This window comes from Streptomyces sp. NPDC107538, from assembly GCF_055657445.1.
Window position 1 is genome coordinate 57,672 of the sequence record NZ_JBVKAY010000014.1, and the last position, 54,788, is coordinate 112,459.

Genomic DNA, 54,788 nt, shown 5'->3' on the forward strand with positions numbered 1-54,788 from the left:
GCCGACCTTCTGCAGCCGGCGCTTCAGCCAGATCGGGGACCGCGCCTCGGGGTCGAGCCCGGTGACGGTGCGGGCGGTGAAGCGGTCGCAGCCGAGCGGGTCGGAGACCTGGACGGGGTGCCCGAACGCGTTGGGGCCAGGCACGTCGAGGAGGGCGGGGTCGCGCAGCGGCAGGCCGTAGGCGATGGCGGTCTCGCGGGCGACGCCGCGGATCGACAGGCAGTCGCCGCGGTTGGCGGTGACGGCGATGTCGAGGACCTCGTCGACCAGTTCCAGCAGCTCGATGGCGTCCTTGCCGACCTCGGTCTCGGGCGGCAGCACGATGATGCCCTTGGTGCCGTCGTCGCCCATGCCCAGCTCGTCGCTGGAGCAGATCATGCCGTGCGAGGTGCGGCCGTAGGTCTTGCGGGCGGAGATGGCGAAGCCGCCGGGCAGTTCGGCGCCGGGGAGGACGACCACGACCTTGTCGCCGACGGCGAAGTTACGGGCGCCGCAGACGATCTCCTGCGGCTCGCCCGTGCCGTTGGCGGTGCCGACGTCGACGGTGCAGAAGCGGATGGGCTTCTTGAACTCCGTCAGCTCCTCGATGGTCAGCACCTGACCGACGACGAGGGGGCCCTTGAGGCCGTCGCCGAGCTGCTCGACCGTCTCGACCTCCAGGCCGGCGGAGATCAGCTTGGCCTGGACGTCACGGCCGGTCCGGGTGGCAGGCAGGTCGACGTACTCCCGCAGCCAGGAAAGCGGGACGCGCATCAGATCTCCATCCCGAACGGCCGGGTGAACCGGACGTCACCCTCGACCATGTCTCGCATGTCTTCGACGTTGTGGCGGAACATCAGCATCCGTTCGATGCCGAACCCGAAGGCGAATCCGCTGTACTTCTCGGGGTCGACACCGCAGGCGGTGAGGACCTTGGGGTTGACCATGCCGCAGCCGCCCAGCTCGATCCAGCCCTCGCTGGAGCAGGTGCGGCAGGGGCGGTCGGGGTTGCCGACGGACTCGCCGCGGCAGACGTAGCAGACCATGTCCATCTCGGCGGACGGCTCGGTGAACGGGAAGAAGTTCGGCCGCAGCCGGGTCTTCATGCCCTCGCCGAACAGGGCCTGGACCATGTGATCCATGGTGCCCTTGAGGTCGGCCATGGTGAGGCCCTCGTCGACGGCCAGCAGCTCGACCTGGCGGAAGACCGGGGTGTGCGTGGCGTCCAGCTCGTCGGTGCGGTAGACGACGCCGGGACAGATCACGTACACCGGCAGCTCGCGGCTCAGCAGGGAGCGGATCTGCACGGGCGAGGTGTGGGTGCGCAGCACGACGCCGGACTCGGTGCCGCCCTCAGGGCCCTGCACGAAGAAGGTGTCGGCCTCGCCGCGGGCCGGGTGGTCCGGGCCGATGTTGAGGGCGTCGAAGTTGAACCACTCGGCCTCGACCTGGGGGCCCTCGGCGACCTCGTAGCCCATGGCCACGAAGACGTCCTCGATGCGCTCCGACAGGGTGGTGAGCGGGTGCCGGGCGCCGGCCGGGACGCGGTCGTACGGCAGGGTGACGTCCACCGCCTCCTCGACCAGCACCCGGGCGTCACGCTCGGCCTCCAGCTCGCTCTGACGGGCGGCGAGGCCCTTGTTCACCGCGCCCCGGGCCTGGCCGACGAGCTTGCCGGCGGCGGCCTTGGCCTGCGGCGGCAGGGCGCCGATCTCGCGGTTGGCGAGCGCCAGCGGGGAGGTGCCGCCGGTGTGGGCGACCTTGGCCTCCTGGAGCGCGTCGAGGGAGTCCGCGGCGGCGAAGGCGGCGAGCGCCTCGTCCCGCATGCGCTCGATCTCTTCCGGTTTCAGGGCCTCGACCTCTACAGGGTCGTACGACTTGTTCGGTGCCGACATCTCTTCCCGTGCTTCCGATTGGCTGGCTGAAGGTCCCCGTGACCGGCGCTCAGAGCCGTGTGTCAGCGCCGTATGCAGGACACAAAGGTGCCAAAGGCCGAGTCTAACGGGGTGGAGGTGTTGCGAACGCGCCCGTGGTGCTCAGGCCAGGTAGGCCGGGGCCGCCACGGGCAACGTAAATCGGAACTCGGCGCCGCCGACGGGGGCGCGTCCGACCGTGATGGTGCCGCCGTGGGCCTCGACGATGCCCTTGACGATGTAGAGCCCGAGGCCGGTGCCGCCGCGCTTGCTGCCCCGCCAGAAGCGGGTGAAGACGCGGTTCATGGACTCCTCCGGGATGCCGGCGCCCTCGTCGCTCACCGTGACCGACGTACCGGCGTCCTCGCCCTCCCGGGGGGACGCCGTGGGCGTGACGTCAATCGTGACGGTTCCCTCGCCGTGCCGCACCGCATTTTCGAGGAGGTTGCTCAGCACCTGGTCGATCTTGTCCGGGTCGGCCCACAGGGCGGGCAGCGGCTGTTCGACCCGCAGCAGGAACCGGTCGGCGGGCTGCCCGGCGGCGACGTACGCCTGGATGTGCCGGCCGACGGCCGCGCCGATGTCGACGGGCTGCCTGCGCACTTCGAGGCGCCCGGAGTCGATCCGTGAGATGTCGAGCAGCTCGGCGATGAGCCGGGTGACGCGGTTGGCGTCGGCGTCCACGGTCTCCAGCATCAGCTTCTTCTGGTCGTCCGTGAACCGCTCCCACTTGGCGAGCAGGGTGGCGGTGAACCCCTTGACCGAGGTCAGCGGCGACCGCAGCTCATGAGCGACGGTGGCGATCAGCTCGGCGTGACTGCGCTCGGTGCGCCGCCGGGCCTCGGTGTCCCGCAGGGAGACGACGACCCGGCGGACGGGCCCCTGCGGCGCCGTCCGGATGTACCGGGCGGATACGAGGATCTCGCGCGCCCCGGGCAGCAGCAGGTTCCGCTCGGGCTGCCCGACCCGGATGGCGAGCCCCCCGTACGGGTCCGTCAGCTGCCACCAGCGGCGGCCTTCGAGGTCTTCTAACGGCAGGGCCCATTCGAGGGGGCGGCCGAGGGCGTCGGCGGCGGGGGTGGCGGTGATCCGGGAGGCGGCGGCGTTGAAGCAGATCACCCGGCCGTTCTCGTCGGCCACGACCAGTCCGTCGGGGAGGTCGTCGGGGTCGATGCCCAGCTCGGCGAGATCGTCGTGCCGGGCCGCGGACGGGGCGAGCACGTCCCGTGCCCCCAGTGTGCTGCTCCTGCCGACCCTCATCCCCGTACCCCACCTCTCGCGTTGTGCAGTGGGCCCCCGAGCCCGTCACCCTACTAGCTGGGCGTGACGGTGCGGCACCCTCCGAAGGCGCGCTGTGCACGGGCGGACGCATAGAGACATACGGCGGCGGCGGTCGCCAGGTTCAGGCTCTCCGCCTTTCCGTGGATCGGGACCCGGACGACGGCGTCGGCCAGTGCCCTCGTCTCCTCGGGCAGCCCCCATGCCTCGTTCCCGAACACCCAGGCCGTGGGCCCGCCCATGGTCCCCTTGTCCAGCTCGTCGTCGAGGTCGTCCCGCCCCGCCCCGTCGGCGGCGAGCACGCGTACGCCGGTGGCCCTGAGCCCCGCGACGGCGTCCTCGACGGGTACGCCGACGGCCACGGGCAGATGGAACAGCGAGCCGACGGAGGCGCGCACGGCCTTGGGGTTGTAGAGGTCCACGGAGGCGTCGGTGAGTACGACCGCCTCGGCGCCGGCGGCGTCCGCGCAGCGCAGTACGGTGCCGGCGTTGCCGGGGTCACGGACGTGGGCGAGGACGGCGACGAGCTTCGGGCGCGCGGCGAGGATCTCGTCGAACGGGGTGTCGAGGAACCGGCAGATCCCGACGAGGCCCTGCGGGGTGACGGTGGTGGAGATGTCTTCGATGACCGCCTCGTCGGCGAGGTGGACGCGGGCGCCGGCGGTGTGGGCCGCGTCGACGATGTCCGCGTAGCGCTCCGCGGCGTCGACCGTGGTGAACAGCTCGACCAAGGTGTCCGCGCGCCCGGTGGCCTCCCGGACGGCCTGCGGGCCCTCCGCGAGGAACAGCCGGTCCTTCCCCCTGAAGTTCCGCTTCGCCAGCCGGCGGGCCGCGGCGACGCGGGCGGACCGGGGGGAGATCAACTCGGGGGTGGGCATGGGTCACCTTTTTGATCTTGGGTCGGAGAGCTCGGGGGGTTCGGTGCGTGGGCGACCGCGGGCCGGTGGGGCTTCTCGCGCAGTTCCCCGCGCCCCTGAAAAGCAGGGGCTGCGCCCCGTGCTTTTCAGGCCCGCAGGGGCCTGTGGCTTTTCAGGCCCTCAGGGGCCTGTGTCTTTTAGGGGCGCGGGGAACTGCGCGAGAAGCCCCACGCACCCGCACTCGACAACGCACCCAAAAAAACCCGGGCCCACAGGCGGCTTGCACCTGCGGGCCCGGGTCATACGCGGCTCAGGCCAGCGCCAGCGTCACGCCGCCTTGGGCGCGTTGACGTCCGCCGGCAGCGCCTTCTGCGCGACCTCGACGAGCGCGGCGAACGCCGTCGCGTCGTTGACGGCCAGCTCCGCGAGGATCTTGCGGTCGACCTCGATGTTCGCGGCCTTCAGACCCTGGATGAGGCGGTTGTACGTCATGCCGTTCTGGCGGGCAGCGGCGTTGATGCGCTGGATCCACAGCTGACGGAAGTCGCCCTTGCGCTTCTTGCGGTCGTTGTAGTTGTAGACCAGCGAGTGGGTGACCTGCTCCTTGGCCTTGCGGTACAGGCGCGAACGCTGACCGCGGTAGCCGGAGGCCGCCTCGAGGATCGCCCGGCGCTTCTTGTGGGCGTTGACTGCCCGCTTGACGCGTGCCACTTTTTAACTCCTTGTAGCGGGGCCGTGGTTGTCGTCACACGACCCGATGTCGATGGGGTCCCGGTCCTGACGTACGGCGCGCACCGATCGGTTGATCAGGCGCCGAGACGTCACTTGCCGAGAAGCTTCTTGATCTTCGCGGCGTCGCCCGGGGCCATCTCGGCGTTGCCGGTGAGGCGACGCGTCACGCGGGACGACTTGTGCTCGAGCAGGTGGCGCTTGCCGGCGCGCTCACGGAGCACCTTGCCGGAGCCGGTGATCTTGAAGCGCTTGCTGGCACCGCTGTGCGACTTGTTCTTCGGCATAGCGCCGTTCTCTCCTCGTCAGTGGCGCTCCGGTGCCCGGTCGTGAAACCGGGCACGACGGAACGTCATTTCTATCGGTTGACACCCTGGACTCACGTCCAGGACTTCCCCCGGACTCGCGTCCCGGGGACTTACGCCTCGGCAGGCTCCTCGGCCGGCGCCTCGGCTTCGACGTGCTCCACGTCGTCGTGCTCGGCGTCGGCGGCGTTCTGCGACTTGCCGGGGTTGGCCTTCGCTTCCGCCTTCCGGGCTTCCTGCGCCTGACGGGCCTCGGCCATCGCCTCGGTCTTCTTCTTGTGCGGACCGAGAACCATGATCATGTTTCGGCCGTCCTGCTTCGGGTTCGACTCGACGAACCCGAGGTCCTCGACGTCCGAGGCGAGACGCTGCAGCAGTCGGTAGCCCAGCTCGGGCCGGGACTGCTCGCGACCACGGAACATGATCGTGATCTTGACCTTGTCGCCCTGCTTGAGGAACCGGACGACGTGACCCTTTTTGGTGTCATAGTCGTGCGGGTCGATCTTCGGCCGGAGCTTCATCTCCTTGATGACCGTGTGCGCCTGGTTCTTGCGCGCCTCACGGGCCTTCATGGCCGACTCGTACTTGAACTTCCCGTAGTCCATGAGCTTGCAGACCGGCGGACGTGCGTTCGCGGCCACCTCGACCAGGTCGAGGTCGTACTCCTGCGCAAGCTCCAGGGCCTTGGCAAGCGGAACAATCCCGACCTGCTCGCCGCTGGGACCGACAAGTCGCACCTCGGGAACGCGAATCCGGTCGTTGATGCGGGGCTCGGCGCTGATGGATCCTCCTCGGTAGCACCAACACGACGGTCTGGCGGACCGCCGCGTCATGTCTGGTTGACATCAGGACCAACCATCGCGGCGCATGAAAAATGCCCCGGACGGGACACAGGCGGGGCTCCATATGCTGCCGGAGCACCGCCGCGGGTGTGCCGCGGGGCGCAGTATCGGACGACTCCACCGTCCGTACGGAACGGTGGGGGCCGCCTGACCGGTGACCTGCCATCCCGGGGGACGATCAGGTGGGAGTGCGGAGCCTCCACTTGCGGGCCGGGCACACAGGTGTCCAGCCGGTCGTGGAAACAACCATACCGGGTTCAAACCTGACGTGCCAATCGGGCTGCCGCGGCCTCCCGCAGGCCGGGGCGTACGCGCCGGGGCCTATCGTGTGGGGCATGAGTGACACCCCTCCTGAGAGCCCCGACTTCGACTCGATGACCCGCGACATCGCCGAGGTCCCCGCGGTCGAGGTGATCGTGACGGTCGCCGTCAATCTGATGAGCGCCGCCGCGGTGAAGCTCGGTCTGACCGAGGAGGGCGACAAGTACAAGGACCTGGACGAGGCCCGCAAGCTGGTCACCGCCCTCGCCGGTCTGCTGGACGCGTCCGCGACCGAGATCAGCTCCTTCCACGCGGCCCCGCTGCGCGACGGTCTGAAGTCGCTGCAGCTGGCGTTCCGCGAGGCGTCGGTCGTCCCGGACGAGCCGGGCCAGGGCCCGGGCGAGAAGTACACGGGCCCGATCTACGGCTAGGCCGTAGATCCTTCTTCCACTGGTTCCACTGGTTGCACTGGTTGCACTGGATTCACTGGCGTACGTACAAGGGCTCGCCCAGTGGCGTCGTCCCGGCCGGCAGCAGTGCCAGGTCGAGGCCGCGCACCAGGCGGGCCCGCAGTGTCTCGTCGGCGGCGAGGCGGCCGGCGACGGACCGCGCGGCCTCGGCCGGGGTCGCGGCCGGGTCCAGGACCAGGGCGAGGGTGCCGTCGGCCTGTCCGGGGCCGAGATGGGCGCGGAGCACGGTCGGCTCGGCGGCGACGGCGGCGCGTACGGCGTCGAGGACGGCCGGGTCGGCGAGCGGGTCGGTGGTGGTGCGTCCCTCGGCGACCGCGAGCAGGGCGCGGCCGGTCAGCTCGTAGGGGACGGGGCCGGCGAGGTCGAGGACGATCGTGTCCGCCTTCTCGTGCGCGGCGGCCTGGAGTGCCTGGTGCAGGGGTACGGCGACGGGGCGGGCCGCCGGGTCCCAGAGCGCCAGCGAGTCGGTGGAGGTGAAGGCGGGCAGGGCGGTGCGTCCGCCAGCTTTCAGGGTGGGGACGGCCATGTCGCTGGTCTTCTCGCGGCGCAGTCCGTTCTCGTCCACCTCGACCTCGCCGAGCACGGCCACGACGGGCACGAGCAGCCGGGCGCCCTTGAGGGCTTCGAGGACGGGGCCCACGGCGGTCCGGTCGGCGGCCCAGGCGGTGAGCGCGGCGCTCAGCCGGGGGTCGGCGGAGCCGTCGTCGTCGGAGAAGCCGGGGTCGGGGATGTTCTTGTTCGCCACGGTCGTCGACCCTATCGGGGGAAGTGTTCCGGGGGTTCGGCAGGCCGGAAACGTGGCGGTCACATCACTCACGGTTTTCTCAGCTTTCCCTGACAAGCATCTAACACTCGCCTAACCACACGCACAGCGCGGCGCAGAACCATCGCCGTATGCCCTCCCCCAGAGCCCGCAGAGCCCGTCGCCGCGCCCGTACGCCGGGGCGCCGTCCGCTCGTCCGCCTCGCGCTAGCCGCCGTCGTCCTGGTGGGCGGCACGGCCGCCGGGACGGTGTTCATGCGGGCCCAGGCGCAGGACGGCGGGGGTTCCGCCGTATCGTCGTCGGCGTCATCGGCGCCCTCGTCGGTGGTCACGGAGGAGGCTTCGGTGGAACCTGTGGCGGTGCCCGAGGTGGACCACGACGAGTTGCTGGCGGAGGCACTGGCGGAGGTGACGGTCGAGGACGGGGCGGCGGTGTCCGTGGCCGTGCTCGACTTGGCGTCCGGGGGCTCGGCGGTGTCCGGGGACGCCCGCTTCGACACCGCGAGCATCGTGAAGACGGACATCCTGGCGACGCTGCTGCTCCAGGCCCAGGACGCGGACCGGCGGCTCACCGCGCAGGAGAGGACGTACGCCTCCGCGATGATCCGGGACAGCGACAACGTCTCCGCGACGGCCCTGTGGAAGGCCATCGGGCAGGCGGACGGTCTCGACGCGGCGAACGAGCGGTTCGGGCTGACGGACACCGAGGGCGGCGACGGGCTCTACTGGGGGCTCACCCAGACCACGGCCGCCGATCAACTCGCCCTGCTCCAGCAGGTGTTCGGGGACGACGACACCTCCGAGCTGAGCGCGGCCTCACGGGCGTACGTGCAGGAGCTGATGGGGTCGATCGCGGAGGGGCAGGACTGGGGTGTCTCGGCGGCGGCGACGGGTGGGGCCGCGGGGTCCGGGTTCGCGCTGAAGAACGGGTGGCTGCCGCGTACCGCGACCGGGCTGTGGGACATCAACAGCGTCGGCCGGGTCACGGTGGACGGGCGGGAGTTCCTGGTCGCGGTGGTGTCCGACGGCAACACGACGAAGGCGAAGGGGATCACGCTGGTCGAGGCGGCGGCGAGGGCGGCGGTCTCGGTGTTCACGGACACGGCGGGCGGCACCGCGGATACGGCGGGCGGCACCGCGGGTACGGCGGGCACGGGGGATGTGACGGCGGCCGCCGGCGCCGCCGCGAAGTCCTAGCCGAGGTCCTAGCCGAGGTCCTGGACGAAGTCCGAACCGAGGTCCTGGACGAAGTCCGGGACGAGGTCCGGGACGAGGTCCGGGACGCGTCAGATGACGTACTCGTCGGGGCGGCCGCGGCTCCGGCCGCGCCAGATGGCCACGGCGGTGACCAGGAGGAGCACGCCGAGGCCGCCCGCGGCGGGGGCGGCCCAGCCGGCGGTGGGGTCCTCCTCCTCGACCGGGTCCGGGCCGGAGCCGAAGTACTTGCCGCCGTACGAGGCCGTCTTGAGGTCGTCGGACGTGAGCCTGCCGCCCTCCTCGATCGCGGCGGCCGGGTCGACGAAGCCGAAACCGCGGGAGTCGTCGCGACCGCCGGCCGGGGCCTCGCGGGCGGTCTCCTCCAGGAGGCGTTTGACCTGGGCGGGGGTGAGGCCCGGGTGGGCCGCCTTGATGAGGGCGGCGGCGCCGGACACGAAGGCCGCGGCGGCGCTGGTGCCCCAGCCCTCGTAGTACTTGCGGTCCGGGTCGGCGATGACGACGTCCATGCCGGGGGCACTGACGGTGGCGTACCAGCGGCGGGTGGAGAAGACGGCGCGGTCGCCGTCCTCGTCGACGGCGGTCACCGCGATGACGCCCGGGTAGGCCGCCGGGTACGAGATGTGGTCGCCCTTCTCGCCGCCGTTGCCGGCCGAGGCGACGACGATCGAGCCCTTCGCCAGGGCGTACTGGACGGCGGCGTCCTCGGAGGGTTCCGGGTGGGCGGACTCGGAGTCGTCGCCGAGGGAGAGGTTGATGACGTCGACGTCCTGGTCGGCGGCCCAGCGGATGCCCTCGGCGAGGGCGTTGCCCCGGGTGTCGCGGGCCTTGGAGCGGGACGGGTCGCCGTCTTCGAGGATGACGCGGACGGGGAGGATCTTCGCCTCGGGGGCGATGCCGAGGACGCCTTCGGAGTCGTTCACGCCGTGTCCGTGGCCGGCGATGATCCCGGCCATGGCGGTGCCGTGCCGGGCCCAGGCGCGGTCGCCGCGCGAGGCGCCGAAGCCGACCATGTCCTTCGTCGGCAGGATGTTCCCGGCCAGGTCCGGGTGCTCGTCGTCGACGCCCGTGTCCAGTACGGCGACGGTGATCCCGGCGCCCTTCGTCGTACGCCACGCCTCCTGCGTGCGCATCGCGTCCAGCGCCCACTGCTGGTCCCGGATGCTGTCGGCGTGCGCGGCGGTGGACGGCAGGAGGGCGAGGGAGGCGGCGAGGGGGACGCTGAGGAGGGCGCGGCCCAAGGGGCGGCGGCAGCGCGGGGCGCGACGTTCGGCGGTCCCGGCCCGGTCGGGTTTGTCGGCTTTCATGACGGCTGCTCCGTGGCGGACGCGGCGGTTTTGCGCAGGCCGCGTTCGATGCGGTCGGCGAGGCCCTTCGCCTCGTGGCCGAGGCCGGACTGGGCGGGGGCGGTGGTGGCGCCGGCCTTCATCGCCTCCTCGGCGGGCTGCGGTTCGGTGACGGTACGGCCGTCGGCGAAGCCGGAGACGGCGTAGACGACGACGGGGACATCGGTGAGGACGGAGATCGTCCAGGAGGCCCGCTGGTCGTCGCCGAAGCCGGCGGCGACGGTGTCCTCGGCGGCGTACGGGCGGGGCATCAGGTCGGTACGGCGGTCGAGGCCGTCCTTGGCGAAGCGGTTCCTGAGCGCGGTCATGGCGGCGGCGTCGGTCTTGGTGAACATGAGGCCGACGGTGGTGACGTTGCTCTGGGTGGCGTCGGTGTAGGTGGCGCGCAGCAGCCGCAGGCAGCCGACGGGGGCGAGGGCCTTGCGCAGCAGCGGGTCGAAGGCGTCGGCGCAGCCGCTGTCGGGCGCGACGGCGATCCGGGTCCAGGTGCGGTCGGTGCCGCCGGGGCCGGCGCCCTCGCCGCGGACGGTGGGCGGGAACAGGTCGTCGACGGGGACGCCGTGCCACAGCTGGCCGGCCGCCGCGAAGGTGTCGCGGGAGGTGTCCGCGCCGGAGTCGCCGGTGAGCCAACTCCCGGCCGCGGCACCGCCGATGAGGCCGACACCGAGCACCACGCACGCGGCGACGGCCGCCGCGCGCGCCTTGGTGGGCCGCGGCCTGCGTCGACCGGCGTACGGCTCGGGCGGTGTCCAGGGCGAGGTGTCCGGCTGCGCGAATGTCACGAAGGGGCGGCCGGGCGAGGCCCCGAGCACACCGTCGAGCGCCTCGGCGGACCGCCGCGACGCCCATGTCGGCGGCTGCCAGCCGCCGGGCCGCTCCGGCGTGAGGGGCCGCGGCCGAGGCGTCCCTTCGGGGCCGGTCTCCTCGGACAGGGGTCGACGAGCAGGCGCGGCCGGGGGCGGGGCGCTGTCACGGAGCGGCGCGGCCGGGCGGGGCGAGTGGCCGTCGGCGGACGTGCCGGAGGGACGGGCCCGACGGTCGTCGGCGGCAGGCTCCGAGGGCCGTACGGCTCCCCCGCCGGCGGACGGTCCGGCGGACCGCTCACCGAGAGACGGGCCCGACTCGGCGGACCGGCCCCCCGAGGACGGCACACGCCGCCCGGCATCCCGCACCGAGGGCGGGGCATCGGGAAAGCGTGCCGAGGCCGGGGGTGGTGGTACGTCGCCCGAGCGACGAACGGCCGACGAGCCATCCGAGAAACGGGACGACGCCGCAGGCGCAGCGCCAGCGCCATCCGGGCGACGAACGCTCGGCGGGGCATCCGGAAAACGAGACGTTCCCGCAGGCGGAGTGTCATCCGAGCGGCGAGCGGCCCACGAGCCATCCGGGAAGCGGGACGGCGCCGCAGGCGCAGCGCCAGCGCCATCCGGGCGGCGAGCGCTCGGCGGGGCGTCCGGGAAGCGGGACGGCGGCGCAGGCTCGGTGTCAGCCGGGCGGCGGGCGGTTGGTGGGGTGTCCGGGGAGCGGGGTGGGGCGTCGGGGGGCGGCGGCGGGGAGGTGTCGTGGGGGCGGCGAGAGGGCGGGCGGCTGTCCGGGAAGCGGGTGGGGGCTGTCGGCGGGGTTTTCAGCAGGCGGGTCCAGGTCGCCGGCGGGGTGTCCGGGAAGCGGGCCGACGCGGGCGGAGGCGGCGGAGTGGCCGCGGGGCCGCCGCTCGGGCTCGCGGTGCGCCGGAAGTCGGAGAAGCGCGGGTGTTCGGCGCGGCGCGGGGCGGTGCCGCCGTCCGCGCCGGAAGCGCGCTCGGGGCCGCCGCTGCCCGAACTCCGGCTGCTCTCGGGGGTGTTCGGCAGGTCCGCCGTACCCGGGTGCCGTGCGTCCTGGGGCGTACCCGGCGCCGAGGACGGGCGGGGCGGGGTGCTGGGCCGCGCCGGCACTCCCGCCGTCGGGGGCCGCTGCGGACGGCGCGGCGCGGTCGGCCCCTTCCCTGCCCGGGGCGGCAGAGCCGTGGACTCCTCGGCCGCCCCGGAGCCGAACGGAGAAGGAGAGCGAGGAGGTGTGCCGGGCGTCGACGGGCCGGACGGGACGGGTGTCACGGTGCCCGACCCCGACCCCGACGCCGTGCGGTCCGAGGGGGTGTCTGCCGTGGTGCCGTCGTGGGTCGGCGGTATGGACGGGCGGGGCGGGACCGGTGGGCGTGGAGGGATGGAGGCGCGGCGCGCTTCCGTGCTCATGCACCCCCCGTTTCCTCGTCCCGTGCCGACCCGGAGGTCGTCCGGGCGTCCGACCGCCCGTGGGGAGCGATCGTCACGCAAACCGGGAGTCACCCCACCGACGATCCGCCGACACCACGGGCAAGCCATACCCCTGGCAGCGGATCGGCATCCCCGTCGAGGTCGTCCCTGCGTCCGCGTCACTCTACGGGTTGGCCCCGGTCGAACGGGAACCAGTCGGCGGGACCGTGGCTTTAGCCCGGAACGTCCCCCTACCCTGCGGTAATCATGTCTGGCAGGCTTCGAGCATGACTGCGCGCGCCGCCGACCGGGCCCGGTACGACCGGGCCACAGCTCACCTCGACGCTCCCCTCGCGATCGTCGACCTCGACGCCTTCGACGCGAACGCCGACGACCTCCGGCGCAGGGCCGGCGGCAAGCCGATCCGCGTCGCGAGCAAGTCCGTTCGCTGCCGGGCGCTGCTGGAGCGGGTCCTGGCCCGGGACGGCTTCCAGGGCATCATGTCGTTCACCCTCGACGAGTCCCTGTGGCTGGCCCGTTCCGGGTTCGACGACATCCTGCTCGCCTACCCGTCGGCCGACCACGCGGCGTTCGCCGAGCTGGCGGGCGACCCCAAGCTCGCCGCCGCGGTGACCGTGATGGTCGACGACCCCGCCCAGCTCCAGCTGATCGACAACTCCCGGCGGGGCGGCACCGAAGTCGTCCGGGTCTGCCTGGAGTTGGACACCTCGCTGAAGCTGCTCGGCGGACGGGTGCGCGTCGGCGCGCGGCGCTCCCCGCTGCACTCCCCCGCGCAGGTCGCCGACATGGCCCGCGCGGTCGCCGAGCGCCCCGGGTTCAAGCTGGTCGGGATCATGGCGTACGAGGGTCATATCGCCGGTGTCGGCGACTCGGTGGCGGGGCGGCCGGTCCGTTCGCGGGCGATCCGGATGATGCAGGCCACCGCGAAGAAGGAGCTGGCGGCGCGGCGGGCCGAGGTCGTGCGTGCCGTACGGCGGGTGGCGCCGGACCTGGAGTTCGTCAACGGCGGCGGTACGGGCAGTGTGCAGCACACGGCGGCGGAGGACGCGGTCACCGAGATCGGCGCCGGATCGGGCCTGTACGTGCCGAGGCTCTTCGACAACTACACCTCGTTCAGCGGGCGTCCGGCCGCGCTGTTCGCGATGCCCGTCGTACGGCGCCCCGGTGTCGGGGTCGTCACCGTGCTCGGCGGCGGTTACCCGGCCTCCGGCGCGCCGGGCCCGGACCGGCTGCCGGTGCCGTATCTGCCGGAGGGGCTGAAGTACGACCCGCAGGAGGGTCCGGGCGAGGTGCAGACCCCGCTGCTGGGCGCGCCCGCGGACGATCTGCTGCTCGGCGACAAGGTGTGGTTCCGGCACGCCAAGGCGGGCGAGCTGTGCGAGCGGTTCGACGTGCTGCACCTGGTCGAGGGCGACGAGGTGACGTCGACCGTGCCGACGTATCGCGGCGAGGGCCACACGTTCCTGTAGCCCGGAGCGGGCTCACGGGCTTACTGGGGGCCGAGGCTGCTGCCCACGCCGCCCGTGCTGCCCTCCGTGCTCCCGCCCTTGTCGCCGCCCGTGTCCGCGTTCGCGTCGCCCGCCGGGCGGATGCCCTCGACGATCTCGTCGATGTCGTCGAGCGGCGGGCCCTCGTCGCCCGCGTCGAGGGCGAAGCGGACCAGGACGGGGGCCTCGGAGCCGCTGGTGGAGGGGAAGACGAGGGACTGGACCCAGCCGCCGGATCCGGCGCCGGTGGTGACGCGCCAGCGCACGTAGTAGCCGGCGCGGCCCGCGACGGCGACCGAGCCGGAGCCGGCGACCTCGTGGCCGGTGATGCCGTCGTACGGCTGCCGGTCCAGGACGTTCTTGTCGAAGGCGTCGTTCGCGGCGTCCTCGATGTCGTTCTCGGCGAGGGTCTTCGGCGAGGTCTCGTCGCTGCCGGTGACGGTCCGGGAGACCACGACGCCGCCCCGGCAGACCGCGCCTTCGCCGGGGCAGTCGAAGGTGCCGTCGGTGACGAGCACGGCGTCCTCCTCGCCGGAGCCGTCGCCGCTCTCCCAGCCGTCGGGGACCGGGAACGTGATGCCGTTGAGGTCGTCCGTGACGCGGGTCGGGTCGCCGGAGGGGGACGCGGTGGCGGGTTTCGTCGGGGACGGGCTGTCGTCGCCCCCGGCGGTCGGGGAGGTCGTCACCGCGGTCGTCTCCCGGCCGCCGTCCCCGTCGCCGTCTTCGCCGAGCAGCAGGACGCCGCCGGTGACCGCCCCGGCGACCAGGACGGCCCCGACGGCGGCCAGCGCGACGACCTGGGTGCGGCCGAGGCCCCGGCGAGAGGACGGCCGCGAGGGGAGCACCGGCGGCACGGGCTGCTCGGGCTGGCGCCGGTGGTCGGTCCACGCGGTCCCGTCCCACCAGCGTTCGGTGAGCGGGTAGGACGGGTCGCTGTACCAGCCGGGCGGCGGCGAACTGCTCATCCCGGCACTTTAATCACACCGACGAGGTCGATGTTCCGGTCGCCGGGACGGACCGCCTAGAGCGGGGTGACGTACGCGCCCGAGATACCGCCGTCGACCAGGAAGTCGGTGGCGTTGACGAACGAGGAGTCGTCGCTGGCGAGGAACGCGACGGCCGCCGCGATCTCGGTGGCCTCGGCGAACCGTCCGACCGGGATGTGTACGAGTCGGCGCGCGGCCCGCTCCGGGTCCTTGGCGAACAGCTCCTGGAGCAGGGGGGTGTTGACCGGGCCGGGGCAGAGCGCGTTGACGCGGATGCCCTCCCGCGCGAACTGCACGCCCAGCTCCCGGGACATCGCCAGCACACCGCCTTTGGAGGCCGTGTACGAGATCTGGGAGGTCGCCGCGCCCATGCGGGCCACGAAGGACGCGGTGTTGATGATCGAGCCCTTGCCCTGCTGCCGCATGTAGGGGATCGCGGCCTTGCAGCACAGGTACACGGAGGTGAGGTTGACCTCCTGGACCCGCTTCCAGGCCTCCAGGCCGGTCTCCAGGATGGAGTCGTCGTCGGGCGGCGAGATGCCCGCGTTGTTGAAGGCGATGTCGACGCTGCCGTAGGTGTCGAACGCGGTCTTGAAGAGCGCGTCGACCTGCTCGGCGTCGGTGACGTCGACCTTCACGAAGAGCCCGCCGACCTCGTCGGCGGCGGCCTTGCCGCGTGCCTCGTCCAGGTCGCCGCAGACGACGTGCGCGCCCTCGGCGGCGAGCCGGCGCGCGGTGGCGAGGCCGATGCCGCTGCCGGCGCCGGTGATGACGGCGGTACGGCCGACGAGACGGCGGCAAACACTCTGTTCGGTCACTGTGCGGGGCCCTCCGTGCTGATGAAGACGTTCTTGGTTTCGGTGAAGGCGGTCAGGGCGTCCGGGCCCAGCTCGCGGCCGATGCCGGACTGCTTGAAGCCGCCGAAGGGGGTCCAGTAGCGCACGCTGGAGTGCGAGTTGACGGACAGGTTGCCCGCGCGGACGCCCTGGGAGACCCGCAGGGCGCGGCCGACGTCCCGGGTCCAGATGGAGCCGGAGAGGCCGTACGGGGTGTCGTTGGCGAGCCGTACGGCGTCCGCCTCGTCGGTGAAGGGCAGCAGGACGGCCACGGGCCCGAAGATCTCCTCGCGGGCGGCGGCGGAGTCGGGCCGCTCCCCGGTGAGCACGGTCGGCGGGAACCAGAAGCCGGGCCCCTCGGGGGCGCCGCCGCGCAGCGCGGTCGCCTCGTCGGGCACGAACTCCCGTACGCGGTCCAGCTGCTGACGGGAGATCAGCGGGCCCATCTGGGTCTTCTCGTCGGCGGGGTCGCCCACCACCACGGCGGCCAGGCTCTCGGCGAGGAGGGCGTGGACCTCGTCGTACACGGACTCCTGGACCAGGATCCGGGTGCGGGCGCAGCAGTCCTGGCCGGCGTTGTCGAGGAACGAGAAGGGGTCGACGGCGGTCTTGAGGTCGGCGTCGGCGAAGACGATGTTGGGGCTCTTGCCGCCGAGTTCGAGGGTGACCTGCTTGACCTGGTCGGCGCAGAGTTCCATGACGCGCTTGCCGGTCCGGGTGGAGCCGGTGAAGACGATCTTGGCGACGCCGGGGTGCCGGACGAGGGCCTCGCCGGTGATGTCGCCGCGTCCGGGCAGGACCTGGAAGAGGTGTTCGGGGAGCCCTGCCTCCAGGGCGAGTTCGGCGAGGCGCAGCGCGGTGAGCGGGGTGGTCTCGGCGGGCTTGAGGAGGACGGCGTTGCCGGCGGCGAGCGCGGGTGCGGTGCCCCAGGCGGCGATGGGCATGGGGAAGTTCCAGGGCGCGATCACCCCGACGACCCCGAGGGGTTCGAGGATCGTGACGTTCAGGCCGCCCGGCACCGGGATCTGCCGGCCGGAGAGCCGTTCGACGCCGCCGGCGGCGTAGTCGAGCAGGTCCCGGACGTTGCCGGCCTCCCAGCGGGCGTTGCCGAGGGTGTGTCCGGCCTCGCGGACCTCCAGAAGGGCGAGTTCCTCGACGTGGTCGTCGACGACGGAGGCGAAGCGGCGCAGCAGCCGGGCCCGGTCGGCGGGGGCGCCGGCGGCCCAGGCGCGCTGTGCCTTCTCCGCCCGGCCCACGGCCGTGTCCACGTCGTGCTCGGCGGCGCCCGCGACGGCGGCGATGACCTCCTCCGTCGCCGGATTGAGGACGTCCAGGATGTGGTGCTGGGACACGGGATGCCTCACAGACGTTCGAAGGAGCGGCGCAGCTCCCAGTCGGTCACGGCGGCGTCGAAGGCCGCCAGTTCGACGCGGGCCATGTTCAGGTAGTGCGCGACGACCTCGTCGCCGAAGGCGGCCTTGGCGATGGGGCTGTTCTCCCACAGCTCGGCGGCCTCGCGGAGGGTGGTCGGCACATGGGCGTAGTCGGCGGCGTAGGCGTTGCCCGCGCACACCTCCGGCAGCTCCAGCTTCTGTTCGATGCCGTACAGGCCGGCCGCGATCAGGCCCGCGACGGCGAGGTGCGGGTTGACGTCACCGCCGGGGAGCCGGTTCTCGAAGCGCATCGAGCGGCCGTGGCCGACGACCCTGAGCGCGCAGGTGCGGTTGTCGTAGCCCCAGGCGACGGCGGTCGGGGCGAAGGAGCCCGGCTGGAACCGCTTGTAGGAGTTGATGTTGGGGGCGTAGAGCAGCGAGAAGTCGCGGAGGGCGGCCAGCTGTCCGGCGAGGAAGTGCCGCATGACCTCGGACATCTCCTGCCCGGCGGCCATGACGTTGACGCCGTCGGAGTCCGCGAGGGAGAGGTGGATGTGGCAGGAGTTGCCCTCGCGCTCGTTGTACTTCGCCATGAAGGTGAGCGAGACGCCCTCCTGCGAGGCGATCTCCTTGGCGCCGGTCTTGTAGATCGCGTGCTGGTCGCAGGTGACCAACGCCTCGTCGTACTTGAAGGCGATCTCGTGCTGGCCGGGGTTGCACTCGCCCTTGGCGGACTCGACGGTCAGCCCGGCGGCGGCCATCTCGTTGCGGATCCGGCGGAGCAGGGGCTCGATACGGCCGGTGCCGAGGACCGAGTAGTCGATGTTGTACTGGTTGGCCGGGGTCAGGCCCTTGTAACCGGCGTCCCAGGCCTGCTCGTAGGAGTCCTTGAAGACGATGAACTCCAGCTCGGTGCCGACGTTGGCCGTGTAGCCGAGTTCGGCGAGGCGCTCCAGCTGGCGGCGCAGGATCTGGCGGGGCGCGGCGACGACCGGGGAGCCGTCGCTCCAGGCCAGGTCGGCGATGAGCATGGCCGTGCCCTCGTTCCACGGCACCCGGCGCAGGGTGCTCAGGTCCGGGTGCATGGCGAAGTCGCCGTAGCCCCGGTCCCAGGAGGACATCGCGTAGCCGTCGACGGTGTTCATCTCGGTGTCGACGGCGAGCAGGTAGTTGCAGCCCTCGGTGCCGTGGGCGAGCACCTCGTCGAGGAAGAAGCGCGCGGCGAACCGCTTGCCCTGGAGGCGCCCTTGCATGTCGGGGAAGGCCAGGACGACAGTGTCGATCTCACCGCCCGCGACGAGGGTGTGGAGTTCCTCGACGGTGAGCGGGGGTGTGCGGTCTGCCACGGGAAAGCCTCCTAGGGGCTTCTTCGGCCATCCGGGAGCCATAAGGTATTACCCGTAACCATTAGTTGGGAAGGGGGAACCGCCACATGTCGCGGACAGGAGCGGAACCGGAGACTCCGTGGGCCGACGACCGACTGGCGTCCGTGCTGCGGCCCGTGCGGGCGGGCAACGGCTTCGAGGAGGCCCTGGAGCAGATCCTCCAGGTGGTCCGGCTCGGGCTGGTACCGGGCGGCGAGCGGCTGCCTGCGGAGCGCGACCTGGCCGAGCGGCTCGGGATCAGCCGGGTGACGCTGCGCGAGGTGCTGAAGGTGCTCCAGGACCAGGGGCTGATCGAGGCGCGGCGCGGGCGGTACGGCGGAACGTTCGTGCTGCCGCGCGTGGACACCCCGGGCGAGGACGAGCTGCGCCGCCGCCTGAAGGGCATCGACGTCGAGGACACCCTGCGGTTCCGCGAGGTGCTGGAGGTGGGCGCGGCCGGGCTGTGCGCGGCCCACGGGCTGAGCAGCGAGGGGGCCGACCGGCTGCGGACGGCGCTGGCCCGTACGCACAACGCGCCGCTGACGGAGTACCGCCGTCTGGACACCCTGCTGCACCTCACGATCGCCGAGCTGTCGGGCTCCCCGTCGCTGGCGGGCCAGTACGCGGCCGTCCGCGCGGGGGTCAACGACCTGCTCGACTGCATCCCGCTGCTGGTACGGAACCTGGAGCACTCCCAGCAGCAGCACACGGCCCTGGTGGAGGCCGTGCTCGACGAGGACGCGGAGGCGGCGCGGGAGATCATGCGGGAGCACTGCGCGGGCACGGCGGCCCTGCTGCGCGGCTTCCTGGGATGAGGCTCCCGGGAGTGGATTTACGGGCGTGTAACGCACGGGTATTGCTTTTCGGCCACCCCTCCCACAAAGGTATGGATCCATTCCTTTGAGTGGGGAGAGTGCGCCATGTCCCTGAAAGCCACGGACACCGCCGACGCGGCGGACGACTATCTGGAGCGCCGGACGCTCCGCCGGGGCAGCGCCGGCTGGGTACTGCTGACCGGCCTCGGCGTCGCCTATGTCGTCTCCGGCGACTTCTCCGGCTGGAACCTCGGCCTCGCGGAGGGCGGCTTCGGAGGCCTGGCGATCGCCACCGTGCTCATGGGCACGATGTACGCCTGTATGGTCTTCGCCCTCGCCGAACTGTCCGCGATCCTGCCCACGGCCGGCGGCGGCTACGGCTTCGCCCGCCGGGCGCTCGGCCCCTGGGGCGGCTTCCTGACGGGCACGGCGATCCTGATCGAGTACGTGCTGGCCCCGGCCGCCATCGTGATCTTCATCGGTGACTATGTGGAGTCGCTCGGCCTGTTCGGCCTGGAGTCCGGCTGGCCGGTCTACTACGTCTGCTTCGCGATCTTCATCGGCATCCATCTCTGGGGGGTCGGCGAGGCCCTGATCGCCAGCTTCGTCGTCACCGGTATCGCGGTGTTCGCCCTGATCGTGTTCGCGCTGGGCGCGCTGCCGGACTTCAGCGTCTCCGCGCTCGACGACATCCCGGTCGACTCGTCGGCCTTCGGCGCGAGTTCATGGCTGCCGATGGGACTGCTCGGTATCTGGGCGGCGTTCCCGTTCGGTATGTGGTTCTTCCTGGGCGTGGAGGGTGTACCGCTGGCCGCCGAGGAGACCAAGGACCCGGCGCGTGCGCTGCCGAAGGCGATCCGCTGGTCGATGGGCGTCCTGGTGCTGCTGGCCGTGATCACCTTCCTGGCCGCCGCCGGGGCGCGCGGCTCCGCCGCCATCCAGGACGCCGGCAACCCGCTGGTCGAGGCGCTCCAGCCGGACGGCAAGGCGACCGCGCTCAGCCGTTTCGTGAACTACGCCGGTCTGGCCGGCCTCGTGGCCTCCTTCTTCTCCCTGATCTACGCCGGTTCCCGCCAGCTCTTCGCCCTCTCCCGGGCCGGCTACCTCCCCCGGGTCCTCTCGCTCACCAGCAGCCGCAAGGCCCCGTATCTGGGTCTGCTGGTGCCGGGCGCGATCGGTTTCGCGCTGGCCGCGGCCACCGGGGACGGCGGCCGGATGCTGAACATCGCCGTCTTCGGCGCCACCATCAGCTATGCGCTGATGGCCCTGTCGCACATCGTGCTGCGCCGCCGGGAGCCGGGGCTGGAGCGGCCGTACCGTACGCCGGGCGGGGTGCTGACCTCCTCGGTCGCCCTCGTCCTTGCGTGCTCGGCGCTGGTGGCCACCTTCCTGGTGGATGTGACGGCCGCGTTCATCGCGCTCGGGGTGTACGCGGTCGCGGCGGCGTACTTCGGGTTCTACAGCCGTAAGCACCTGGTGGCGAAGGCGCCGGAGGAGGAATTCGCGGCGCTGGCCGCCGCCGAGGCAGAGTTGGCACGGGACTGACTCGTTCCGTTCCGTGGGTTCCATGAGTGGGGAGCACGTGTGACCAGGCCGTTGATCGGTGTGAGTACGTATCTGGAGTCCGGCGCGCGCTGGGGCGTCTGGGAGCTGGAGGCGGCGCTGCTGCCGGTCGGCTACCCCCGGCTCGTGCAGGCGGCGGGCGGCGTCGCCGCGATGCTGCCGCCGGACGACCCGTCGCACGCCGCCGGGGCGGTCGCCCGCCTCGACGGCCTGGTCATCGCGGGCGGCCCCGATGTGGACCCCGCCCTGTACGGCGCCGAGCGCTCCCCGCGCTGTGGCCCGCCCGCGCCCGAGCGCGACGCGTGGGAGCTGGCGCTGATCCGGGCGGCGCTGGACTCCGGCACGCCCCTCCTCGGCATCTGCCGGGGTATGCAGCTGCTGAACGTCGCCCTCGGCGGCACGCTCGTCCAGCACCTCGACGATCACGTGGTCGAGGTCGGTGTCTTCGGCCGGCATCCGGTGAAGCCGGTGCCGGGTACGCGGTACGCCGACATCAACGCGGAGGAGGTCGACGTCCCGACCTACCACCACCAGGCCGTCGACCGGCTCGGCGCCGGGCTCCTGCCGTCCGCGTACGCGTCCGACGGGACGGTCGAGGCGATCGAACTCCCCGATCCCGCGTGGGTGCTGGGTGTCCAGTGGCATCCGGAGATGGGCGAGGACGTGCGGGTGATGCGGGCGCTCACGGTGGCGGCGGGCCGGGGCGCCTAAGGGGGCGGGGCGACGGTGATCGGGCGGGTGCGAGTGCGTGGGGTTGCTCGCGCAGTTCCCCGCGCCCCTGAAAGATGAAAAGCACGGGGCGCAGCCCCTGCTTTTCAGGGGCGCGGGGAACTGCGCGAGAAGCCCCACCGGCCCGCGCATACCCACCCACCCCGCGCGGAGCGCGAAAGGGGGGTCGAAGGGGCGCAGCCCCTGGTGGATGGGACGGGTAGGGGCGGCGGGGGCGAAAAACCACCCTCAGTCGAGCCGCGCTCTCAACCACTCCAGCGCCGCTTCCCCCTGGGCCCGCTGGAAAGCCCGAAGCGTCGGGATGCCAGGTACGGGCGGTCGCCGGGAGTGTTCGATCAGGAACCCCGCGAAGGCGGCCAACACGGCGGTGACCCCGTCCGGCTCGGCCGTCCGCCCCAGGGGATGCGCCGTGAACACCCGCTCGGGGCACGGCCCACCCTGAGCCCTGACACACGGCAGCATCAACACCAGGTCGAACCACGGCGCGGCCCCGCTCTGGGCATGCGGCCAGTCGACGAAGACGACCCGCCCGTCCGCCGTGAGCAGCATGTTGTCGGCCCGCAGATCGCAGTGCGCGAGGGTGTCCCCTACCGCGAACTCCCCCCAGCGGGAGGAGAGTTCGGCGAGCCGGGACAGATGCCGGACGGTCCACGGGTCGAGCCCCTCCCCCGTGTCCCCCGCGTCGATCATCCGCTGCCACCCCCGGAAGCTCCCGGCCAGGCCCTCCACCAGGGGCGGCGCGGCGACGGGCGCGGGCGTGAGCGTACGACTCAACTCCCCCACCGCGTCCAGCACGATCTGCAACTCGCCCTCCCGCCAAGGGACATGGGGCTGACGCCCCCTCACGTTCTCGAACACCAGGGCCACCCACGTACCGTCGTCGTACGTACCGAGCAGCCGGGGCGCGGGCACCTCCGCCGGGAGCGCGGCGGCATGGCGCGCCTCGCGCCGGTGCAGCTTGGGACTGTCGGGGTTGGCCAGCACGCTCACCGCCTTCACGAAGGCGCGGCGGCCCCCGGCGGTGACGACCCGCGCGGCCACTCCGGGCGAGAACCCGCCCGGTTGTGTCACCGCCTCGACCACCGGCCCACCGAGCACCTCGGCGACGGCGTCACGGACCGCCTCAGGCAGGGCCTCCCAGGGCGCACGGACACCGGTCGCGGGCGGGGCGATGAGGGTCATGCCCGCATCCTGCGGGTGCCGCGCAGGCCCACGCCACCGCTTTTCGACGGCGGGGCCGCCCGCGCGCGTCAGCCTCCGGACACCGACGCCGACGCTCCCCGGGTCAGGCCCAGCAGATCCCGGGCCGGGCCGGCCGGGCGGTGGCCCGTCGGCCAGACCGCGCGGAGGGCGCGGCGCAGGCGTACGCCGTCCACCGGGATGCGGACCAGGCGACGGGCGGAGAGTTCCTCGCCGAGGGCCAGTTCGCTGAGCACCGCGGGTCCCGCGCCGCTCAGCGCGGACGACTTCACCGCCGTCGTGGAGGACAGCTCGATGAGGGGCCGGGCCAGGCCGCCCAGGGCGGCCTCCAGGACCTGGCGCGTGCCGGACCCCTTCTCCCGGAGGATCAGCGGTGTGGAGGCCAGCTCCGCCGCGTCCAGGGGCTTGCGGCGGCGGGCCCACGGGTGGCTCGGCGAGGTGACGACGATCAGGTGGTCGTGGGCTATCACGGCCGCGTCCAGCCCGGCCGGGACGGTGGGCCCCTCGACGAACCCGAGGTCGGCCTCGTCCGCGAGCAGCCGCTCCGCCACGACCGTCGAGTTGCCCGCGAGGAGCGACACCGCCGTGTCCGGACGCGCGGCGCGCAGCGCGATGAGCCAGCCGGGCAGCAGATACTCGGCGATGGTCATGCTCGCGGCGACCCGGAGCCGGGAGTCGCGCCGGTCCCGCAGCGCCTGCGCGCCCACGTCGAACGCCTCGGCCGCCTCCACGATCCGCCGGGCCCAGTCCGTGACGAGCGCCCCCGCGTCGGTGAGCCGGGACCCGCGCGGCGACCGGTCGACCAGCGCGACCCCCAACTGCCGTTCCATGGACCGGATCCGGCTGCTCGCGGCCGGCTGGGTGATCCCCAGCTCCCGGGCCGCCCGCCCGAGCGAGCCCAGCCGGGCCACGGCCAGCAGCAGTTCGAGCGCCCCGAGATCCGGCACCCGGTGGGCCAGCCCGCCCCGCCCCTCGCTCGTCTCACTCATAACCCCAGCTTATGCCCCCATACAAGCGAACTCCCTGGTGGGCCCCGCACGACGCCGCGACGCTCGAAGCATGGCCACCGCAGTCCGCCCACCCCAGCCGGTCCGTACCGCCCACCCCGCTCACCCGACGCACTCCGGGCCCGCCACTCATCCCCACACCCGCCCCCGCCTCCCCGCCCTCCGCCACCTCGGCCCGAACTGGTACGCCCCGGTCATGGGCACCGCGATCGTGGCCTCGGCCGGAGCCGGACTCCCCCTGCACGTCCCGGGCCTGCGGACGGCGTGCGCGGCGGTCTGGGCGCTCGCGCTGCTCGCCCTGGTGGTCCTCCTCGGCGCCCGCGCCCTGCACTGGGCCCACCACCGCGACCAAGCCCGCGCCCACCTCCTCGACCCGGCCGTGGCCCCCTTCTACGGCTGTCTCTCCATGGCCCTGCTGGCCGTCGGCGGCGGTGCCCTGGCCGTGGGCCGGGACTGGATCGGGATGCGCGCGGCCGTCGTGCTGGACGTGGTGCTCTTCGGCGCCGGGACGGTCGTGGGGGTGACCGCCGCCGTCGTCGTGCCGTATCTGCTGATCGTCCGGCACCGGATCGAGCCCGCCCAGGTCACTCCCGTGCTGCTGCTCCCCCTCGTCGCGCCCATGGTCTCCGCCGCGCTCGGCCCGCTGCTCGTCCCGCATCTGCCGCCGGGGCAGGCCCGGCAGACGCTGCTGCTCGGCTGTCTCGCGCTGTTCGGGCTGAGCCTGCTGGCCACGCTGCTCGTGCTGCCGCTGGTGTTCGGCCGACTGGTCACGGCGGGCCCGCTGCCGCTCGCCCTCACCCCGAGCCTGTTCCTGGTCCTGGGCCCGCTCGGACAGTCGACCACCGCCGCCGGCAACCTGGCCGACGCGGCCCCCGGCGCCGTATCAGCCACGACAGCCGTTTCGGCCGCTTCAGTCGCTTCAGCCGGTTCAGCCGCTTCAGGCGTACCGGCCGCATCGACCTCGTACGCGCACGGCCTCACCAGCATCGCCGTCCTCTACGGCATCCCGGTCCTGGGCTTCGCCCTGCTCTGGCTCGCGCTCGCCTCGGCGATGGTCGTACGGGCCCGGCGCCTGGGCATGGGGTTCTCGATGGGGTGGTGGGCGTTCACCTTCCCGGTCGGCACCTGTGCGACCGGCGCGGAGGCGCTGGCCCGGCACACGGGGCTTCTCGCCCTCGACGTGCTCGCCGTCGCGCTGTACACGCTGCTGCTCGCGGCCTGGGTGACGGCCGCCGTGGGCACCGCGCGCGGTCTGCTCAGCGGTGAGCTGCTCGCAGCGCCGCGCCCAGCACTCGCGGCGCCTCGGCCAACGACGGCCCGTACCACGTGAGATGACGGCCGCTCACCAAGGCGCACGGCAGCCCGGGGAACGCCTCGGGCCCGTCGTCGGCGGTGAAGCGGTACGGCTCGTCGGGCAGGACCACCACATCGGGGGCGGCGGCCCGCAACTCCTCGACGGGGACCCGGGGATAGCGCTCCGCGTGCCCGGCGTAGAGATGGTCGACGCCGAGCCGGGCGAGCACGTCACCGGCGAAGGTGTCCCGGCCCAGGACCATCCACGGGCGCCGCCAGATGGGTACCACGGCGGTCGTACGGCGGTCGGCGGTCGTCCGGCCGTCGGCGGTCGTCCGGCGGCCCGGCATCGGTGGCCCGGCCTCCCCCGTCCCCGGCGGCCGGGACCACGCCGACTCCGCCTCGTCCAGCCAGCGCGGACGGGACCGGGCCCCGCAGGCGCGCAGCACACGGTCGAGTTCGGTGAGGGCGCCCGGCACGTCCCGCACCTCGGTGACCAGGACCTCGATGCCGGCCTCCCGCAGTGCGGTGAGGTCGGGCTCGCGGTTCTCCTCCTCGTTGGCGATCACCAGGTCGGGGGCGAGGCGGGCGATGACATCGGTCTTGGGGTTCTTGGTCCCGCCGATCCGGACGGCGTCAAGATCACTCGGGTGGCTGCACCAGTCGGTGACCCCCACCAGGGTGCCGGGCAGCGTCACGGCGACCGCCTCCGTCAGCGACGGGACGAGGGAGACGACACGGGGACCGGAGAACCCGGAGGGCACGGAAGACCCGTAAGGCACGGAGGTCAGGGGGCGCGCGGCGGGGCTCACGCGCCCTGCCGGTGCCGGTCCTCCAGGGCCTCGATGTGGTCCGCGACGGCCACCACGATCACCCGGGTCTCCGGCTCGGTGGCCCGCCAGCGGTGCCGTACGCCACCGGACATGTACAGCGTGTCACCGCGACCGAGGCGGTGGGCGCGGCCCTCGGCCTCGACCTCGACGGCGCCGTCGACGACGTACATCAGCTCGTCGTTGCGGTGCTGGACCTCGCGACCTTCGTCGTGGTCACCGGTGAACTCCATGGCGTGCAGCTGGTGGTGACCGCGCACGAGGGAGCGCGAGCAGGAGTCGGGGGGCGTGAAACCGTCCTCGTCGGCGGCGCGCACCACATCGACGCTGCACGCCGGGTCGGCCGCTGCGAGGAGTTCCACGGCGGTGGTGCCGAGGGCGTCCGCGATGCGTTCCAGGGAGGGCCTGCTGGGGCGGGCCCGTTCGTTCTCGACCTGGCTCAGGAAGGGGACCGACAGGCCGCTGCGCTCGGCCACGGCGGCGAGGGTGAGCTGCTGCGCCCGGCGCCGCCGCCGTACGGCCGCGCCCACCCGAAGGGGCTGTTCTTTGTGGTCGCCCATCGCTCCGGCTCCCTCCTTCGCTCGTCGGTCTCGCTGGTGGTCTCGCTCGTCGGTCTCGCTTGCGGTTCACTCGTCGGGCGGCTCACGGGTCGGGCACGTTTCTCCTGAAGAGTTCTCTGCACCCTACGCATGTTCGGCAAACCGTTTCATGCGCCCGTCACATCCCTGTAAACCGGTGGGGCGTCCATGCTCACACTTCGCGCCAGTTAAGCCACCGTCCCGCCAGCACTTTCGCGGCCTCCGGGCACGGCACGGCGAGGGGATCCGCCGCCCCCGGCGATCGCGCGGGGTGGCCCCTCCGGCACACCCCGTCACCGGGCCGCCGTTACGCGACCGCCGCCCGCCGAAGCCGCCCCGCGCAGCCACGACACGGTCCGGCCGGGCGCGGCGACCCGCCCTCCGCGTCCCGAAGTCCGGGATCGCCCAACGGAGTTGAGAACCCGAACGCGGTCCGACCCACCGGTCAAAAGGCCATGGAACCGGGTGGGTGCGAACCGCGTCAGGGTTGTCCGGATCTTTCTCGTACGTCAGTACGCGACCCGCCTCGTCCGTTCGGAGCGCGGGCGCGGCGTGGCGGGGCGTGGCGTGGCGTGGCGTGGACGTACCGGTACCGGCTACTTCACGGGGGCCATCTCGTCGACGATCCCCGGATGCGCGTCGATCCACTTCTCGACGCCCTCGTCCTCCTTGCCACGCCCGGCCTTCTGGATCGCCTGTTCCAGGCTCATCAGCTCGTCCGGGTCCATGTGCCAGTTCTTCAGCCAGCCGTTCAGCTCGGAGTACTTCGCGGGGAAGTCCTTGTGGGCGAGCGTACGGATCTCGTTGTTCGCGCCCCAGGTCTTCTCGGGGTCGGCGAGCCGGGTGAGGTCGTACTTGTCGTACGCCCAGTGCGGCGACCAGAGCACGACGGCGATCGGCTCCTTCTTCGCGTAGGCCCGCTCCAGTTCCGCGAGCATCGAACTCGTCCCGGCCTTGGTGAGCTTGAAGTCGGACAGGCCGTAGGCCGGCATGACCGTCTTCTCCAGCCGGACCATCTGACCGGTGCCGGGCTCGATGCCGACGATCCGGCCCTGGAACTCGTCCTTGTGCGTGCGCAGATCGTCCATCGTGCGCACGCCCTTGACGTACGACGGTACGGCGATCTCCAGCGATGTCCTGTCGTACCAGGCGCCGAGGTCGACGAGGTCGTTCTTGTACTTGTCCCAGTACGACTTCTGCGCGACCGGCAGCCAGGCGTCGAACTCGAAGTCGACCTGGCCGGTGGAGAGGCCGGTGAAGAGCGGGCCGACGTCGAGCTTGGTCTTCTTCGGCCGGTAGCCGCGCTTCTCCAGGACGTTCTCCCAGAGGTGGGTGACGGCGATGCCCTCGTCCCACGCCGGGTAACCGATGACGGGCGCGGCACCGGCCTGACGGCCCTGCGTGTAGCGGGACTTGGCGACCGGGGCCAGCTTGTCGACGATCCCGGGGTTCTTCTTCAGCCAGGCCTTGACGCCGTCCTCCTGGTGCCCCTTTCCGGCGTCCTGGATGACGCCTTCGAGGGAGGTGAGCTGGGTGTCGGTGAGCTTGAAGTCCTTCAGCCACCGGGCGACCTGGGGCTCGTCCTTCGCGAAGCCCTTCCGCCCGAGCGTGTGGATCCCGTCGCCCGCGCCGAAGGCACCCTCGGGGTCCTTCAGCTTGGTCAGCTCGTACTTGTCGTACGCCCAGTGCGGCGACCAGAGCGTGACGGCGATGGGCTCCTTCTTCTGGTACGCCCGGTCCAACTGGGCCAGCATCGCCGAGGTGTTGGACTTGACCAGCTGGTACTCGCCCTTGAGGCCGTAAGTGTTCTGGACCTTGTCCTCGTACAGCTTGGTCTCGCCCGCGCCGGGCTCGATGCCGTAGATCTTCCCCTTGAACAGGTCGCCCTTGCCCTTGAGGTCGTCGAGGGACTTCACGCCCTTGACGTAGGAGGGGACGGCGATCTCCAGGGAGGTCTTGTCGTACCAGCTGCCGTAGTCCTCCAGCCGGTCCTGGTACTTCGCCCAGTACGAGGCGTGGGTGGCCGGCAGCCAGGAGTTGGTCTGGATGTCGACGCTGCCCTGCGCCTGGCCGTTGTAGAGGGCGCCGACCTCCAGGGACCTGGTCTCGGGGGTGAAGCCGCGCTGCTGGAGGATCTCCTTCCAGAGGTACGTGGAGGCCACGCCCTCGGGCCAGTCGATGTAGCCCATGCTGATCGGGCGGCCCTGGCCGACGTTCTCGGTGACCTCGGCGGTGTCGTCGGACCTGCCGAAGACGTTCAGGCCTCCGGCGACGAGGGCGAGGACGAGGACGCCGACCATCGCGACCGGGGTGGCCGGTTTCCAGCGCAGGAAGCTGAGGCCGCCGAGGGCCGTGTTCGCCTTGGCGAGGGCGCGGCGGCCGAGCGGTGACACGCGCTGGTTGAGGGCGCCGGTCATCCGGTCGAGGTAGATCGCGAGGATGACCACCGCGATGCCGCCCTCGAAACCGAGGCCGACGTCGACGGAGCTGATGCCGTCGTACACGGTGGAGCCGAGGCCGCCACCGCCGACCATGCCCGCGATGACGACCATCGACAGGGCCAGCATGATCACCTGGTTGACGCCCGCCATGATCGTGGGCAGCGCCAGCGGCAGCTGGACCCGCCACAGGGTGCGGCGCGGGTGGGTGCCGAACGCCTCGGCGGCCTCGACGAGTTCGGCGTCGACCTGCCGGATGCCGAGTTCGGTGAGGCGTACGGCAGGGGGCATCGCGAAGACGATGGTGGCGACCATGCCGGGTACCGGGCCGACGCCGAAGAAGAAGATGCCCGGGATCAGATAGACCATCGCGGGCATGGTCTGCATGAAGTCGAGCACGGGGCGGATCGTGCCGCTGACCGCGCGGCTGCGGGCCGCCCAGATGCCGATCGGCATCGCGATGGCGAAGATGATCACGCAGGAGACGAGGACCAGGGCGAGGGAGTTCATCGCCGGTTCCCACTGCTCGATCGAGTCGATCAGCGCGAGGCCCGCGAAGGCCAGCACACCGGGCAGCAGACCGCGCAGCCAGAAGGCGAGCACGGCGAGGATGCCGGCGAGGAGCAGGGGGTCGGGCGCGGTGAGCACCGCGTTCGCCGCGTCGTACATCGTCTCGACGACGACCTTGATCAGGTCGAAGACCGGGCCGAGGTTGTCGCGCAGCCAGTCGACGCCGTGGGCGACCCAGTCGCCGATGTGGATCCTAGGCACTGGTCTTCACCGCCTGGACAGCGTTGTCACGCGACTCATGCGGCCCGCGCGGCTCGTGCGGGGTGTCGCAGGGCACGGGCGCGTACTGCTCGCTTTCGTTCTGCTGGTCGCCGAGGAAGCCGATCAGCCGCCGTTGGGGGACGACGCCGACGAGCGTGCCCTTCTTGTCGAGCACCGCGACCGGGTGGGAGAGGCGGGCACTGAGCGCGCACAGCTCCCCGAACGGGGTGTCCGGCGTGGCCGTCGCGCAGCCGCAGTCCGCCTCGTCGCCGCGTACGCCGGTGTCCATGACGGCCCCGGCGGTGAGCACCCGGGAGCGGTCGACGTCCTGGGTGAAGGAGGCCACGTAGTCGTCGGCGGGGCGGATCAGGATGTCCTCGGCGGTGCCGGTCTGGACGATCCGGCCGTCGCGCATGACGGCGATGCGGTCGCCCAGGCGCATGGCCTCGTTGAGGTCGTGCGTGATGAAGACGATGGTCTTCTTCAGGGTCTGCTGGAGCTCCAGCAGCTGGTCCTGCATGTCACGGCGGATCAGCGGGTCGAGCGCGCTGAACGACTCGTCCATCAGCAGCAGATCGGCGTCGGTGGCGAGGGCGCGGGCCAGGCCCACACGCTGCTGCATACCGCCGGACAGCTCGTCCGGCCAGGACTTCTCCCAGCCCGCCAGACCGCACAGGGCGAGCGCCTCGGTGGCGCGCCTGACGCGTTCGGCGCGCGGGACGCCCTGGACCTCCAGGCCGTACGCGGCGTTCTCCAGGACGCTGCGGTGCGGGAAGAGCGCGAAGTGCTGGAAGACCATGCTGATGCCGTGGGCGCGCACCTCCCGCAGTTCGCGGTCGTTGATCGCGGTCAGATCCCGGCCGCCGAAGCGGACGTGGCCCGCGGTGGGCTCCAGGAGCCCGTTGAGCATGCGCAGCAGTGTGGACTTGCCGGACCCGGACAGGCCCATGACGACGAAGATCTGGCCCGGCTCCACCGTGAAGGAGGCGTCGATCACGGCGGCGGTGGTGCCCTCGGCGCGCAGTTCCTCCCGGTCGGCGCCGGCCTTCAGCCGGTCCACCGCGTCGTCGGGTCGTCGGCCGAAGACCTTGAACAGGCCCTCGGCTTCGAGTCTGGACGATTCCTTCGCCGGCTCCCTGGCCGACTCCCTGCCTGACACAGACACCTCTTGGATCGCAACGGAACGGCTCGCCTCCCCGCCCCGCAGGTCTGCCGTGGAGCGCGGCGGGATCGGCCCGCCCGGCCGGCCGACGGTCCCGGGGACCCCCTGGCCAGCGCTGCTCCGGGGCCGCGCCTGCCCCTGCTTTCCGGTCGCAAACGGGACAGTGGTCTGCTTCACAGGGCGTTCACCGCAGGCCAGGGGGGGGTTCACGGGGCGGGTGTACGGGGGAGGACGGGTGGAGGCGTGCACGGGGCGCGCGGGGAATGCGGGGAGGGCTCCTGGGCGCGCACGGGGAGTGCGGGGAATGCGGGAAGGGCGGCTGGGCGTGCACGGGGCGCGCAGGGAGTGCGGCTGGGCGTGGGCGTGCACTGGGGCGCGCGGGGAGTGCGGCTGGAGGCGTGCACGGGTGCCACGGACGGTTGCCGAACAGACGCGCGGGACGGGCGCGAGCCCATGGCACGGACTGTCGCACGCCCCCGGCGCGAGGGGCTCGTCGGGAGCCCGGTGTCGGTGGCGTACGGCATGATGCGGGGCGTGACCCGACGCCTGATGCTTCTCGACACCGCCTCGCTGTACTTCCGCGCCTACTTCGGGGTCCCGGAATCCGTGAAGGCCCCGGACGGCACCCCGGTGAACGCCGTGCGCGGCCTGCTCGAATTCATCGACCGGCTGGTCAAGGACCACCGGCCGACGGACCTGGTCGCGTGCATGGACGCGGACTGGCGGCCGCAGTGGCGGGTCGACCTGATCCCCTCCTACAAGGCGCACCGCGTGGCCGAGGTGCGCGAGGCCGGGCCGGACGAGGAGCAGGTGCCGGACACCCTGTCGCCGCAGGTGCCGGTGATCGAGGCGGTGCTGGACGCGCTCGGCATCGCGCGCGTGGGCGTCGCCGGGTACGAGGCGGACGACGTGATCGGCACCTTCACGGCGCTGGCGAAGGACCCGGTCGACATCGTCACCGGCGACCGCGACCTGTACCAGCTGGTCGACGACGGGCGCGGGGTGCGGGTGCTGTACCCGCTGAAGGGCGTCGGCACGCTGCAGCTGACCGACGAGGCGTGGCTGCGCGAGAAGTACGGGGTGGTCGGGCGCGGGTACGCGGATCTGGCGCTGCTGCGCGGTGACCCGAGCGACGGGCTGCCGGGGGTGCCGGGCATCGGCGAGAAGACGGCGGCGAAACTGCTCGACCAGTTCGGTGACCTGGCCGGGATCATGGCCGCGGTCGACGACCCGGCGGCGAAGCTCACCCCCTCGCAGCGCAAGAGACTCGACGAGGCACGGCCCTATGTCGCCGTCGCCCCCAAGGTGGTCCTGGTGGCGGCCGACGTACCCTTGCCTGACGTCGACACGGCTCTGCCGCGCGAACCGCGGGACCCGGCGGCGCTGGAGGCGCTCGGGGCCCGCTGGGGACTCGGCGGCTCGCTGCAACGGCTGCTCACGACACTGCGGGCGTGAATCACGACGCCGCGTGTCGTTAAGGGGACGCCCCCGCGCGGGGGCGTACGCCGGAGGGTGGGGTGACACTTCGGTGGTGAGGACTCTGAGGCGTGATTCACACCGTGAAGTCCTGGCACACGCCACAAGCGTGGGGTGTTAACAAGGGGGAGATGCTAACTTAGGTAAGCCTTAGCTAGGTATTTGGGAGGCCGTCATGGCAGAGCGTCCGGTACGCAGGACCCCGAAGCCCCACTCCGCGCGAGTCGTCCGCACCGAGCGGCTGACCCCGCACATGCAGCGCGTCGTTCTCGGTGGCGACGGCCTCGCCGAGTTCTCTCCGCGGGGCAGCACCGATCATTATGTGAAGCTCCTGTTCGGCCCCGAGGGTGTCACCTATCCGGAGCCCTTCGACATCGAGCGGATCCGCGCGGAGTTCCCCCGGGAGCAGTGGCCCGTGACCCGGACGTACACGGTGCGTGCCTGGGACGCCGAACTGCGCGAGCTGACCCTCGACTTCGTGCTCCACGGCGACGAGGGCATCGCCGGCCCCTGGGCCACCCGGGTCCAGCCGGGCGAGCTGATCCGCTTCCTCGGCCCCGGTGGCGCGTACGCGCCCAACCCGGAGGCCGACTGGCATCTCCTCGTCGGCGACGAGAGCGCCCTGCCGGCGATCGGCGCGTCCCTGGAGGCCCTCCCGGACGGCGCCCGCGTCCACGCGATCGTCGAGGTCGCCGGGCCCGAGGAGGAGCAGAAGATCAACTCCGATGTGGAGGTCGTCTGGCTGCACCGCGGCGACCGTCCCGTCGGCGCGGCCCTGGTCGAGGCCGTACGCGCCCTGCGCTTCCCCAAGGGCCGCCTCCACGCCTTCGTCCACGGCGAGGCGAGCTTCGTCAAGGAACTCCGCCGCCTCCTCCGCGTCGAACTCGCCGTCCCCCGCGAGGACTTGTCCATCTCCGGCTACTGGCGCCTCGGCCACGACGAAGACGGCTGGCAGGCCTCGAAGCCAGCCTGGAACGCCCGAGTCGAGGCCGAACAAGAGGGCACACCCACAACGCCGTGACCCCCACCCCCGGGTCCACAACGACCGGCTGACGTGCCCTCGCGGGGGTGCGGCCACGGGGACTCGCGGGGGCGCGGCCGCTGGGACTACACGGGTGCGGCCACAGGGACTCACACGGGTGCGGCCGCAGGGCTTCGCGCGCCCCGCCGTCACGGCCTCGCACCGGTGAGGGCGCCGGACCTCGCACGGGTACGCCCACCGGGTTCACACGGGCACGGCCACAGGACTTCGCGCGCCCCGCTTTCACTACCTCGCACCGGTGGGGCCACCGGGCCTCGCACGGGTACGCCCACCGGGCTCCACGCGGGTACGGCCACAGGACATCACGCGCCCCGCCTTCACTACCTCGCACCGGTGGGGAGACCGCACCTCGCGTGGGTGCGCCCACCGGGCTTCACGCCGGTACGGCCACAGGACATCACGCGCCCCACGCACCCCCGCTACGCCGGAGGACACCCACCTCGGCCACATCCCCCGCCCCTTCGCGGCCGTCGGCGAGAACACGCCCGGCCCCTCCGCCGGCGCCGCCCTTCAGCCGGTCGTGAGCGCGTCCACCAGTCGGGCCAGTGCGTCCGCGAGCGCCTCCACCGCTGGTTCCACCGCCGCACCGCCCGGCTCCGCCATGTACACATCCCGGCGGATCTCGATCATCAGCGCGGTCACCCTCGGGTCCCGCCCGTAGTACCTCAGCGGGACGTACGCGCCCCCGAACGGACTGTCCACCCCGGTGCCACCGAACCCGGCGAACGCCTCCTCCGCGGCGGCCAGAACCCCGGCCGGGGTGTGGAAGGGATCGGTACCCAGACAGACGGGCGGCCGGGGACCGTCGCCGTGCAACTCGTAGGGCAGCGGCGCGCTCGGATACGAGTGGACGTCGACGACCACGGCCCGCCCCACCGCCGCCAGCCGGTCCGCCACCGCGTCGGTCATGGCGGCGGCATAGGGGTGGAAGTAGCCGTCCACGAGCTCCGGCCCACCGTCCAGCGGCCGGCCGTCGCCCCCGGCGGCACGCAGCACCCCCTGGTGCGTGGTCCTCGTATAGACCGCCCCCATCCCCACGGCCAGCATCTCCTCCCGCTCGTCCGGGAACCGCTCGGGATCGACGACAAGCCGGGACAGCCGATTCACGAACCTCCAGGGCCGCGCGCCCGACCGCTCGACGGCCCGCTCGGCGGCGCGCCCGGCGATCCGGTCCGTGTATGCGTCGGTGATGTGGTCCAACTCCCGCTCCAGCGCGGCGTCGTCGAGCACGATCCCGTCCCGTACGGCCGCCGGGATCACCCGGGAGCTGTGCGGCACATGCAGCAGCACGGGCGACCCGGGCGCACCCGGGAGAAGCCGATAGGAGGCCGACACGTCATCCATCCGGGGATCCATCCGGGGATGGTCGCACACCCCCCCGGCGACCCCCTCGGCCACCCGCTCGACCAAGCCCCTCCCCTCCCTTGCCCCCAACTACCCACCCCTGCCATGGTCGTGAGGATTTGGGCGCGCACCGGACACGGTCGCGTGACACGCGCGACACAGGTCTCCCCTAATTTCTGTCGCCCGACAGGAATTCGCGCCGCTCGTGCGCGAACGCTCGCGCCGCTCGTGCGAAAGCAGGTTGCCGCCATGACGAGCACCGCCCCCGACATCCGCCCGGAGCCACCCCACTCCCCCGACGACCGCTCGCTGACCGAGTTCGGCTACCGCCAGGAACTGCACCGCAGCCTCAGCAGATACGCCTCGTTCGCCGCCGGTTTCTCCTTCATCTCGGTCCTCACGACCGTCTTCCAGTTCTTCGCCTTCGGGTACGCGTTCGGCGGCCCGGTCTTCTTCTGGACCTGGCCGGCGGTGCTGCTCGGCCAGCTGCTGGTGGCCGCGTGCTTCGCGGAACTGGCGGCGCGCTACCCGATATCGGGCGCCATCTACCAGTGGTCCACACGCCTGTCCAACCAGACGTTCGGCTGGTTCGCCGGCTGGATCATGGTGATCGGCCAGATCGTGGTGGTCGCGGCGGCGGCGCTCGCGCTGCAGATGGTGATGCCGGCGATCTGGTCCGGCTTCCAGCTGGTGGGCGGGGACCCGACCCCCACCTCTGCGACGGGCGCGGCGAACGCGGCCGTCCTGGGCGTGATCCTGCTGGCCCTCACCACGGTCGTGAACATCCTGGACAACCGCGTGCTGTCCATCGTCAACCGGGTGGGCGTGACCGCCGAGATCATCGGCGCGATCCTGATCATCGTCCTCCTCCTCACCCACGCCGAGCGCACACCCGGCATCACGTTCCACACGGCCGAGGGCAGCACCGACCTCCTCGGCGCCCTGCTGGTGGGCTCGTTCATGGCGGCGTACGTGATGATCGGCTTCGACAGCGCGGGCGAGATGAGCGAGGAGACACACCACCCCCGCCGCACCGCGCCCCGTACGATCCTCACGGCGCTCGGCGCGGCCGGTCTGCTCGGCGGTCTCCTGGTCCTGGCCGGACTGCTGGCCGCGCCGAGCCTCACCGACGGGCGACTGGGCGTGGACGGCCTGAGCTACGTCCTGACCAGCAGCCTCGGCGACGGCGTGGGCCGGTTCCTGCTCGCCGACGTGGTGGTGGCGATCACCGTGGCCACGCTCGCGATCCAGACGTCGGCCTGCCGCATGCTCTTCTCGATGGCCCGCGACGGCCAACTCCCCTTCGCCGCACGGCTCGCCAAGGTCAACCCGCGCACCGGCATGCCCACCGCGCCCGCCGTGGTCGTCGGCGTCCTCGCCGCCGCCCTGCTGCTCCTCAACTTCGCCTCACCGGAGGCGTTCCTGGCCATCGGCACCACCTGCATCGTGATGCTGTACCTGGCGTACGCGATGGTCACCGGCCCGCTCCTCGTCCGACGCCTCAAGGGCACGCTCCCCTCCGGCGGCACCGACGAAACCGGCAGACCCCTCTTCTCCCTGGGCCGCCTGGGCACCCCCGTCAACGCCCTCGCCCTCCTCTACGGCCTCTTCATGACCGTCAACCTCGCCTGGCCCCGCGCCGACGTCTACGACCCGGCAGGCGGCCACTGGTACTTCCAGTGGTTCACCGTCCTGTTCCTGCTGGCCAGCCTAGGCGTGGGGGTCACGTGGCGACTCCTGAGGGCACAACGAGGGCACTCGGCTCCGAAAGTGCCCCCTGGGGGACCTCACCGAGAACCGACTCGATAGCGTCCGCCGTGACGTCCTCACCGGTCGGCCAGAGGCCCGTGTACTTGTCGAGCGTGATGCTCGGCTTCGAGTGCCCGAGCCGCACCTGGACGACCTTCACGTTGGCGTTCTTGGCGATCAAGCACGAGGCGTAGAAGTCGCGGAGCCCGTGGAGCGTGAGCTTCGCGGGCACGCGCACGTTTGACTTCGACTTCCCCAGTGCGGCGTTGGCGTCCTCGCGCATCTTGGCCCACACCCGGGACCAGGTGGACCGTCGAATCGGCCGGCCGTTGTCGTCGGTGAAGACGAGGCGCACGGCCCGGGACCGTACGTTGAGCGGGTCGGTCCGATCCTCAAGCTCGATTGCGACGGGCGGGAACTCCGCCATGTGCAGCGAGACTGCGGTCACCGCCGATGGCGCGAGCGGCACTTCGCGGTACGACTCCGGCGTCTTCAACGGCCCGATGTACTGCGAGCCCTTGTCGGGCGTGACGAGCTGCTGGCTCGCCTCGATCTTCCGACGCAGGAAGTCGAGCCCGTCTTCCAGGCCGAGCAACTCCCCCTGACGCAGGCCGCTGGAGGCCGCGAGGCGTACGAGCGCGCGGTAACGGGCGGGCGCGGCCTGAATGAGGGCCTGGACGGCGAGCGGGTGAGGGATGACCAGCTGGCTGCGCCTCTCGGGGAGCTTCACACCCTCGCAGGGGTTCACGCGAACCACACCATCGAGGACGGCCATGCGCATCACGGTAGACAGCACCTCGAAGTGGCTGGCCACGGTCGTCGGCTCGTACCGGGACGCCTGCGACTTCACCCAGGCCTGCACCTCGCTGCGCTTGACGCTCGCGATACCGCTGCTGCCGAACGTCGGGTACAGATGGAGCCTCAGCGTGCGTTCGACGCGCCCCTCGGTGCGTTCCCGGTGGATGGCTGACGTACGCCAGTCCTCGGCGCGGCTGCGGAAGGTCTCGCGGCCGGCTGCGCGGTCGATGTGCTGCCCGCGGTTGAGGTCCGTCTCGACCTCCGCAGCGCGAGCGTCGGCGGCGCCCTTCTTCTCGAAGTTCTCCTTGCGCTGCTCGTTGCTGTCGTCGCGGTAGCGGACCTGCCACCGCTTGCCCACGCCGTGCTCGGCGGACGGTACGAGGGTGCGCGTGCGGCTGGAGTGCTCCGGGCAGGGCTCGGCGCCCTTGCGGGGGCGGGAGAGGTGCCAGCGGTCGTAGACCTCAGCCATCTTGCTGCTCGCCTCCGTTCGGCTCGTAGTGAGCGATCTTGATATCCCCGAAGGCTGAAGGATCAAATTCCTCGGGTTGCCCGCGCTTCAGTTCGTACGCCCCGATGACTGGCTCCAGCTCACCGATCAGTGCCCGCGTGATGTGCCCTCGCGCCGCCTGAAGCGCACGAGGCGAATCGGGAAGGTCGCCACGTTCCAAGAGCCTGGCCTCGCGTTCCGCGACGAGGCCGTGCCCCCAGAGTTCACGCGCGGCGTAGGCAACGTAGTGCGGCGTGGTGTCGAGCTTCTTCGCGGCCTTGGTCTCGGCTTCGTCGGGCGAATGCATGTGCTTCATGGCCGCACCGTGCGGCCACTTCTCGGCGCTTCGCTTCGCCCAAGCCGCAGCCACCTCAAGCAAGTCATCCACAGACGGTCGGTTCTTCAAGTGCCATCGCCCCGGGCCGTGACGCATGGCTCCTGGCCTACTCCAGTCGCCGTCGATGGCCCCCCACAGCTCCTCGGGGTAGACGGCCGTGGCGTCGGTGAGCCAAGTGGTTTCGTCGGGGAGCAGTTCTCTGAGCGGTTTGCCGTACAGCATCGGCAGCAGCAGGAGTTCAACAGCGGTAAGAGAGCGCCTGCCCAGCTCCGTCTGACCCACCGTGGTCCGGTGCCAGGTCAAGCCGAGCCGCTGCGCATGTTGGGCCACTTGCTCAGTGGTCCGCTTCTCCGCTTTGCGAAGCTCAGCCAGGCGCTGACCGAGGGCCACGGAGAACGGTTGGGCCCTGTCCAGCATGTGCCCCCACAGCTCCTCAGCCTCCCTTCGGACCGTGGAGCGGTCCTCGGGAGGGGTTTCGTGACTCTCTTCGCTCTCCATGAAGCGAGCGTATCCACTTCACCGATCGCTTGACAAGCACTCGCGGGATTGAAGAGTATGAAGCGAGAGACGACGCGATGTCGCTCTCTTCAACCGGAGGCATGATGCCCGAGAGTCTCACGCTCCCGACGGACCCGGATGCCCTGCTCACGCCGAAGCAGGTCAGCGCGCTGACCCAGCTCGATGAGCAGACGCTCGCCAACATGCGGTGGCGGAAGACCGGGCCCACCTACCTGAAGTTCGGCGACGGCCGCAGCGCTCCCGTCCGCTACCGCCGACGCGACGTCCTCGCCTGGTTCGAGACCAGCACCGTCGCCGCATGAAAGCGGGCCCCCAGCAGGACGGCAATCCAGCTGAGGGCCAATCCGATCCCAGAAAGCCGAAACCCCGGGGCTCTATCGCTGGCCAGCGACCCCGGGGCTCCAACAGAAACGGATGCGAACATGATGACACAGGCCCGACCGACCCGCCGCGCGGCCCGCATCAAGGCGGCGCTCGCCAACCCGGTCCCCCCGTTCGACACCGGCAAGGCCGTCACCGTCGTGCTCCGCGCCGGCGAACTCGACGACGACCGCAGCCTCCTCGCCACCTGGTCGTACCTCAAGGGCTGCGCCTACGAGATCGAGGCGGCCTACGACGACCGGGTCATCAGCCGCGAGCAGGCGCAGGAGCGGCTCCGCGCCGACCTCGGCGACCGCGGCATGCAGGTCACCCGCTTCCTCGCCAACCCGGACGCCGCCCGTCTCATCCTGTCGATGGAGGAGCACCACGCGGAGATGAATCGGGCCGGGCTCGGTGGCGCCAACCTCGACGAGTTCAACCAGCTGGTGATCGACCTGGTCGCCGAGGCCGACGACCCGAAGGCCAAGTTCGACGCGATCCTCCAGCTGATGCGGGACCACCGCGCCGGGACCACCGCGTGACCAGTCGCTACGGCACCCGTGGCCCCCGCCCCGTCGCTTCGGCGGCCGGGCGGGGGCCCGCCGTGCGCGCACAGCACCGCATCCGGCTCAACGCCCGCAGGGGTCTCCTGGAGTCCGGGTTCCTCGGCGAGCACTACCGGCCGTGCCCGCCCGGCGCATCCGTCGTCCTCGACTGCGGCCACGCCGACGTGATGACCGCCGATGCCGCCCGCAACATCGCCCGCTCGCTGGCGCTCTGCTCCGAGATCACCGTGACCGGGACCGCCGAGCGCGGCGAGCGCGGCTACGTCGACGACTTCGGCCTCATCTTCGGCCTCGACGCCATCGCCAACACGATCAGCAGCTTCGCCCACAAGTTCGCAATGGAGCCCCGTACGTGAGAGCACGTGACCGCGTCCTCGACGCCCTCCAGGACCGCGGATGCGCGGTGCGAGGGAAGTCGGCGCAGTGCCCGGCCCACGAGGACCGCGCACCGTCGCTGTCGATCGGACAACGGAAGGACGGCAACGGCGTGGTGCTCAACTGCCACGCTGGCTGTGCCCCCGAGGACGTTGTCACGGCCCTCGGGCTCACCCTCCAAGACCTGTTCGACGAGCCAGCGGAGAAGCGCGAGCGGCCCCAGGTCGTCGCCGAGTACCCGTACGTCGACGAGCGCGGCCAGCTGTTGCTCACCGTGAAGCGGCTGGAGCCCGGCTACGACGGAGAGCGCAAGACGTTCCGCCAGTACGCCCCCGACGGGAAGCCGAAGGTGGCCGGCATCCGCCGCGTCCTCTACCGGCTCCCCGAAGTTCTCGCCGCAGCGCAGGCAGGCGGCACGGTCCTGATCGTCGAGGGCGAGAAGGACGCCGACGCCCTGGCCGCCGAGGGCGCATGTGCCACCACGAGCATCGGTGGCGCCGGGAAGTGGAACGACGCCTACACCCTGGCGCTTCGGGGCGCGGCCGAAGTCATCGTCATCCGCGACCGAGACGACCCCGGCCGCCGACATGCCGAGCACGTCGCCGCGTCCGTCCAAGCCGCTGGGATCCCCGTGCGGATCCTGGAGCCCGCCAAGGGGAAAGACGTCTCCGACCACCTCGCCGCCGGGCTCGGATTCCCCGATCTGCTGCCGTACGACGAGAACCAGGACGAGCCCGAACAGCACCCCGAAGAGGCGGCCGACCCGACCACGGACCGCTTCCCGTCCCTCGACTGGCACGCCGCATTCGCCACCGACTTCAGCCGCATCGACTGGCTCCCCGGCAAGTTCATGGAGCGCGGCCAGCAGGTCTCACTGGTCGCCGACGGCAAGGTCGGCAAGAGCCTGTTCGCCCACGACTGGCTCTGGCGCTGCGTCACCGGCCGGTCGTTCCTCGGCGACGAACGCCGCGAGCCCCTGCGCGTCCTGTACTTCGACCGCGAGAACGGCCTCCGCGACATCGTCACCCGCATGCAGTCCCTCGGAGCCCAGCCCGACGAACTCGCCGGCCGCTTCGACTACCGCATGTTCCCCAAGTTCAGCGGCGGCCTCGACGCCGCGCCCATCGCCGTCGCGGAGCTGCTGGCCATCGTCGACGAGATCTCCCCAGACGTCGTCATCCTCGACACCGTCTCCCGCTTCATCAGCGGCAAGGAGAACGACTCCGACACCTGGCTACAGCTGTACGGCCGCGTCCACGCCCCGCTGAAAGACCGGTGCATCGCCTGCGCCCGCCTCGACCACATGGGCAAGGACTCCGACAAGGGAAGCCGCGGATCGTCCGCGAAGTCGCAAGACGTCGACCACGTCTGGGAGATGACGCGACTGGTCGAGGACCACGCCACCCACGACGGGACCGAGACCGTCACCACACAGATCAAGATGAAGCGCACCCACACCCGGACCGGCCTCGGCGACGACATCCTCCACATCACGCGCCGCGGGCGTAAGGGCCCTTCGGGCATGTGGCTGCCCGGCGAGACCCGGCACGAACTTACCGACCCCGGAACGGCCCAGCAGCAAGCCCAGCAGGTACAGCACTACGCCGACCAACTCGCCCTCCTCGGCGCACCCACCAACCTCGGCAGGGACAAGCTGAAGGAGTGGGCGGCCGCCAAGGGCCTCATCTTGCCGGGCAACGCATCGGCGCTGAGCGACGTCGTCCGCACCTTCAAGGCGGGTCAGCGATGAGCCCGAATTGCGCCAGTAACTCTGTTCCCGTCCGTTTCCCCTCGCGGACCTGCTCCCCCGGCTGTTCCCTGCTGTTCTCGGATCAAGAGAAACCGCACGTCAGACCTGTTCCGCGACCACCCCCGATCTGTTCTCTCGGCTGACCCTGTGACCTGTTCCCTCCCGCCCTCTCCCTAGGGAGGGAACAGGGAACAGCCCTCGACGCCATGCGGCCCTGACCCGCCGCGTACTCGGTTCCAGCCCCCTTCGCGCACATCGCCCGCATACATGTACGGAGCCCCCGTTGACCGCCAACCCCCAATACCCGGGCCGCGACCAGCTCGACACCGCCAACGCCCGCTTCCGCCGCGCCATCTCCCGACTCCATCGCGAGGCCGGCCGCCACGACCCCAAGCTGATGCCCACCGCCGAGCGGATCGTCCGGGAGGCCGCCGACACCCTCGGCAGACTCGCCGCCGACGCCGAAGCCGCCGAGGCCACCAGCCAGCGCCACCAACGCGCCCTGAAGGCGCAGGAGGACAAGCTGCGGGCCACGCTGCGGCCCGCCGCCCGGCGCGGCGACCAGCGGGCCGCGGACTTCCTCGCCCGCCTCGACGCCCGTACGGCTCGTCGCCCCGGCCCGGCACCCGACGATGCCGCCTGACCCGACCGTCGCCGCGCTGCTGCGGCCGGACGGCTCGGTCATCGTCCCGGCCGCGGTCGCCGGGGACGTCCTCGGCGCCCTCGTACGCGACCTGACGGCACGCATCCGGGCCGACGGCGGCGAAGTGTCCCCCCGCATCCGCGCACTGTTGTACGCCCTCCACGCAGCCGAACAGGGCCACCCGGCCGCCCCGGGTTCCGCCCCCGGAACCCCGCCGGTCGCCTCCGTCACGGTGGAACTGTCCACGGGTGAGGCCGCCGCACTGCTCGGGTGCTCCAGCGAGTACGTGCGGCGGCTGGTCCGCTCCGGCCGCCTCAACGCGCGACGCGTCGGCGCGGCATGGCTGATCGATCCCGTGACGCTCGACGCCTACCGCCACGGAGGGACCAAATGCCCGACCAGCCCCGCCCCACCCTGAGTGAGGCAGTCGGCGCCCGCTTCGCCGAGCAGAAGAACCCCAACACCGACGCCGAGCGCCAGTTCGTGGCCCGCCTCGACGCCGACGCCAGGCTGCACGGCACTCCGGCCTACAACGCGCTTCCCGCCGACTATCGGGCCCGCGTCGAGGCCCGCGCCCTCGAAGTCGCCCGCACCGCCCCCGCAGGCCAGGGAGGCCAGGAATGAGCACCACGACCCAGACCGCCGACCTGACGCCCGTCCAGGCGCGCGGGGCCCTGGCCGCCGCTGAGAAGGAGAAGACGGAGGCGCAGGGCCTCGCCGACGCCCTCGCCGAGCGGGCACGCGACGGTGACCCCGACGTCACGCCGGCCAAGCTGGCCGAAGCGCGCCAGCTCGCGGACTTCGCCGAGCTGCGGATCACCGCCGCCGAGCGCAAGCTGTCCGCCGCCGAGGCCGCCGACCGGGCCGCCCGCGCCGAGCAGCTGGCCGCCGACGCCCGCCAGTTGGTGGCGGACGACGATCACGGCCCCCTGGCCGAAGCCATCCGCGACGCCGCCGCGGCCGTCAACGCCCTGGTCGACGTAGCGCAGGCGCGCGGCAACCGCATCCGCAGCATCAACCAGCGGATCCGCGCCCTTGAAGGCGAGTTCGAGCTGGTCGGCGCCCCCGGGGACCTGGCGCTTCACCACGGGGTGGCCCGCCACCCGGAGGGGACGATCGTCACCGGTCAGCCGATGGTGACCCTCCTGTCGGCCGCCGAGCTGGTGGCCGCCGCCGTCCGGCTCGCCACCGGGCAGGACAAGCTCAGCGAGGGCGAGCTGAGCCAGGCATTCGATGGCCCGGACGGCACCCTCGGTCGCGTCATGAAGGCCATGCCCACTCTCGCCGAGGAGTGGCGCCACAGCCCGGAGGAGTGGGCGTCCATGGGCCGCTCGCAGCAGGCCCACGCGCTGGCGACCCGCCGCGCCCCAGTCGGCGTCAAGGCGCCCGATCCGGCGTCCGCCCACCCCCGCCACGCAACCCGAGAGAGCCGATGACCATGGCCAGGTACCGGATTTCCACGATCGTCGCGGGCTTCACCGGAGCTTCCGCCGGCGTGAACTTCACCAACGGCGTCGCCGAGATCGACGTCCCGGAGCATGACGCGCAGCACCCGATGTCCCGAACGCTCGCCTACTTCCGCTCGCAGGACTACGGCGTCGAACCGATCGACGAGCCCCAGACCGCCTGACGCGGAGCCCGGTCCTCGTGGGCCGGGCTTCTCTCAGCCCTAAAGGTTGCCTCAGGCAACCAGATAGACGCCTTAGGCAACTGAAGGGAGCGCGCCATGTCCGGTGCCCTCACGATCGGCGAGCTGGTCGGTTTCATCCGCGCAGACGACTCGGGCATGCGCCGCGGCCTGGCCAGCTCCCAACTCCGCATGCGTGGCTTCCAGGTCTCCACCGACCAGCGCCTGCGCGACCTGCGCGGCCGGTTCGTGTCCGAGACCCGCGTCATGTCGATGTCCCTCCGCGACGACCTCGCGGGCGCGATCACCGTCGCGCACCGGGCCACCAACCAGTTCACGACCGACGCGAACGGCCGCCTGCGGGACGTGCGGGGCAGGTTCGTCGCCGCAGGCGATGCCGCCCGGCAGATGGGCAACGACACCCGCAGTGCCACCCAGGACAGCACCCGCGACCTGACCCGGCTCAAGGACGTCCTCGGCAAGGTCGCGGGCATGGCCGGCGGACTGGCCCGGGTCGCGGGCAGCCTCGCCCCCATCGCCGGAGCCGTCGGCGCCGCCGTACCGCTCGGCGCGGCCCTCGCGGCGACGTTGCAGAACATGGCCCCCGCCGCCGGTGTGGGCGTCTCGGCACTGCTCGCCGTGCGGCAGGCCTCGGCGGTCGTCAAGCTCGCGGCCGTCGGCATGGACGAGGCGATCACCGCCGCGCTGGATCCGTCGAAGGGCGAGGAGTTCGCCGAGGCCCTGAAGAAGCTGAGCCCCGAAGCACGGGCGTTCGCCCTCGCCGTCCAGGACGCCGCACCCGCGCTCCGCGACCTGCAACAGGACGTGCAGAACCGGGTGTTCCAGGGCCTGGCCGAAGACCTCGATCGCGCCGGACGGTCCGCGCTCCCCACCATCCGCAGAGAGCTGCTGGACACCGCCGGGGCCATGAACCTCATGGGCAGCAGCACGCTGGAGGCGGCGAAGCAGCTCGCCGAGGACGGGACGCTCGGCAAGGCGATGGGGTCGGCGTCGAAGGGTCTGCTCAACCTCAGCTTCGTCCCGGGGATCGTCGCGACCGCCCTCGGTCAGGTCGCCGCCGCTGCGGGCCCCAGCTTCGAGCGGCTCACCGAGAAGGCTGGCGACGCCGCGTTCCGCATCGGCGACAAGCTCGGCAAGGCCTTCGAGTCCGGGGCGATGGAACGCGCCATCGAGGACGCCATCGACTTGATCGGCGATCTCCTCGACGTCGGCCAGAACGTCGGCACGGTCCTCGGCAACGTCTTCGGCGCCGCGCAGGCCTCCGGCGGGGGCCTCGTCGGCACCCTGGAGAAGATCACAGGCGCCCTCGCCGACATCACCGCCACCGAGGAATTCCAGGACGCCCTACAGGCGGTCATGTCCGTCACGAGCAACCTCGCGGACAACGTGCTGCCGCTGCTCGCGACCGCCTTCGAGATGCTCATGCCGGTCATCACCGAGATCTCGCCGTTCATCAACGACCTGGTCGACATCCTCGGCGAAGAACTGGCCAAGGCACTGCCCGAACTGACCCCGCTCCTGGAGGAAGCGGCGAGGAACTTCGGCGAACTCGCGCCGATCCTCGGCGAACTGATCCCACCGCTGATGGAGATCGTCACCGCCGCGCTGCCGCTCATGGGCATCTACCTGCAACTCACCAGTGAGCTGCTCCAGTTGATCGCGCCCGCCATGGTGGGTGTCGCAGAGGCTGCCTCGTTCCTCGCGGGCATCTTCTCCGACTTCGTCGTCGGCGCGTTCGACGCTGTCACCAACGCCGGCCGGATCCTCGTCTCGCTGCTGCAAGGCGACTTCTCCGGAGCCTGGGACACCGCGAAGGGCTCGGTCTCCGACTTCACCGTGGCCGCCATCTCAAGCGTGCTGGAGTTCGTCGGAAGCGCCCGCCGGAACCTCTCCGAGTTCGTGAGCGACGCCGTGTCCCGACTGGCCTCCCTGCCTGGCGCTGCCGTGTCCGCGCTCGGCGACCTCAGCGGCGTCCTCGTCGGCTCTGGCCGCTCACTGATCGCGGGCTTCGTAGCAGGCATCCTGGAAATGGTCGACGACGTCAAGTCAGCTGTTGGCAGCGTCCTTTCCGCGGCGAGCGGGTTCTTCCCCCACTCCCCGGCGAAGGAGGGCCCGTTCTCGGGCAAGGGGTACACCACCCACTCCGGCCGGGCCCTGGTCGCCGACTTCGCCAAGAGCATCGAGGCCAGCCTGCCGAGCGTCCGCTCTGCCCTCGACGGGATGCCGGGGCTGGGCCCGGTCCTCGGCGGTCTTGGGATGGGCGGGGGTCTGGCACTGCCGGGCGAGCTGTCCATGCCGGGCTTCGGTGCCTTCGAGTCGTCGCAGTCGCCGCAGGCCGTGAACGTCAGCGTGCGCCTGAAGGTCGACGGCACCGACGAGGACGTGCTGCGCATGGTCCGCCGGTGGGTATCCATCGAGGGCGGCGGCGACGTCCAGATGGCGCTGGGGGCGTGAGGACCGATGAGCGAGCCACAGACGCTGGCCATGCTCGCGTGGTCCGCAGACATCCCTCCGGCTGGTCTGTGGCGGCTGCGGATCATCCTGCCGGGCTGGACCTACTCCATGCTCTACAGCGAATGGAACCAGATCGGGCCGCCGTCGCTCATGCAGCGCTACGACGCCCTCGCCAGCCTCGGGTACGCGGTCATCGAGGGCGGCCCGGACGCCTGGAAGTGGCGTGAAGCCCTGTCCGACGAGGGCGCGTTGCTGGTCATGGCGATCACCTCGGTCCGCCTGCTGCGCGGTGACGAGTTGCCCGCCGTGGAGTCGATTGCGCCGCGGACCGCGTGACCGCTGTCCTGGTCAGTCGTCGAGGTCGATGACGAAGTCCACGATCGTGGTGTCTCCGCGCCGCACGATCGGGTGAGCCACCTCGACGATCCGGCCCGTGTCGGCGATGTGCCTGCGGGTGTACCGCAGCACGGGGACCCCGGACCCGATCCGCAGTGTGGCCGCCTCTAGGTCGGTGGGCATGCTGGTGGTGAACGACTCCGTGACCCGCGTGGTGCGGATGCCGATGCTCGCCAGCTGCGCGCGGGTGCCGCCCGGCCACGGCTCGTTGATCGGGTCGACGATGGGGGTGCCAGCGACGTCGGACCAGCGGACGTAGCTGGTGCTCATCTGGGTGGGCTGGTCGTTGTCGTGGAACACGAAGTGCCGCGCGAGGAGCCGCTCGCCGATCTCGCACTCGAAGAGCGCCGCCAGTTCGGCATCGGCCTGGACTTTCTCGAATCGCTTGTCGAGCCGGTACTCCGACCACCCGATGCCCTGGTCCCGGGTGAACGGGGTGGACTTCGCGCCCGGCGCCGACCTGTACCGGTCCGCGGCCATGCGGTGCACTGGCGGCCGGGGCCGTACGCGGGTGCCGGCGCGGGCCCGGGTCTCGATCAGGCCCTCGTTCGCGAGGAGGCGCAGCGCGTTGCGGATGGTCGTCTCGGAGACGCCTCCGTACTCGCGGCACAGGGCGGGCAGCGTGGGGATCTGGTCACCTGGCCCGTACTCGCTGGAGGAGATACGGCGCCGAAGGTCGGCGGCGATCCGTAGGTACTCGGGCTGGGCCACCAGACACCCCCACTTCGAATGATCGAGTCAATCTGAGTACACATACTCTCCCGTCCGGCTTGACCAGCGCCAATCTCGCCGACAATCTGAGTACAGATAAGCGTTACCTGTACTCAGATAACACTGCTCGCGGGGGTCAGCTATGCCCGAATTCGGCCGCACGTGGCAAAAGCCCTTCAAGGGCGCGCCCATCGAGGCGACCCACGTCCGGCTGTGGACCGCTGGCCGAATCCACCACCCGGACGCCCCGCTGATCGCGAACGAACTCTTCGTCTCCGCGCTCAGCGCGGGCGCCGACGTCATCGAGATGACGCTCTCAACGGCCGGCGCGCGCATTCGCATCACGGCCCGCGGCCCCCACAAGATCCCGCTGGCCCACAGCCACGGCCCCGGCTGGCGGATCGTCTCCGGCCTGGCCCAGCAGTCCGGCCTGACGACCGACGAGTACGGCGTGTGGGCGCAGCTGACCGAAGGGAACCGATCATGACCCACCCACCCCGCAGGACGCAGGAGTTCACGCTCCCCGATCGCCTCCCCGGCGAAGACGAGTACAAGGTCTTCCTCAGCCACGTGAACGGGTGCGCGGGCTGCGGGTACGGGCAGGCATTCTGTGACGAAGCCACAGTGCTGTGGCGGGCGTACAGGGCCGCGAAGAAGCGCACCAAGCGGCGCACATGAGCCCCCGGTCCGGTCGCTGACCCTGCCCCCAAGCGGAGGCGGCCGGGCCGGGACCTGCGCGCGTACGCGTCTCCGCGCGCGGGCATGAGACGGCCCCCGGACGATTCGCGTGTCCCGTCCGGGGGCCGTTCTCTGTGGTGCGGGTGGATTCGCCCTGGCCTCAGTCTCCCAGGCCCGCTACGGGCCTGGTTCCGGGGCTCCGGGCGTGGGCCCGAAACTCGAAACTTCCCAGCTCAGCACCGATATCGGGGCCGAAACCGGTTTCGGATCAAGGTGAAACCACCACCCCTCCCCGAAACCGGCCCCACGGCCTCTACTCGCCGTCCTCCACGGCCGGAAGATCCGCCCACCGGAGCCCCTTGGCGCCCCCGCAGCACTCCCGGATCGTCAGCTGACGAGTCGACACCTTGAAGGGCTTCAGCGCCGCCGAGAGGGCCGTCGATGCGCCCGCCGCGTCCATCTCCGTCCATGGCCGGTACAGGTCCGCACGGAACCGGGCCAGCGCCTCCACCAGGCGGTGCGAGTGCACGGCCTCCACCCCGTCCGGCCAGATCGCCCGAAGGTGGTCGAGGACCGTCTCCACGTCCTTCTCCTCGACGGCCGCGCCCACGGACTGCCCGGACAGAGTGCCGGCCGCCGTACGCAGCGCCAGCGCCCGCTTCGCGATGTCCTCCGCTTCGGTCTGCCGGATGAACGCGGCCCGCACCGTGATGCCTTCACGGCCGCGGGCGAGGATGCCGGTGCCCTGCTCGTCGATGCTGATGTCCGTGGCGCGCAGGCCGCGGTCGTAGGCGCCCGTACCCAGCACGTTGTTGTTGGCGCGCCAGTCCATGACCGCCAGGCAGAGGCGGGTGCCGACGCTGCTGGAGACGGACGACGGCAGCGAGGGGGCGTCGGGGTTCTGCGTGAGCAGGATGAGGATGATCCCGTACGCCCGCGCCTTCTTGATCAGGCGGGTGGCGAGGGCGGCGGCCTCCTCCTTGTAGTCGTCGTGGGTGAACAGCTCCTGCACCTCGTCGATGACGATGACGCGCGGCCCGAGCTGCTGCTCGGGGTACTTCTCCGCGAGCGCCCGGGTGACCTTGCGGCCCTCGGGGACCTCGGAGGCGGGCAGGGAGCGCACGAACGCGGCACGCCGCTGGTACTCGGCGATCCCGGAACGCATCCCGGCGAGGGCGGCCTCCAGGTCTTCGTCCTCGTCGCCGGACACGTAGCGGTGGCAGATCGGCTTGACCGAGTCGAGGTCGCCGGAGCCCTTCAGCTCGTAGATCCACAGTTCGGCGGTGGGGTCGAGGGCGACGCCGAGGACGATGGCGAGCGCGCACGAGGTCTTGCCGGAGCCGGGGATGCCGCCGACGAGCAGGTTGGAGTACATGAGGGTGATCTCGACGAGGTTGCCGCGCGGGTCGAAGCCGTAGGGCAGCGGCTCGTACACGTCGGCCTGGCCCTCGCGCATGAGCGGCCACAGCTTCCGGCCGGCCTTCGCCGGGTCCCGCTGCGCCACCCACAGCACCAGGCGCCCCGGGTGCGCCGTACGGTCGCCCTCCGGCCACACCGTGGAGATGGGACGGCGCATGGCGGCGGCGAGCGCGGACCGCTTCTCCAGCACGGCCGTGGCTTCCACGCCCGGGGGAAGGTCGACCTCGGCGCGCCAGCCGGGGCCGTCGCGCATGACCTCGGCGGCGAACTCCACGCCGCGGCGGCCCTTCTTGCCCTCGATGCCGATGGCGGCGAGCGCGTCGAAGACCTCGGTGGAGTCGAGGCGGCGCATCACGTTGGTGGCCACGTAGCGGGTGATCAGGGGCTTGTCGCCCTTCTTCCCGTTGACACCGGCCAGGGCCGCCGCCGCTACGGCCGCGCCGATCGTCCAGCCGGGCACGAGGAACCAGCCGACCAGCGTGGTGATGCCGGTGGCCGTGGCCACGGCGGTGGAGGCGACACGGCGCGGCCGGACGCGGCGGGAGTGCTCGCGCGACAGGGCGAGCCACGCCTCGACGTCCGCGCTTGCGGCGGCCTTCGCCGTCACGGGCCGGGCCTCGGTGTCGGCGACCCACCGGCCCCAGCGGACGACGAGACGGCCGGCGCCCCGCGGGGAACGGGCGAGGAGACGGGCGAGGTAGACCGGGGCTCGGAGTGCGTGGAAGGCGCTGACGTGGGCGTAGTACGAGGTCGTCCACTTCACGGCCTGGGTGAACGCGTCCACGCGGCGCAGGAAGGTGGGGACGACGGGCGGGGCCTCGGCGAGGTACGCCTGACGTTCGGCGAGCCACGTGCCCTCCGGGGCCTGCTCGTTGGGCGTGTCGACGGGGCGGGGCTCGGCGTCGTGGATGACGTCGATGATGGTCTCGGTGAGGGTGTCCGGGGGCGAGTCCTTGTGGAGCTGGACGACGTTGTTCGTCATGCTGGTCTCTCCGGTTTTCGTTTCGCGTTTCGTTTCGAGCCGGGCCCGGGGACGGCCGTTGACTTGGCGGTTTGGGCCGTCCCCGGGGTGGATCTACTTCTTCTTCCGGCGGAGCGCCTGCTTCTCGATCCGCTCGATACGCCGGGTCAGGTCGCTGATGTCGACGCCGTCCCCGGCCAGTCCGCGCTTCGCGGCGCGAGCGGTCAGGGCGGCGATGCGGAGCTTCTCGCCGGTGGTGAAGTCGCTGAACTTGGGGCCGTCAGCCATGGGTCAGTTCCCCTTCTGGTAGTCGTCGAGCAGGGACTTCAGGACGAGCAGGCAGACCGTGGCGCAGACCGCGCCGACCGCGACGGCGACCGCCAGGAGAGCGGCGGCCATGGCCAGCGCGGTCAGGGCGACCGCTCCGCCGATACCGGCCGCGACGTACGCGCCGTACGGCCGCTGCACAGGGGCGGGCGCCGGCGGCTGCGGCTGGTTCTGCTGCTGCGCGGCGATGACGGCGGCGATCGCGCGGACCAGCTCGGTGTTGTCGGCGGCCTCGACGGCGTCCCGCGCCGCTTTCTCCAGGTCGCTCATGGCTGCACCGCCCCGACCACTTCACGCCGCAGCTCGGTCGCCTCACGGCGCGACAGACCGAGTTCGTCCTGAAGCGTCTTGATGGTCACCGGCCGATTCGTCGACCTGACCGCCTCCCGGTGCAGCCTGCGGGCCTCTCGCCGCAGGTCGGCCGGGGTGAGCGCGACCGCCGCTGTGACCACCTGCCGGGGGTTCGTGGCGGGGACGGGAGTGGTCACCTTGGCGGGAGTGATGGTCTTCCACACGAAGGGCGCGGAGGTGATCGCCGAGCCCCCGGGGATGAGCCCCGGGATGACCACCGGGGTCGGCTCGGAGAGGGCAGGCGGCTGGTCATCCTGGACGCGCTCCACGGTCACCGGAGTGGCCACCTTGGCGGCCTGCTCGGGTACCTCGTCGTGACCGGCACCGAGGGAGTGCACCCGCCACAGCACGAGCGGCGCGATCGCGGCGACCGCGACGACGAGCGGGACGGACACGGCGACCAGGTCGGCGGTCACGAGGTGGCTGGCGGCGTTGACGCCGATCATCGCGGCGACCGCGGCGAGCACCTCCTTGCCGGTGCGCAGCGCGCGGACGGTGTACAGGTCGAGCGCGGCCGGGACGGCGGCGGCCACCCACTGGTTGAAGCCGACCGCGCGGGCGAGTTCGTACTCGGCGGACGCGGTGGCGACCAGGGCGGCGGCGAGGGCGCCCCACTTCAGGTAGTCGTGCTTCACTCGCCCACCCCCGGCTCAGCGGCCCGTACGGCGCGGTGCGCGGCGAGGTGGACGCCTTCCAGGTCGCGACGCGCGTGGGCGTCGAGGAGGGCGGCCATGAGGGCGGGGACGGGCGGGAGTCGCCGCGCGGACCGGTCGGCCGCGCGGATCGCGGCGTTCTCGGTGGGACGGCGTACGAGACTGCGGCTCACCGGGCACCCCCGATGAGGAGCGCGTGCAGCTGCTCGGCGAGGTCGCGCAGCTGGCCCGCGTAGCTGTCGAGGGCGACGGCGAGGCTGTACAGCTCGACGGGCGTGAGCGTCCGGTCGGGCGGGGACACCGAGGCGCCGACCGTCGGACCGCCGAGGCCGGGGGTGACGATCGTGGCGAAGGGGGACTGCGCAAGCCCGGCGGCGATGATCTCGGCGCCGTGGAAGACGAGGACGATGTCCGGGCCCTTGTGGAGGATGTCGGCGCGGACGTTCTCGGGGTCGTGGTCGGCGTGGCCGGTGCACCACGGGGGGCACGTCAGCGTCACGTCGCCGTAGTCGAGGGTGGGCAGGGTGACGGTACGGTTCGTCACGGGTCTGGACTCCTTGATACCGAAGGGTTCTGGATCAAGGCGCCGTTCGATGTTGCGAGCATCGGGCGGCGCCGCTGTGTGTCTGTCAGGGCGACGGAGAGACAGCGAAGTCGGGGGGGCCGCGAGCCGAGGGCACGCTCAGGGCACACGAGGGCCATACACCGAGAGAAAACGCGAGATGACGCGAGACGTGTTTCAGCAGGTCAGAAGCCTGTGATTTACGTTTCCGCAGGTCAGGCCGTAGGGCACTCCACTGGTACTTCCAGTGGTTCACCGTCCTCTTCCTCCTGACCACCCTCACCACCGGCCTCCTGTACCGGCTGACACACTCCCGCCGCCGGCGTCCGAGGTAGCGCTCGGACCGCCCGGCATCGCCATCGCGTCCCGCCTCGGCAACATGCTGCTCTCCCGGCCGCCCCACACGCCCGGCACAGGCGGCGTGCCGGGCGGAGCGGGCCGCCGGCCCGCTCCATGCGCCGGGGCCGTACGCCCTTTCGGACGCCTGAAGGTGGCCGCATGGTGCGAAGTGGCGGCGACTCGCACATCCCTCGAAAGGAACTGGCCAGTTTCCACCTTCTGCAAAACTCAATCCGACACAACCGTTGACAAATCATCACAGGGGCACCCTGCCTGCCGTCCGCGGAGGTTCGCCGAGGTTGACGCATGACAACACGGAGCGGATGGTGGTTTGGAAGGTCAATTCCCCGGAGAGCGTCCAGAGGAAGGTGGGGTCGTTTCATGCCTTGGTCGCCGACGACTCGGTCGCGGCGATGGTGACCACGGACTCCCTGCACCATCCGTCGGTCGTCTCCAAGACCATGGCCGACGACACCGCCCGGCACGCAGGCAACAAGGCCCAGTTCGACCGGTTCCCGTCAGCAGGCCCAGTTCATGCGCCTGTCGGAGGCACCGCAACCGCAACGTACGGAGCACAACGCATGGTTCATGGACCTGGTCGCGGCGTGCGCGCCGACACAGGCCAGAGGGCGGTGCAGAGGCCAGTCGTCACAGACAGGAGGCAGCCGTGGCGGACACCTTCCAAATACCCTCGTTCTACATGCCGTTCCCGGCCAGGGTGAACCCTCACCTGGAGGAGGTCCGTCCACGTGTTCGCGCCTGGGCGCACTCCATGGGATTACTCGAGCCTCAACACACCGACTCGCATCACGGCGGGTGGAGTGCCGAAATCTTCGACCGGGCGGACTTCACCCGCTTCACCGCCCTGACCTATCCCCATGCCTCCGCCGCCGAGCTGGAACTGCTGTCCAGCTGGCACAGCGTGATCTGGTGCCTCGACGATGTCTTCCTGCCGTGGTGCGAGGAGCTCGGCAAGCGGGAACGGATACTGGATCGCATCGAACGGCTGATGTCGTTTCTGCCGACGACGACCCGTATCTGGAACTCGGGCCCACCCCCCGAGGAGCCGCTGGAACGCGCGCTGGCGAACCTGTGGCATCGCACAGCGCCCACGGCCTCCTTGTCGTGGCAGGTCCTGTACACCAACTCCGTACGACAGTTCCTGGAAGCATCGCTGTGGGAGACGGAGAACCTCACGAGCCACCGGTTCCCCGACCTCATCGAGCAGACGGAGATGCGCCGTGACTACGGTGCGGCCGGGTGCAGCGCCCTGCTGATGGAGCACTCGCTCGGCTGGGAGATAACCGAGGAGATCCGCGCGTCCCGCGCGTTCACGGTGCTGATCAACGCGTTCCGGGACACCGTCGATCTGCACAACGACATCGTGTCCTACCCCAAGGAAGTCCGCGAAGGTGTGGACAAGAACAACATCGTGCGCGTGACGCAGGAACTGTACGACGTCCCTCTCCCTACGGCGGTCTCGTTCGTCGACCGCATCCTGACCGGCCGCGTCAGGACACTGGACGAAACGGTCAGGACCGACCTCCCGCAAGCGCTGCACGATCTGCACACGAATCAGCACACCCAGCGCGCCGTGCTCCGCCACGCCCGGGCGATCCAGGGCTGGGCGGCAGGCTCCTACCACTGGCACGAGGACACCGACCGATATCGGTGCGCCGCCTGACACAGCACGTCGAGAAACCGTTCGACGGGGCCACCGAGCCATACTCGTCCGTCGGTCCCCTCGTACGCTTGATCGTGATGAGACGCAGAAGCCGGATCCCGCCCTCCCCCCTGCCGCAGCGCCACGGAATCGACCCGGTGCGGGTCAGGCTGCCGCAGGGGACGGCGTGGTCCACCGTGCGTGATCACCTGGTGGAGCGGCTGGCGGCCGGGCCCGGGGTGATCGACGCGATGATGGACGCGGGGCTGATCGTGGACGCCGACGGACGCGCCGTGCCACGTGACAAAACATACGTGCCCGGCATGTTCGTGTGGTTCCACCGGGAGCTGCCGTACGAGGTTCCGGTGCCCTTCCCACTGATCGTCGTGCACCGCGACGAGCACATCGTCGTCGTCGACAAGCCTCACTTCCTGGCCACGACCCCGCGCGGAAGCCATGTCACCGAGACGGCGCTCGCCCGGCTGCGCCGCGAGCTGGGCCTGCCCGCGCTGGGCGCCGCCCACCGCCTCGACCGGCTCACC

56 protein-coding genes (2 of these 56 cut by a window edge) are annotated in these 54,788 nt (G+C 71.5%); 26 read left to right on the forward strand and 30 right to left on the reverse strand.

The genetic code is table 11. The features are described from left to right. The 7 genes from pheT to infC all read right to left on the reverse strand — a co-directional run. Positions 1–753, reverse strand: partial view of a phenylalanine--tRNA ligase subunit beta gene (gene pheT, locus ACZ7MG_RS34850; protein WP_471389534.1) — the 5' end (the start) only. Its footprint begins 1,761 nt before the window's first position; 753 of the gene's 2,514 nt are visible here — the first part of the coding sequence; the start codon lies at positions 751–753; its stop codon lies beyond the left edge, outside the window. Continuing rightward, positions 753–1,874 carry a phenylalanine--tRNA ligase subunit alpha gene (gene pheS, locus ACZ7MG_RS34855; RefSeq protein WP_046916215.1) on the reverse strand — a complete coding sequence of 374 codons (1,122 nt, stop codon included), beginning with the start codon at positions 1,872–1,874 and terminating at the stop codon, positions 753–755. The genes pheT and pheS overlap by 1 nt, the downstream gene beginning before the upstream one ends. Before the next feature lie 141 nt (positions 1,875–2,015). Next, positions 2,016–3,152, reverse strand: a complete 1,137-nt coding sequence (locus tag ACZ7MG_RS34860; RefSeq protein WP_471389530.1) for a sensor histidine kinase — start codon at positions 3,150–3,152, stop codon at positions 2,016–2,018. 53 nt (positions 3,153–3,205) lie between these two features. Further along, positions 3,206–4,048 (reverse strand): TrmH family RNA methyltransferase, encoded by an 843-nt coding sequence (locus ACZ7MG_RS34865; RefSeq protein ID WP_471389528.1) that lies wholly within the window; start codon positions 4,046–4,048, stop codon positions 3,206–3,208. A gap of 306 nt (positions 4,049–4,354) precedes the next feature. Then, positions 4,355–4,738 (reverse strand): 50S ribosomal protein L20, encoded by a 384-nt coding sequence (gene rplT / locus ACZ7MG_RS34870; RefSeq protein WP_057580434.1) that lies wholly within the window; start codon positions 4,736–4,738, stop codon positions 4,355–4,357. Positions 4,739–4,848: 110 nt separating this feature from the next. Further along, on the reverse strand, positions 4,849–5,043 hold the full coding sequence (gene rpmI, locus ACZ7MG_RS34875) for a 50S ribosomal protein L35 (protein WP_003977225.1): 195 nt from the start codon (positions 5,041–5,043) through the stop codon (positions 4,849–4,851). 131 nt (positions 5,044–5,174) lie between these two features. Beyond that, positions 5,175–5,894: a translation initiation factor IF-3 gene (infC, locus tag ACZ7MG_RS34880; protein ID WP_471389526.1), complete on the reverse strand. Its 720-nt coding sequence runs from the start codon at positions 5,892–5,894 to the stop codon at positions 5,175–5,177. Between the two features lie 344 nt (positions 5,895–6,238). On the opposite strand from infC, the gene ACZ7MG_RS34885 reads away from it, so the two are divergent. After that, a complete protein-coding gene (locus ACZ7MG_RS34885) occupies positions 6,239–6,595 on the forward strand; it encodes a DUF1844 domain-containing protein (RefSeq protein WP_471389524.1) in 357 nt (118 codons plus the stop codon). A 52-nt stretch (positions 6,596–6,647) separates the two neighbouring features. Here the strand turns inward: ACZ7MG_RS34885 and ACZ7MG_RS34890 are convergent, their stop codons facing one another. After that, complete coding sequence (locus ACZ7MG_RS34890) at positions 6,648–7,379, reverse strand: SseB family protein (RefSeq protein WP_471389522.1); 732 nt, start codon at positions 7,377–7,379, stop codon at positions 6,648–6,650. Between the two features lie 149 nt (positions 7,380–7,528). Here ACZ7MG_RS34890 and ACZ7MG_RS34895 point away from each other — a divergent pair, with 149 nt between their 5' ends. Next, positions 7,529–8,593, forward strand: coding sequence for a serine hydrolase (locus ACZ7MG_RS34895; RefSeq protein ID WP_471389518.1), 1,065 nt, complete (start codon positions 7,529–7,531; stop codon positions 8,591–8,593). 89 nt (positions 8,594–8,682) lie between these two features. Here the strand turns inward: ACZ7MG_RS34895 and mycP are convergent, their stop codons facing one another. Next, positions 8,683–9,918, reverse strand: a complete 1,236-nt coding sequence (gene mycP, locus ACZ7MG_RS34900; RefSeq protein WP_471389515.1) for a type VII secretion-associated serine protease mycosin — start codon at positions 9,916–9,918, stop codon at positions 8,683–8,685. After that, on the reverse strand, positions 9,915–11,108 hold the full coding sequence (locus ACZ7MG_RS34905) for a hypothetical protein (RefSeq protein ID WP_471389512.1): 1,194 nt from the start codon (positions 11,106–11,108) through the stop codon (positions 9,915–9,917). The genes mycP and ACZ7MG_RS34905 overlap by 4 nt, the downstream gene beginning before the upstream one ends. 1,364 nt (positions 11,109–12,472) lie before the next feature. Between ACZ7MG_RS34905 and ACZ7MG_RS34910 the strand changes: the two genes are divergently transcribed. Next, positions 12,473–13,675, forward strand: coding sequence for an amino acid deaminase/aldolase (locus tag ACZ7MG_RS34910; protein ID WP_471389509.1), 1,203 nt, complete (start codon positions 12,473–12,475; stop codon positions 13,673–13,675). A 20-nt stretch (positions 13,676–13,695) separates the two neighbouring features. Here the strand turns inward: ACZ7MG_RS34910 and ACZ7MG_RS34915 are convergent, their stop codons facing one another. Genes ACZ7MG_RS34915 through ACZ7MG_RS34930 form a run of 4 tightly spaced genes read right to left on the reverse strand, consistent with a single transcriptional unit; the run spans position 13,696 to position 18,234 of the window. Beyond that, positions 13,696–14,658 carry a DUF2510 domain-containing protein gene (locus tag ACZ7MG_RS34915; RefSeq protein WP_471389505.1) on the reverse strand — a complete coding sequence of 321 codons (963 nt, stop codon included), beginning with the start codon at positions 14,656–14,658 and terminating at the stop codon, positions 13,696–13,698. A 56-nt stretch (positions 14,659–14,714) separates the two neighbouring features. After that, positions 14,715–15,497, reverse strand: coding sequence for a 3-oxoacyl-ACP reductase (locus tag ACZ7MG_RS34920; protein ID WP_471389502.1), 783 nt, complete (start codon positions 15,495–15,497; stop codon positions 14,715–14,717). After that, positions 15,494–16,867, reverse strand: a complete 1,374-nt coding sequence (locus ACZ7MG_RS34925) for an aldehyde dehydrogenase family protein (protein WP_471389500.1) — start codon at positions 16,865–16,867, stop codon at positions 15,494–15,496. The genes ACZ7MG_RS34920 and ACZ7MG_RS34925 overlap by 4 nt, the downstream gene beginning before the upstream one ends. Positions 16,868–16,875: 8 nt before the next feature. Beyond that, the gene (locus tag ACZ7MG_RS34930) at positions 16,876–18,234 is read right to left on the reverse strand and encodes a glutamine synthetase family protein (RefSeq protein WP_471389498.1); all 1,359 of its coding nucleotides are present in this window, start codon (positions 18,232–18,234) and stop codon (positions 16,876–16,878) included. Positions 18,235–18,320: 86 nt separating this feature from the next. On the opposite strand from ACZ7MG_RS34930, the gene ACZ7MG_RS34935 reads away from it, so the two are divergent. The 3 genes from ACZ7MG_RS34935 (at position 18,321) to ACZ7MG_RS34945 (ending at position 21,341) form a co-directional block, all read left to right on the forward strand. Further along, the gene (locus ACZ7MG_RS34935) at positions 18,321–19,067 is read left to right on the forward strand and encodes a FadR/GntR family transcriptional regulator (protein ID WP_471389495.1); all 747 of its coding nucleotides are present in this window, start codon (positions 18,321–18,323) and stop codon (positions 19,065–19,067) included. Between the two features lie 105 nt (positions 19,068–19,172). After that, entirely contained in the window at positions 19,173–20,612 is a 1,440-nt protein-coding gene (gene eat / locus ACZ7MG_RS34940) for an ethanolamine permease (RefSeq protein ID WP_471389492.1), read from the forward strand. Between the two features lie 39 nt (positions 20,613–20,651). Then, on the forward strand, positions 20,652–21,341 hold the full coding sequence (locus tag ACZ7MG_RS34945) for a gamma-glutamyl-gamma-aminobutyrate hydrolase family protein (RefSeq protein ID WP_471389490.1): 690 nt from the start codon (positions 20,652–20,654) through the stop codon (positions 21,339–21,341). Between the two features lie 246 nt (positions 21,342–21,587). On the opposite strand, the gene ACZ7MG_RS34950 is transcribed toward ACZ7MG_RS34945, so the two are convergent. Both ACZ7MG_RS34950 and ACZ7MG_RS34955 read right to left on the reverse strand, forming a co-directional pair. Continuing rightward, entirely contained in the window at positions 21,588–22,541 is a 954-nt protein-coding gene (locus tag ACZ7MG_RS34950) for a phosphotransferase family protein (protein ID WP_471389487.1), read from the reverse strand. Between the two features lie 68 nt (positions 22,542–22,609). Next, the gene (locus ACZ7MG_RS34955) at positions 22,610–23,548 is read right to left on the reverse strand and encodes a LysR family transcriptional regulator (RefSeq protein WP_471389484.1); all 939 of its coding nucleotides are present in this window, start codon (positions 23,546–23,548) and stop codon (positions 22,610–22,612) included. A gap of 70 nt (positions 23,549–23,618) precedes the next feature. Here ACZ7MG_RS34955 and ACZ7MG_RS34960 point away from each other — a divergent pair, with 70 nt between their 5' ends. Then, positions 23,619–24,896 (forward strand): TDT family transporter, encoded by a 1,278-nt coding sequence (locus tag ACZ7MG_RS34960; RefSeq protein ID WP_471389481.1) that lies wholly within the window; start codon positions 23,619–23,621, stop codon positions 24,894–24,896. On the opposite strand, the gene ACZ7MG_RS34965 is transcribed toward ACZ7MG_RS34960, so the two are convergent. From ACZ7MG_RS34965 to ACZ7MG_RS34980, 4 genes are all read right to left on the reverse strand, one after another. Beyond that, positions 24,823–25,641, reverse strand: a complete 819-nt coding sequence (locus ACZ7MG_RS34965; RefSeq protein WP_471946450.1) for a helical backbone metal receptor — start codon at positions 25,639–25,641, stop codon at positions 24,823–24,825. The genes ACZ7MG_RS34960 and ACZ7MG_RS34965 overlap by 74 nt on opposite strands. Positions 25,642–25,667: 26 nt before the next feature. Then, positions 25,668–26,249: a helix-turn-helix domain-containing protein gene (locus tag ACZ7MG_RS34970; protein ID WP_471389475.1), complete on the reverse strand. Its 582-nt coding sequence runs from the start codon at positions 26,247–26,249 to the stop codon at positions 25,668–25,670. Between the two features lie 614 nt (positions 26,250–26,863). Then, positions 26,864–29,476 carry an ABC transporter permease/substrate binding protein gene (locus ACZ7MG_RS34975; protein ID WP_471389472.1) on the reverse strand — a complete coding sequence of 871 codons (2,613 nt, stop codon included), beginning with the start codon at positions 29,474–29,476 and terminating at the stop codon, positions 26,864–26,866. Next, positions 29,469–30,641: a quaternary amine ABC transporter ATP-binding protein gene (locus tag ACZ7MG_RS34980; RefSeq protein WP_471389469.1), complete on the reverse strand. Its 1,173-nt coding sequence runs from the start codon at positions 30,639–30,641 to the stop codon at positions 29,469–29,471. Before ACZ7MG_RS34980 ends, ACZ7MG_RS34975 begins: the two co-directional genes overlap by 8 nt. A 507-nt stretch (positions 30,642–31,148) precedes the next feature. On the opposite strand from ACZ7MG_RS34980, the gene ACZ7MG_RS34985 reads away from it, so the two are divergent. Both ACZ7MG_RS34985 and ACZ7MG_RS34990 read left to right on the forward strand, forming a co-directional pair. Beyond that, positions 31,149–32,093, forward strand: a complete 945-nt coding sequence (locus tag ACZ7MG_RS34985; protein WP_471389984.1) for a 5'-3' exonuclease — start codon at positions 31,149–31,151, stop codon at positions 32,091–32,093. 196 nt (positions 32,094–32,289) lie between these two features. Then, positions 32,290–33,135 carry a siderophore-interacting protein gene (locus tag ACZ7MG_RS34990; protein ID WP_471389467.1) on the forward strand — a complete coding sequence of 282 codons (846 nt, stop codon included), beginning with the start codon at positions 32,290–32,292 and terminating at the stop codon, positions 33,133–33,135. Positions 33,136–33,666: 531 nt separating this feature from the next. Here the strand turns inward: ACZ7MG_RS34990 and ACZ7MG_RS34995 are convergent. Beyond that, a complete protein-coding gene (locus tag ACZ7MG_RS34995) occupies positions 33,667–34,500 on the reverse strand; it encodes an N-formylglutamate amidohydrolase (protein WP_471389464.1) in 834 nt (277 codons plus the stop codon). Positions 34,501–34,749: 249 nt separating this feature from the next. On the opposite strand from ACZ7MG_RS34995, the gene ACZ7MG_RS35000 reads away from it, so the two are divergent. After that, a complete protein-coding gene (locus ACZ7MG_RS35000; protein WP_471389462.1) occupies positions 34,750–36,309 on the forward strand; it encodes an amino acid permease in 1,560 nt (519 codons plus the stop codon). Here ACZ7MG_RS35000 and ACZ7MG_RS35005 read toward each other — a convergent pair. Both ACZ7MG_RS35005 and ACZ7MG_RS35010 read right to left on the reverse strand, forming a co-directional pair. Continuing rightward, positions 36,224–37,516, reverse strand: a complete 1,293-nt coding sequence (locus ACZ7MG_RS35005) for a tyrosine-type recombinase/integrase (protein WP_471389459.1) — start codon at positions 37,514–37,516, stop codon at positions 36,224–36,226. The genes ACZ7MG_RS35000 and ACZ7MG_RS35005 overlap by 86 nt on opposite strands. Beyond that, positions 37,509–38,369, reverse strand: coding sequence for a helix-turn-helix transcriptional regulator (locus ACZ7MG_RS35010; protein ID WP_471389457.1), 861 nt, complete (start codon positions 38,367–38,369; stop codon positions 37,509–37,511). Before ACZ7MG_RS35010 ends, ACZ7MG_RS35005 begins: the two co-directional genes overlap by 8 nt. Before the next feature lie 101 nt (positions 38,370–38,470). Between ACZ7MG_RS35010 and ACZ7MG_RS35015 the strand changes: the two genes are divergently transcribed. From ACZ7MG_RS35015 to ACZ7MG_RS35065, 11 genes are all read left to right on the forward strand, one after another. After that, complete coding sequence (locus ACZ7MG_RS35015) at positions 38,471–38,692, forward strand: helix-turn-helix transcriptional regulator (protein ID WP_471389454.1); 222 nt, start codon at positions 38,471–38,473, stop codon at positions 38,690–38,692. A gap of 120 nt (positions 38,693–38,812) precedes the next feature. Further along, the gene (locus ACZ7MG_RS35020) at positions 38,813–39,292 is read left to right on the forward strand and encodes a hypothetical protein (RefSeq protein ID WP_471389451.1); all 480 of its coding nucleotides are present in this window, start codon (positions 38,813–38,815) and stop codon (positions 39,290–39,292) included. Beyond that, positions 39,289–39,672: a hypothetical protein gene (locus tag ACZ7MG_RS35025; RefSeq protein ID WP_471389448.1), complete on the forward strand. Its 384-nt coding sequence runs from the start codon at positions 39,289–39,291 to the stop codon at positions 39,670–39,672. Before ACZ7MG_RS35020 ends, ACZ7MG_RS35025 begins: the two co-directional genes overlap by 4 nt. Beyond that, complete coding sequence (locus ACZ7MG_RS35030) at positions 39,669–41,441, forward strand: AAA family ATPase (protein ID WP_471389445.1); 1,773 nt, start codon at positions 39,669–39,671, stop codon at positions 41,439–41,441. Before ACZ7MG_RS35025 ends, ACZ7MG_RS35030 begins: the two co-directional genes overlap by 4 nt. A gap of 283 nt (positions 41,442–41,724) precedes the next feature. Further along, the gene (locus ACZ7MG_RS35035) at positions 41,725–42,084 is read left to right on the forward strand and encodes a hypothetical protein (RefSeq protein WP_471389442.1); all 360 of its coding nucleotides are present in this window, start codon (positions 41,725–41,727) and stop codon (positions 42,082–42,084) included. Next, positions 42,074–42,502 carry a helix-turn-helix domain-containing protein gene (locus tag ACZ7MG_RS35040; RefSeq protein ID WP_471389440.1) on the forward strand — a complete coding sequence of 143 codons (429 nt, stop codon included), beginning with the start codon at positions 42,074–42,076 and terminating at the stop codon, positions 42,500–42,502. The genes ACZ7MG_RS35035 and ACZ7MG_RS35040 overlap by 11 nt, the downstream gene beginning before the upstream one ends. Then, a complete protein-coding gene (locus tag ACZ7MG_RS35045) occupies positions 42,475–42,708 on the forward strand; it encodes a hypothetical protein (protein ID WP_471389438.1) in 234 nt (77 codons plus the stop codon). The genes ACZ7MG_RS35040 and ACZ7MG_RS35045 overlap by 28 nt, the downstream gene beginning before the upstream one ends. After that, positions 42,705–43,520 carry a hypothetical protein gene (locus ACZ7MG_RS35050; RefSeq protein ID WP_471389435.1) on the forward strand — a complete coding sequence of 272 codons (816 nt, stop codon included), beginning with the start codon at positions 42,705–42,707 and terminating at the stop codon, positions 43,518–43,520. The genes ACZ7MG_RS35045 and ACZ7MG_RS35050 overlap by 4 nt, the downstream gene beginning before the upstream one ends. Then, a complete protein-coding gene (locus tag ACZ7MG_RS35055; protein WP_471389432.1) occupies positions 43,517–43,714 on the forward strand; it encodes a hypothetical protein in 198 nt (65 codons plus the stop codon). Before ACZ7MG_RS35050 ends, ACZ7MG_RS35055 begins: the two co-directional genes overlap by 4 nt. 96 nt (positions 43,715–43,810) lie before the next feature. Further along, complete coding sequence (locus ACZ7MG_RS35060; RefSeq protein ID WP_471389430.1) at positions 43,811–46,186, forward strand: phage tail protein; 2,376 nt, start codon at positions 43,811–43,813, stop codon at positions 46,184–46,186. Between the two features lie 6 nt (positions 46,187–46,192). Further along, positions 46,193–46,522, forward strand: coding sequence for a DUF6303 family protein (locus ACZ7MG_RS35065; RefSeq protein WP_471389427.1), 330 nt, complete (start codon positions 46,193–46,195; stop codon positions 46,520–46,522). A gap of 12 nt (positions 46,523–46,534) precedes the next feature. Here ACZ7MG_RS35065 and ACZ7MG_RS35070 read toward each other — a convergent pair whose 3' ends face one another. Then, positions 46,535–47,293 carry a GntR family transcriptional regulator gene (locus ACZ7MG_RS35070; RefSeq protein WP_471389424.1) on the reverse strand — a complete coding sequence of 253 codons (759 nt, stop codon included), beginning with the start codon at positions 47,291–47,293 and terminating at the stop codon, positions 46,535–46,537. 142 nt (positions 47,294–47,435) lie between these two features. On the opposite strand from ACZ7MG_RS35070, the gene ACZ7MG_RS35075 reads away from it, so the two are divergent. Both ACZ7MG_RS35075 and ACZ7MG_RS35080 read left to right on the forward strand, forming a co-directional pair. Further along, complete coding sequence (locus tag ACZ7MG_RS35075; RefSeq protein ID WP_471389422.1) at positions 47,436–47,780, forward strand: hypothetical protein; 345 nt, start codon at positions 47,436–47,438, stop codon at positions 47,778–47,780. Further along, complete coding sequence (locus tag ACZ7MG_RS35080; RefSeq protein ID WP_471389420.1) at positions 47,777–47,971, forward strand: hypothetical protein; 195 nt, start codon at positions 47,777–47,779, stop codon at positions 47,969–47,971. Before ACZ7MG_RS35075 ends, ACZ7MG_RS35080 begins: the two co-directional genes overlap by 4 nt. A gap of 313 nt (positions 47,972–48,284) precedes the next feature. On the opposite strand, the gene ACZ7MG_RS35085 is transcribed toward ACZ7MG_RS35080, so the two are convergent. From ACZ7MG_RS35085 to ACZ7MG_RS35110, 6 genes are all read right to left on the reverse strand, one after another. Further along, a complete protein-coding gene (locus ACZ7MG_RS35085; protein WP_471389417.1) occupies positions 48,285–50,372 on the reverse strand; it encodes an FtsK/SpoIIIE domain-containing protein in 2,088 nt (695 codons plus the stop codon). Positions 50,373–50,465: 93 nt separating this feature from the next. Further along, positions 50,466–50,639, reverse strand: coding sequence for a DUF6257 family protein (locus ACZ7MG_RS35090; RefSeq protein WP_471389414.1), 174 nt, complete (start codon positions 50,637–50,639; stop codon positions 50,466–50,468). Between the two features lie 3 nt (positions 50,640–50,642). Further along, the gene (locus ACZ7MG_RS35095) at positions 50,643–50,948 is read right to left on the reverse strand and encodes a hypothetical protein (RefSeq protein WP_471389411.1); all 306 of its coding nucleotides are present in this window, start codon (positions 50,946–50,948) and stop codon (positions 50,643–50,645) included. After that, positions 50,945–51,664, reverse strand: coding sequence for a hypothetical protein (locus ACZ7MG_RS35100; RefSeq protein WP_471389408.1), 720 nt, complete (start codon positions 51,662–51,664; stop codon positions 50,945–50,947). The genes ACZ7MG_RS35095 and ACZ7MG_RS35100 overlap by 4 nt, the downstream gene beginning before the upstream one ends. Continuing rightward, complete coding sequence (locus tag ACZ7MG_RS35105; protein ID WP_471389406.1) at positions 51,661–51,855, reverse strand: hypothetical protein; 195 nt, start codon at positions 51,853–51,855, stop codon at positions 51,661–51,663. Before ACZ7MG_RS35105 ends, ACZ7MG_RS35100 begins: the two co-directional genes overlap by 4 nt. Next, positions 51,852–52,226, reverse strand: coding sequence for a DUF6907 domain-containing protein (locus ACZ7MG_RS35110; protein ID WP_471389403.1), 375 nt, complete (start codon positions 52,224–52,226; stop codon positions 51,852–51,854). Before ACZ7MG_RS35110 ends, ACZ7MG_RS35105 begins: the two co-directional genes overlap by 4 nt. Before the next feature lie 602 nt (positions 52,227–52,828). Here ACZ7MG_RS35110 and ACZ7MG_RS35115 point away from each other — a divergent pair. The 3 genes from ACZ7MG_RS35115 to ACZ7MG_RS35125 form a co-directional block, all read left to right on the forward strand. After that, complete coding sequence (locus ACZ7MG_RS35115) at positions 52,829–53,305, forward strand: DUF6192 family protein (RefSeq protein ID WP_471389400.1); 477 nt, start codon at positions 52,829–52,831, stop codon at positions 53,303–53,305. Positions 53,306–53,355: 50 nt separating this feature from the next. After that, entirely contained in the window at positions 53,356–54,267 is a 912-nt protein-coding gene (locus tag ACZ7MG_RS35120; RefSeq protein ID WP_471389398.1) for a terpene synthase family protein, read from the forward strand. Positions 54,268–54,344: 77 nt separating this feature from the next. Further along, positions 54,345–54,788, forward strand: the beginning of a protein-coding gene (locus ACZ7MG_RS35125; protein ID WP_471389395.1) for an RluA family pseudouridine synthase. The gene runs 522 nt beyond the window's last position; the window shows 444 of its 966 coding nt (coding positions 1–444); its start codon is at positions 54,345–54,347; its stop codon lies beyond the right edge, outside the window.

What these genes read in the sequence shown, in the direction of transcription:
- ACZ7MG_RS35075 (WP_471389422.1), top strand. Translation starts at nt 47,436, where the DNA reads ATGCCCGAATTCGGCCGCACGTGGCAAAAGCCCTTCAAGGGCGCGCCC.
- ACZ7MG_RS34885 (WP_471389524.1), top strand. Translation starts at nt 6,239, where the DNA reads ATGAGTGACACCCCTCCTGAGAGCCCCGACTTCGACTCGATGACCCGC.
- ACZ7MG_RS34865 (WP_471389528.1), bottom strand. Translation starts at nt 4,048, where the DNA reads ATGCCCACCCCCGAGTTGATCTCCCCCCGGTCCGCCCGCGTCGCCGCG.
- ACZ7MG_RS35120 (WP_471389398.1), top strand. Translation starts at nt 53,356, where the DNA reads ATGGGATTACTCGAGCCTCAACACACCGACTCGCATCACGGCGGGTGG.
- ACZ7MG_RS34910 (WP_471389509.1), top strand. Translation starts at nt 12,473, where the DNA reads ATGACTGCGCGCGCCGCCGACCGGGCCCGGTACGACCGGGCCACAGCT.
- ACZ7MG_RS34915 (WP_471389505.1), bottom strand. Translation starts at nt 14,658, where the DNA reads ATGAGCAGTTCGCCGCCGCCCGGCTGGTACAGCGACCCGTCCTACCCG.
- ACZ7MG_RS35090 (WP_471389414.1), bottom strand. Translation starts at nt 50,639, where the DNA reads ATGGCTGACGGCCCCAAGTTCAGCGACTTCACCACCGGCGAGAAGCTC.
- ACZ7MG_RS35045 (WP_471389438.1), top strand. Translation starts at nt 42,475, where the DNA reads ATGCCCGACCAGCCCCGCCCCACCCTGAGTGAGGCAGTCGGCGCCCGC.
- ACZ7MG_RS35000 (WP_471389462.1), top strand. Translation starts at nt 34,750, where the DNA reads ATGACGAGCACCGCCCCCGACATCCGCCCGGAGCCACCCCACTCCCCC.
- ACZ7MG_RS34990 (WP_471389467.1), top strand. Translation starts at nt 32,290, where the DNA reads ATGGCAGAGCGTCCGGTACGCAGGACCCCGAAGCCCCACTCCGCGCGA.
- ACZ7MG_RS35080 (WP_471389420.1), top strand. Translation starts at nt 47,777, where the DNA reads ATGACCCACCCACCCCGCAGGACGCAGGAGTTCACGCTCCCCGATCGC.
- ACZ7MG_RS35015 (WP_471389454.1), top strand. Translation starts at nt 38,471, where the DNA reads ATGATGCCCGAGAGTCTCACGCTCCCGACGGACCCGGATGCCCTGCTC.
- mycP (WP_471389515.1), bottom strand. Translation starts at nt 9,918, where the DNA reads ATGAAAGCCGACAAACCCGACCGGGCCGGGACCGCCGAACGTCGCGCC.
- ACZ7MG_RS35085 (WP_471389417.1), bottom strand. Translation starts at nt 50,372, where the DNA reads ATGACGAACAACGTCGTCCAGCTCCACAAGGACTCGCCCCCGGACACC.
- pheS (WP_046916215.1), bottom strand. Translation starts at nt 1,874, where the DNA reads ATGTCGGCACCGAACAAGTCGTACGACCCTGTAGAGGTCGAGGCCCTG.
- ACZ7MG_RS34995 (WP_471389464.1), bottom strand. Translation starts at nt 34,500, where the DNA reads ATGGATGACGTGTCGGCCTCCTATCGGCTTCTCCCGGGTGCGCCCGGG.
- ACZ7MG_RS34860 (WP_471389530.1), bottom strand. Translation starts at nt 3,152, where the DNA reads ATGAGGGTCGGCAGGAGCAGCACACTGGGGGCACGGGACGTGCTCGCC.
- ACZ7MG_RS34950 (WP_471389487.1), bottom strand. Translation starts at nt 22,541, where the DNA reads ATGACCCTCATCGCCCCGCCCGCGACCGGTGTCCGTGCGCCCTGGGAG.
- ACZ7MG_RS35060 (WP_471389430.1), top strand. Translation starts at nt 43,811, where the DNA reads ATGTCCGGTGCCCTCACGATCGGCGAGCTGGTCGGTTTCATCCGCGCA.
- ACZ7MG_RS35005 (WP_471389459.1), bottom strand. Translation starts at nt 37,516, where the DNA reads ATGGCTGAGGTCTACGACCGCTGGCACCTCTCCCGCCCCCGCAAGGGC.
- ACZ7MG_RS35055 (WP_471389432.1), top strand. Translation starts at nt 43,517, where the DNA reads ATGACCATGGCCAGGTACCGGATTTCCACGATCGTCGCGGGCTTCACC.
- ACZ7MG_RS35010 (WP_471389457.1), bottom strand. Translation starts at nt 38,369, where the DNA reads ATGGAGAGCGAAGAGAGTCACGAAACCCCTCCCGAGGACCGCTCCACG.
- ACZ7MG_RS34970 (WP_471389475.1), bottom strand. Translation starts at nt 26,249, where the DNA reads ATGGGCGACCACAAAGAACAGCCCCTTCGGGTGGGCGCGGCCGTACGG.
- ACZ7MG_RS34935 (WP_471389495.1), top strand. Translation starts at nt 18,321, where the DNA reads ATGTCGCGGACAGGAGCGGAACCGGAGACTCCGTGGGCCGACGACCGA.
- rpmI (WP_003977225.1), bottom strand. Translation starts at nt 5,043, where the DNA reads ATGCCGAAGAACAAGTCGCACAGCGGTGCCAGCAAGCGCTTCAAGATC.
- ACZ7MG_RS35050 (WP_471389435.1), top strand. Translation starts at nt 42,705, where the DNA reads ATGAGCACCACGACCCAGACCGCCGACCTGACGCCCGTCCAGGCGCGC.
- eat (WP_471389492.1), top strand. Translation starts at nt 19,173, where the DNA reads ATGTCCCTGAAAGCCACGGACACCGCCGACGCGGCGGACGACTATCTG.
- ACZ7MG_RS34960 (WP_471389481.1), top strand. Translation starts at nt 23,619, where the DNA reads ATGGCCACCGCAGTCCGCCCACCCCAGCCGGTCCGTACCGCCCACCCC.
- ACZ7MG_RS35095 (WP_471389411.1), bottom strand. Translation starts at nt 50,948, where the DNA reads ATGAGCGACCTGGAGAAAGCGGCGCGGGACGCCGTCGAGGCCGCCGAC.
- ACZ7MG_RS34955 (WP_471389484.1), bottom strand. Translation starts at nt 23,548, where the DNA reads ATGAGTGAGACGAGCGAGGGGCGGGGCGGGCTGGCCCACCGGGTGCCG.
- infC (WP_471389526.1), bottom strand. Translation starts at nt 5,894, where the DNA reads ATGACGCGGCGGTCCGCCAGACCGTCGTGTTGGTGCTACCGAGGAGGA.
- ACZ7MG_RS35020 (WP_471389451.1), top strand. Translation starts at nt 38,813, where the DNA reads ATGATGACACAGGCCCGACCGACCCGCCGCGCGGCCCGCATCAAGGCG.
- ACZ7MG_RS34895 (WP_471389518.1), top strand. Translation starts at nt 7,529, where the DNA reads ATGCCCTCCCCCAGAGCCCGCAGAGCCCGTCGCCGCGCCCGTACGCCG.
- ACZ7MG_RS35040 (WP_471389440.1), top strand. Translation starts at nt 42,074, where the DNA reads ATGCCGCCTGACCCGACCGTCGCCGCGCTGCTGCGGCCGGACGGCTCG.
- ACZ7MG_RS35065 (WP_471389427.1), top strand. Translation starts at nt 46,193, where the DNA reads ATGAGCGAGCCACAGACGCTGGCCATGCTCGCGTGGTCCGCAGACATC.